This window comes from Streptomyces parvus (assembly GCF_014648875.1).
In the GTDB taxonomy this organism is placed as follows: Bacteria; Actinomycetota; Actinomycetes; order Streptomycetales; family Streptomycetaceae; genus Streptomyces; species Streptomyces parvus.
In genome coordinates this window covers 115344-171598 of sequence record NZ_BMRY01000011.1, presented here as the reverse complement: position 1 = coordinate 171598, position 56255 = coordinate 115344, and the positions used below count along the sequence as shown (strand labels likewise).

Genomic DNA, 56255 nt, shown 5'->3' with positions numbered 1-56255 from the left:
AACTCCTCCACCCCCTCCAGGCCGAACCGGCGCGGCTGCCCCGCACTCTGGAGGAGCTGCTGCGCCATATCCCCTTCCGCAAGGGCGTCGGCATCCCGCGCATCGCCCTGGAGGACGTGGAGGTCGGCGGCGTCCTCATCAAGGCCGGCGACGTGGTCCACGTGTCCTATCTGACGGCCAACCGGGACGCCGCCAAGTTCGACCGCCCCGACGAGCTGGACCCCGACCGGCCGTCCATCCCCCACATGACGTTCGGCTGGGGCGCCCACCACTGCCTGGGCGCGCCGCTCGCCACCATGGAGCTGGAAGTGGCCTTCTCCACGCTGCTGACCCGCTTCCCGGCCCTGCGTCTGAACGTGCCGCCCGAGGACATCGAGTGGAACACGACGTCCATCTGGCGCTACCCGCTCGCCCTGCCCGTCACCTGGTGACGAGAGCCTCCGCTCCGAGATACGAGGAGAACCCATGGCGACCCTGTGCAGACCCGCCATCGCTGTGCCCGAGCACGTCATCACCATGCAGCAGACCCTGGACCTGGCCCGCGAGACCCACGACGGGCACCCGCAGCGCGATCTCGTCCTGCGGCTCATCCAGAACACCGGCGTCCAGACCCGCCACCTCGTGCAGCCCATCGAGGAGACCCTGAAGCACCCCGGATTCGAGCTCCGCAACCGGGTGTACGAGGCCGAGGCCAAGAGGCGGGTGCCCGAGGTCGTCCGGCAGGCCCTCGCCCACGCCGAGACCGACCCGTCCGAGATCGACCTGATCGTCTACGTCTCCTGCACCGGCTTCATGATGCCCTCGCTGACCTCGTGGCTCATCAACACCATGGGCTTCCGGCCCGAGACCCGACAGCTGCCCATCGCCCAGCTCGGATGCGCGGCGGGCGGCGCGGCCATCAACCGCGCGCACGACTTCTGCGTGGCCTACCCCGAGGCCAACGTCCTCATCGTCTCCTGCGAGTTCTGCTCCCTGTGCTACCAGCCCACCGACATCGGCGTCGGCTCGCTGCTCTCCAACGGGCTCTTCGGGGACGCCCTCTCCGCCGCCGTCGTACGGGGGCAGGGCGGCACCGGGATGCGGCTGGAGCGCAACGGCTCGCACCTGGTGCCCGACACCGAGGACTGGATCTCCTACGCGGTGCGCGACACCGGATTCCACTTCCTGCTGGACAAGCGGGTCCCCGGCACGATGGAGATGCTCGCCCCGGTCCTCCAGGACCTGGTCGACCTGCACGGCTGGTCCGTCCCGGACATGGACTTCTTCATCGTCCACGCGGGCGGGCCGCGCATCCTGGACGACCTCTGCCACTTCCTGAAACTGCCGCCGGAGATGTTCCGCTACAGCCGGGCCACCCTCACCGAACGCGGCAACATCGCCAGCTCCGTCGTCTTCGACGCGCTGGCCCGGCTCTTCGACGACGGCGGTGCCGCCGAGTCCGCGCAGGGCCTCATCGCCGGCTTCGGACCCGGCATCACCGCCGAGGCGGCCGTGGGCCGCTGGACCAACGACGACCTCCGCCCGTCCGTCGAAGCCGGCCTCGATGAGCTGGAGCTGACCGCCGGCGTTGCGCTGTCCGGCTGAACCGGCTAAGGCGACCGGCGGACGGGGACGAAGGAACGGTGTTCGCGCTTCGCGGATGCACTCGCTCCGCGAACGGACCTCCATCCCGAGGAGAATGCATGCGCCTGCCCGCCCGATGGGCCACGGCCGCCCTGCTGCTGATCGCCCCGATGATCGCCGTCCCCGCCCCGGCCTCGGCCGACAGCGGACCGGAAGGGGTCGCGGTGGAGCAGTCCACCCGGGCCGTACCTGGGCAGTACATCGTCACCCTGGAGCCCGAACTCTCGCCGGACACCGTCCTGCGGGAGCTCGGGCTCGACCCGATGTTCCGTTACGGAAACGTCCTGCACGGCTTCGCCGCCACGCTCACCGCCGCCGAACTCGAAGCGGTACGCACCGTTCCCGGCGTCCTCGCCGTCGAGGAGAACGCCGAAGTGGCCGTGGAGGCGCCCAGGGCGGGAAGCCTCTTCCGGGCCCCCGCGGCCGGCTGGGGCACCGACCGCATCGACCAGCGCGCCCTGCCGCTGGACGACACGTTCACCACCACGGCCACCGGTGACGGCGTGAAGGTGTACGTCGTCGACACCGGGATCGACGCCGCGCACAGCGAGTTCGGCGGCCGGGTCGTCAACGGGTACGACGCCGTCGGGGACGGCCGCGGCGGCATGGACTGCAACGGACACGGCACCCATGTCGCCGGCACCGCGGGCGGAGCGACCTCCGGCGTCGCCCAGGGCGCCTCGCTGGTGAACGTACGCGTCCTGGACTGCGAGGGCCGGGGCACCTGGGCCGGCATCCTCGCCGGATTCGACTGGGTCGCCAAGGACGCCGAGCGCACCAAGGCCCCCGGCGTGCTGAACGCCTCGCTCGGCGGGGCCCGCTCCAGCGCGGTCGACGAGGCGGTCGAGGCCGTCGCCGACGCGGGCGTGCTGCCCGTCGTGGCCGCCGGGAACGACGACCGGGACGCCTGCGACGTCTCCCCGGCCGCCGCCGACGGCGTGGTCACGGTCGGCGCGAGCGACCGGCAGGACCGGGAGACCTCCTTCAGCAACTGGGGCTCATGCCTCGCGCTGTACGCCCCCGGGGCCGACATCGTCTCCGCCCGGCTCGGCGGTGGCACCGTCTCGCTGAACGGCACCTCCATGGCCAGCCCGCACGTCGCGGGCGTCGCCGCGCTCTACAAGGAGGAGAACCCCTCGGCCTCGCCCGCCGCCGTCGCACGGTGGCTCAACGACACCGCCACCCCCGACGTGCTCTCCGGCCTCGGCCAGGGCTCGCCCGACCGGCTGCTGTACACCGGCGGCCTCTGACGGCCCGTCGGACGGCCTGTCCGGTTCCCCGCGACGGGACCGGACAGGCCGCTGGAACGGGGCGTCACCGGCATCATCTGCGCCAGCGACCCCCTGGCGCTCGGTGCCGTCCGCGCGGCCCGCAGGCGCGGCCTCGGCGTACCGTCCGACATCTCCGTCGTCGGCTACGACGACTCGGCGTTCATGAACTGCACCGAACCCCCGCTCACCACCATCCGCCAGCCCATCGAGGCCATGGGCCGGGCCGCCGTCGAACTGCTCTGCACGGGCATCCAGGGCGGATCGCTCCCGCCGGAGGAGCTGCTGTTCGAGCCGGAACTGGTGGTCCGGGGCTCCACCGCGCAGGCGCCCCGCTGAGCCCGGACCACCGGTCCATCCGCCGCCGCCGGGGCACGCCAGGATCGCGGGGTGCGCGCGGCTGCGGCACAGTGGGGCACATGGACGACCTCAACGTGACTGCCGAGGAACACCTGACCGCCGCCCGCGCCTCCGCACACGGCCGCAGCGCCCACCTCGTGCTCCAGGAGCCCCCCTTGCGGCAGACGGTGATCGCCCTCACCGAGGGGACCGCGCTCGACGAGCACAACGCGCCGCCCGCCGCCTCGCTCCTCGTCCTGCGCGGCAGCGTCCGCCTCACCGCCGCCTCCGGCGACGCGGAACTCCCCGCCGGAGCCCTGCACCCGATCCCGCAGGAGCGGCACGGGCTGCTGGCGCTCAGCGACGCCGTGGTCCTGCTCACCGCCGTCAACGACTGACCGGACACCGATCGCCGGGGCACCCCGGGTGTGCCCCGGCCCCGACGTGGCAGGAGAGGATCGAGCGGGGTCGCCCGTCCGGGAACGGGCAGGTCCCCCCGGCCACCGCAGCCACCCACGTCCCCGGAGTACCAGCTTGCCCACCCAGACCGCGTCCGCCGCGGACAGCACCGCCCCCGCCGACGGGCACGCCTCCCCGCCCCGCTCCTGGCTCACCGCTCTGCGCCGTACCCCGGTCTCGCTGTGGAACGACGACATCACCGACTGGGCCGCCGCCCTCACCTACTACGCCATCCTCGCCCTGCTCCCGGCACTCCTGGTCACCGTGTCCGTGATCGGCCTCGCCAACCCCGGCGCGACCACCGCCCTGATCTCCGACATCACGGCGTTCGCGCCCGCCGAGTCCGGGGAGGCGCTGCGCAAGCCGCTGGAGGCGGCGACCGAGCAGCGGTCCGCCGTCTGGCTGCTCGTCGCCACCGGGTCCGTGAGCGCCGTCTGGTCCGCGTGCAGCTACCTCGCGGTCTTCCGCCGGGCGATGCACGCGATGCACGGCGTCCGGGACAACCGGCCGCCCCTGCGCCAGGCGCACATCATCGTCGTCTCGGCGATCGGCCTGCTCCTCCTGCTGATGACCAGCGCCTTCGCCCTCGTCATGACCGGCCCGCTGGCCCGCTGGCTCGGCCGTCGCATCGGTCTGCCGCACGAGGGGGAGACCCTGTGGGCGGCACTGAAGTGGCCGCTGCTGGTCTGCCTCGTCGCCTGCCTGATCATGGTCCTCTTCAGCACCGGCCCCCGCTCCGCGCGAGGTGTGCGCCGAGGCCTGCCCGGCGGGATACTCGCCGCGTTCTGCTGGCTCACCGCATCGGCGCTGTTCGCCCTCTACGCGACCCAGGTCGGCAGCTACAGCCGGCTGTACGGATCGCTCGCCGGGCTCGTCGTCTTCCTGATCTGGGTCTGGTTCGCCAACCTCTCCCTGCTGGCCGGAGCCCAGTTCAACGTCGAGCTGCGGCGGCCCGAACCACAACGGGACCCCGGCACGGACGCGGACGGGTCCGCCCCGGCCGCAGGCTGAGCCGGGCCGGGCGCGTTCCCCGGCTCACCCCTTGGTGCGGTACCCGGCGACGATCGGCATGGTCTCGCGCAGCACCCGTACGCCGTCGTTGTCCACGTCGCCCAGCCGGCGGCCCTCCCACGTCCCCGTCGCGCTGGAGAACCGGCTGATGCGGCGGCAGTGGTCGCCGCACGCGGAGCGGTACGCCATGATCGTGTAGCGCGTGCCGTCCTCGGTGACCCAGCCGGTGTTGTACGGGCGGTTCCGGCTCACGCTCATCGAGCCGTCCGGGTTCCCCGCCAGCGTCGTACGGTCGTGGGCGAGGCCCAGGTTGTGGCCGATCTCGTGGCTCGCCGAATCCAGGTCGATCCCGTCGACGTCGACGACCGCGTAGGCGTACTCGTCCGTGGAGCTGTCGAGGGCGGGCGTGTAGTCCGCCGTGCCGCCGCCCCGCTCCGGCCGGTCCACGACCAGCGTGACCAGATCGGCGCCGTACCGTGCCCGCTGTTCGTGCGCCTGGCGTCCCACCCCCGCCGATGTGTGGTCCTTGAGCAGGGCGTGAGCGGCACGGAACTCCTCCGACCCCTCGTAACCGGTCACCGTGTGCGGGTGGACGACGCGGATGACGCCGCAGAGCCCGCCGCCCGCCAGGGACCGGTTCATCCGGGTCGCGATTTGCTGGGCCGAGGCGGGCACCCGGTGCTCGCCGCCGACCCGCCGCGCGGCCTTCGGTGTGTAGAGGACCAGCACGTCGACCACGGGGCAGGGGGCGGCCCGTGTCGCTTCCGCCGCGGCGTGCCCGGTGGCGGTAGCCGCGCAGAGCGACGCACCGATGCCGACGGCCAGAACTGCCTTCACGAGGTTCGCGCGCACGGTGAGTCGACTCCGTCCGGAAGGGGCGCCGCCCAATAGCTGAAAGTGACTTACTTTTAACACTCCGTGACGTTGTGCGCCTGTTGTGCCCGAAACCGCCGACGGGCCGTCTACTCGCCGGTCAGAGGGGTGTGGCGGTGAGGAGGTGGGCAGGTACACGTGTACGAACTCGCACGAATGGAACGGCAGTCGGCGGCAGAGGGGCGTGTGTGACGTGACGGAACAGAGCGAATGGCGGTTCTCCGACGACCGGGGTCAGCAGTCGACGGCGCCCCGGCCGCCCGGCCGGGTGCTGGCCTACGTCCAGGCCGGTGCGACCCTGTGGGACCTCGGAATCCGGCCGGTGGGGATCTTCGGCTCCGACCACGACGGACCCGACGCCGACACGGCGAAGACCGGGACCCTGCCGCTCGCCGACGTCGAGTACCTGGGCGCGGGAGGCGCCCTGGGCGTCGAGCGGCTGCTGAGCGCCGATCCGGACCTCGTGGTGGCCGTCAGCTACGGCGGCGGTCATGTCTACGGGCTGGCTCCCGAGACGGCCAAGCCCCTGGAGGAGCGGGTCCCGGTGGTCGTCCTCGACGTCAGCCAGGCCCGTACGTTCGGCGAGATCGGCGACCGGTTCGCCGAACTCGCCCGCTCGCTCGGCGCCACCGGGCGGCCGGACGCGGACCAGGACCTAGACGCCGCCCGGGAGCGGCTGCGCGCCGTCGTCGCCACCTCCGCCGACGCGCCCCGGGTGCTCGCCCTCTCCCCGGCCGGCCCGGACCAGGCCCATGTCGCCCGCCCCAGGATGTGGCCCGAGCTGCGCGTCCTCACCGAACTGGGCGTCCGTCTCGTGGAGCCCGCCGAAGGCCCGGGGGCCAACTGGTCGACCCTCGACCGCGCCGACACCTTCGCGCTGCGCCCCGAGGTGATCCTGACCGACATCCGCGCCCACGCCGCGCCCCTGGAGGAGCTGCGGGGGAGTGAGGGCACGCCGACGCCCGTCGTCCCGTGGAACCCCGAGCCCCTCTACGGCCCCCGCGACCACGCCCGATTCCTGGGCCTGGTCGCGGACGCCCTGGAGGCGGCGCGGGCGAGCTGAGCCCCGGGTTCCGCGGGGCGCTCCCGGGTTCTACGGGGCGGGGGCGAGGCCGTCGGCGACCAGTCCGGCGAGCACCGCCTCGCCCAGCGCCTGGACGGCGGAGGCCGGACGGACCATCACGGTGAACTCCTTGATGCGTCCGTCCTCGTCCAGGTGCACCAGGTCGATGCCGTGGATCTCCTTGCCGCCGACTGTCGCCCGGAAGAGCAGGACCGCCGACGGGGCCTCGGTCCCGTCGGCGCTCGTCTGTGAGGCGCCTGCGAACTCACCGACGTACCGGAAGTCCTCGAAGGTGCGCAGCAGGACGCCGAAGAGGCCCAGGACCGCCGGCCGGCCCTCGAACGGCGTGAACTTCACCGGGCTGTAGAGCCGGATGTCCTCGGTGAACAGATCGTCCAGGGCGCCGAGGTCGCGGTTGTCGACGGCGGCGCGGAAGCGGTCCACTGCGGTGGTCATGTGCCCTCCTCATAGTCAAGAAAGTGACTAGTCAGTTTCATGACTATCATGAGGGTCGGTGTGCCGGACAGGGGTGGACGGGGATCCGCCTCGGCCCGGCTGAGAGGAGGCGGTCCGATGGCGTTGCGCCATGCGGTGCTGGCGGCGCTGCTCGACGAGGAGCTGAGCGGCTACCAGGTGACGAAGGCGTTCGCGGCGGGTGTCGCGAACTTCTGGCACGCCCTGCCGCAGCAGGTCTACGCGGAGCTGGCGAAGCTCGAGAAGGAGGGCATGGTCGCCGGGCGGGAGGTCGTCCAGGAGGGGCGTCCCAACAAGCGGCTGTTCCGCGTCACCGGCGAGGGGCTGGCCGAGCTGGAGGGCTTCGCGTCCACCGCCGCCAAGCCCGCGTTCCTCCGGGAGGACCTGCTGGTCCAGGTCCAGGCGGCCGACCATCTCGACACCGGCGTGCTGATCGGGCGCCTCACCGAGCGGTACGCGTTCGCCGAGGCCAAGGCCGCGCTGTTCGAGGAGCAGTTGCTCAGGATGCGCGGCGACCTGGACGAGGCGGAGTTCCTGCTCCGCGGGGCGCGCGTCGGCCCGTATCTCACCTGCCGCCGCGGGCGGGACTTCGAACGCGCCAACCGCGACTGGTGCCGGGATGTGATGGAGGTGCTGCGAGCCCGGCAAACGGCTGGAGGAGAGGTCTGACGGCCGACTCCCCAACTTTCCCAAAAATATTCTGCAAAAACTCTTTGGTAAAGTGCTTCCGTCTGCCTACGCTGCTGCCATGGACAGCGAAGACAGCGGTCGCGTACTCGATCCCGCTCAGGACGGGGCCGCCCTCAAGGCCCTCACCCACCCCCTGCGCCTCACCCTGCTCGGACTGCTGCGCCAGCACGGCCCCGCCACCGCCAGCGAGCTCGCGGTCAGGACGGGGGAGTCCTCGGCGTCCACCAGCTACCACCTGCGGGTGCTCGCCAAGTACGCGTTCGTCGCCGAGGCCGACCACCGCGACAGCCGGGAACGCCGCTGGAAGTCCGTGCACGACGTCACCTCGTGGAGCAACGAGGCGATGCACGCCAGCCCCGGCGGCAGCGTGATCCTCAGTGTCCTGCACCGCCGTCAGATCGAGCACCTCCAGCAGTCCCTGGACCGGCACGAGGCGGACCTGGACAGCGGCCGGCTGGGTGAGGAGTGGCATGAGCCTTCGGGGCTCAGCGACCTGATGCCCCGGCTGACCCCGGAGTCCCTCGCCGAGCTGTGGGAGGTGTTCCGCGCGAAGACGGCCGAGCTGACCGCCCGTGACGCCGAGGACCCCCGCGCCGAACAGGTCGTGCTGTTCACGGCAGGACTCCCGCTGGCCCCGGAGGCCACGGACGCCGGAGAAGACGCATGACCGGCCGTCCGGTCCCCGCCGCCGTCTCCCCGGGCCATGGCGGCCTGGACGGCGCGACCGCGCGCCGCCGTTACGTCACGGTCTCCTTCCTCTTCTGGCTCCCCATCGGCATGTCCATCGCGACGGGCGTGCTCCTCTTCACCGAACGCGGCATGGGTCTCGCCGCCATCGCAGGCTTCTACGCCGTGCACTCCCTCACGGCCGCCGCGATGGAGCTGCCCACCGGCGGCCTCTCCGACGTCATCGGGCGGCGCCCCGTCCTGGCCGTCGCCGGGCTGCTCAACCTCGCCGCCTTCACCCTCATCGGACTCGGCGCGGCGGGCTGGGCCATCGCGCTCGGCATGGGCCTGATGGGCTTCGCCCGCGCTCTGTCCAGCGGGCCCGCCGAGGCCTGGTACGTCGACACCGTCCACGCCCACGAGGGCCCCGACGCCGATCTGCGTACGGGCCTGGCGCGCGGCAGCTCCGCCACCTCGGCCGCCCTCGCGCTCGGCACCGTACTCGGCGGCGGGCTGCCCTGGCTGCTCGGCCTCGCCCCCGGAGCGGGGGAGTGGCTGGCCGACACGACCGGCGGACTGGTCATCCTGCTCTCCGTGCCCGCGCTGCTGGGCGCCCTGGTCGAAGGCGTCTTCGTGCTGTACGTGCTGAGCGCCCTGCCTGAACCGCCCCGGCCCCGTACCACCCTGCACCGGGTCGTGGGCGGTGTGCCCGCGGCCATCGCCGCCGGGCTGCGGCTCGGCGCCCGGGACGCCCTGATCCGGCGCATCCTGTTCACCGCGAGCGCCGCCGGGGCCGCCCTCGCCGCCGTCGAACTCCTCACCCCCGGCCGGGCCGCCGCCTTCATGGGCGCCGCCGAATCCGGGGCCCTGGTCTTCGCCGGGCTCGCCTGCGCCGGGTTCCTGTGCTCAGCCCTCGGCAGTCAACTCGCCCCGCTCGTCGCCCGGTTCACCGGCAGCAGTGAGCGCGCGGTGCTCGCGAGCCTCGGCCTGGTGACGTTGGGGCTGACCCTGCTCGGCCTCACCACGCACTCGATGAGCCCTCTCGCCACGACGGTCGCCGTCACCGGCTACGGCCTCGTCTACCTGGGCCTGGGAGCCGCGGGCCCCAACGAGAACGATCTGCTGCACCGCCGGGTCGACGCCTCCGGCCGCGCCACCGCCCTCTCCGTCCAGTCGCTCTCCCTGCAACTGGTCGCCGCCGGCGCCGGCCTCGGCGCGGGCGCCCTGCCGCCGGGGCCGCTGCCCTGGCTGCTGGCCGCCACGGCCGTGCTGGCCGGCGCGCTGCTCTGGGTCCGCAGGGCCGCCCCGGCGAAGACACCGGCCCGCCCCGACACCGTGGCCGGGGGCCCGGTCGCCGCCCCCGTTCCCGCCGGACCGCTCCACGACACCGCACCCGAGGAGATCCACCCCCATGCTCGACCGACTTGAGCCGCTGGTCATCGGCGAATGCGTCGCCGACATCGTCCGGCAGCCGGACCGGGCCGACCGGGTCCACCCCGGCGGCAGCCCCGCGAACGTCGCGTACGGGCTGGCCCGGCTCGGCCATCACCCCACCCTGCTCACCCAGTTGGGCGCCGACGACCACGGGCGGCTCATCCGGGACCATCTGACCGCCGCCGGGGTCGAGGTCCGCACCGGCGAGGCCACCGGGCCGACCCCCTCGGCCGTGGTCACCCTGGACGACCAGGGGCACGCCACGTACGCCTTCGATGTCGGCTGGACCCTCAGCGCGGTCCCGCTCGACCGGGCGCCGGGGCATGTGCACGCCGGCTCCATCGCGGCCGTCGTCGAACCCGGGGCGGCAACAGTCCTGGCCGCCCTGGAGTCGCTGCCGGCCGGGGCCACCGTCAGCTACGACCCCAACGTGCGGACCGAGTTGATGGGCGAGCGAGACCGGGCCGTGGCCCGCGTCGAGCGCTGCGTCGCGCTGAGCGACGTGGTCAAGGCCAGCGACGAGGACCTGCGGTGGCTGCACCCGGAACAGGAGCCGGAGCGGGTCGCCGAGCGGTGGCTCGCCGCCGGCCCCGCCCTCGTCCTCGTCACCCGGGGCGAGGCGGGCGCGTTCGCCCTGTTCCCCGGCGGCCGGATCAGCACCGACGCCCCGGCGGTCGAGGTCGCCGACACCGTCGGCGCCGGCGACGCCTTCATGTCCGGGACGCTCCACGCTCTCGCCGCGCACGGGCTCCTCGGCCCGGACGGCCGGGCCCGGCTGCGCGCCGTGGACCGGGACACCGTGGCCGACGTCCTGCGCCACGCGGTCGCCTCCGCCGCCGTGACCGTCTCCCGGGCCGGGGCCAATCCGCCGGGCCCCGACGAGCTCCGCGAGGCGCTCGGCGTCAACTGACGCCACGTCATGACCCGTTCGGCGCAGTCGAACGCACCCTCGTGAGACGTTCCGCCGTTCGTCAACCCGATGCAGTACGACAACGGGATCGGGGCGACGGGTGGCAACGGGGCGACGGGTGGCGAGGAGACGGACGGCCGACAGCGGGACGGAGCCGGGGACGCGGGCGGGCGTCTTAGCGGCCGGGGAGCGCACGGCGGTGCTCCAGGGCGTGGCGGGCTGGGTGCCGGGGGAGCCGGTCGGCAACGAACGGCTCCCCGCCGACTGGGCCGTGGACGACGCCTGGGTCCGACGGCGCACCGGCATCGGCAGCCGCCACCGTGCCGGAGAGGGCGTCGCCACCGGCGACCTCGCGTTCGAGGCGGCCTCCCGGCTGCTGGCCCGCGCCCCGGTGGCGGGCCGGGTGGACGCGGTGGTCCTGGCCACTGCCACCCCCGACCACCTCTGCCCCGGCACCGCCCCCGCGCTCGTGGCCCGGCTGGGGCTCGGCACCGTACCGGCGCTGGACATCGCCGCCGTGTGCAGCGGCTTCGTCTACGGACTCGCCGTCTGCCACGGTCTTGTCACCTCGGGTCTCTACGAGCGGATTCTGCTCGTCGGGGCCGACGTCTACTCGACCTGGCTCGACCCGGCCGACCGCTCGGCGGGCGTCGTCTTCGGAGACGGGGCGGGCGCGGCCCTGGTGGCGGCCGGGCGCCGCGGCGATCCGGGGGAGCTGCTCGCGTTCGACCTGGGCAGCGACGGTACGGGCTACGACCTGATCACCGTCCCCGGCGGCGGGGCCCGCGCGCGGGCGAGCGGCAAGCCGGCCGGCCCGGGCGACGGGTACTTCCGGATGCAGGGCGGCACCGTCTACCAGCATGCCGTGGAGCGGATGACCGGCTCCTGTCGGACGCTCCTGGACCGGGTCGGCTGGGACCCGGCCGAGGTCGACCGCTTCGTACCGCACCAGGCCAACGCCCGGATCCTGCGTGCCGTCGCCGAGCGGGTCGGCATCGCGCCGCAGCGCTGCGTGACCCATCTGGAGCGGGTCGGCAACACCGGTGCCGCCTCCATCCCGCTGGCCCTGGCCGACGCGGCGGACGGCGGGCTTCTGCACCCCGGAGACCGGGTGCTGCTCACCGCCTTCGGGGGCGGACTGACCTGGGGTTCGGCGGCACTTCGCTGGCCCGGGACCCCTCAGACCATGTGCATGGACTCTATGGAAGGAACACAGCATGTCGCTCCCCGCTGATCAGGGCACCGAGGCCCGAGCCGGCACCGCCGTGGCGGTGACGGGCATCGGCCTGGTGACACCCGCAGGGGCGGACGAGCACAGCTTCTGGGAGGGGCTGTGCTCCGGGCGGTCCACCGCCCGGCGGATCGAGGAACTCGCGGGCCTGCCGGTCGACTTCGCCTGTCCGGTCGACGGCATCGACCTGGACGCGGCGGTGGGCGGCCGGTCGGTGTGGCGGATGGCCCGGTTCGTGAAGCTGGCGCTCGTGGCCGCCCGGCAGGCCGTCGCCGACGCCGGCCTCGACCCCGCCCGGTGGGACGGTGCCCGGGTCGGCGTGGTGCTCGGCGTGGGCGTCGGCGGCGTCTCCGTACTCGTCGACAACGCGGCCAGGCTGGCGGCCTCGGGCCCCGACGCGGTCTCCCCGCTCCTCGTGCCGATGATGATCCCCAACGCGGCGGCGGGCGAGGTCGCCATCGCGCTGAAGGCGGGCGGCCCGAGCCTCGCCCCCGCCACCGCCTGCGCCTCCGGGGCCACGGCCGTCGCCGTCGCCCGCGATCTGCTGCTCGGCGGCAGCTGCGACGTGGTGGTCGCGGGCGGCGCGGAGTCGGTGCTGACCCCGCTGGTGGTCACCGCGTTCGCCCGGATGGGCGCGCTGTCCACCCGCACCGGCGAACCGGCCGCCGCCTCCCGCCCGTTCGCCGCCGACCGGGACGGCTTCGTCATCGGCGAGGGCGCCGCCATGCTCGTCCTGGAGCGGGAGGAAGGGGTACGGGCCCGGGGCGGCCGGACGCGCGCCCTGCTCACCGGGGCCGGCTCCAGCACCGACGCCCACCACCCCACCGCCCCGGCCCCCGACGGGCACGGCGCCCAGCGTGCGGTGCGGGCGGCGCTCGACCAGGCGGGCTGGACGCCGGGCGATGTCGACCACATCAACGCCCACGGCACCTCCACCCCCCTCAACGACGCCATGGAGACCACCCTCATCTCCCGGCTCTTCCCGCACCGGCCGCCGGTCACCGCGCCCAAGGGCGTCACCGGACACACCCTGGCGGCGGCGGGCGCGATCGAGGCCGTGGCCACCGTCCTGACGCTGGAACGTTCCACCCTACCGCCGATCGCCAACCTGGACGCGCTCCCCGACGCCTTCCCCCTCGACTGCGTGACGAAGGAGCCCCGTCACCGGCGGGTCGAGACGGCGCTCAGCCACTCCTTCGGCTTCGGCGGCCACAACGTCGTACTGGCCTTCCAACGCGCCTGATAATCGGGGGCATTTCGGGACGGCGGGGGTGTCCTCGCCGTTCCTTGATCGTTACTGTGTTGTGACCGTAACCATGAATGACGCGGCCTTCCCGTCCACGAACGATTTGCTCACCGCAGTGCTCTTCGGGCCGAACTTCCGCCAGGAGCACGGATTCTGGCGCCGCCTGCTGACGACAGAACTGTTTCGCCGTCCCGGTGGCGGCACCCCCGATGAACGACTCGCCCTCTCCTACCACCGGCTGCGCATCCTCAACAACGCGCTCGACAGCGGCGCCCGACTGGCCGCGGACCCCCGGGCGCTGGCCGCCCTCCACGAGTGGCTCGGCCCCGTCGACCCGGCGCTGACCACCGTGGCGGGCATCCACTACAACCTCTTCCTCGGCAGCCTCCTCGACCACGACGCCGACACCCGGCGCGATCTGTCGGCCTTCCTCGCCATGCGGCGGGTGGGCACCTTCCTCTGTACGGAGGTGGCCCACGGCAACGACGCCGCGGCCATCGAGACGACCGCGACGTACGACCGCGAACGCGACGGCTTCGTCCTGCACACCCCGCACGCCGGGGCGCAGAAGTTCATGCCCAACACCAGCCCCGCCGGGGGTCCCAAGTCCGGTGTGGTGGCGGCCCGGTTGCTCGCCGACGGCATCGACCACGGGGTCTTCCTCTTCCTCGCCCCGCTCACCGACGCCCACCGCGCCCTGCCCGGCGTCCGGGTGCGGCGGCTGCCCGCCCGGATGGGCTCCCCGGTCGACCACTGCCTCACCTCCTTCGACCGCTGCTTCGTCCCGCGCGAGGCGCTGCTCGCCGGTGAGCACGGGCGGATCGGCGACGACGGCCGGTTCCACAGCGAAGTCCCCAACCGCAGAAGGCGGTTCCTCGCCTCCATCGGCCGGGTCACCCCCGGCAAGCTCTCCATGAGCGCCTGCGCGGTCGGCTCCGCCCGGGTCACCCTGGCCATCGCCGTCCGGTACGCCGGCCACCGGATGATCTCCGGATCGCGCGCCGCCCGGCGGATCCCGGTGTACGCGCACCGCACTCACCACGGCCCCCTGGCCGGAGCGATGGCCACCGTCTACGCGATGAGCCTGCTGCACCGCAGGGCCCTGGACGCCTGGGAGTCGGCCTCCGGGGCCGACCGGGACGAAGCGGAACGCCTGGTCGCCGTGGCCAAGGGGTGGATCACCTGGCAGGCCCGCGACGTCATCGTCGAGTGCCGCGAACGGTGCGGAGCCCAGGGGCTGTTGGAGAACAACGGAATGACCGAGCTGGTCACCGGCATCGAGGGCGCGATCACCGCCGAGGGTGACAACCTCGCCGTCCACGCCAAGGCCGCCGCCGAGATGCTCTTCAGCGCCACCGACCGGGACACGGCCGAGGAGGACGGCCCCGGCGATCTCGACGACCCGGCCTTCCTCGGGCGGCTCTTCGCGGCAGTCGAGGACCACTGGTTCGCCCGAGCCCGCGAACAGATGAGCGCCGCACCGCCCGGCGACCCGCTCGGCCGCTGGAACGCCGCGTCGTCGGCCGCGCTGCGCGGCGTCGGGGCGTACGCCTGCCGGCAGGCCGACGAAGCGTTCGCCGAGGCCGTCACCGCCCTGCCCGAAGGGGAGGCGCGCGACCGGTTGGCCGAGTTGCGCCGGCTCTTCGCGCTCCGCTGGATCGCCCGCAACAGCGGCGAGCTGCTCGCCTCCGGACGGCTGACCGCCGATCAGGTCACTTTTCTGCCCGACGCGGTGGAGGAGGCCACCGCCGTCGTGGCCGAACACACCCCCGCCCTGGTGGCCACCTTCGCCCTGCCCGAGCGGCTGATGTCGGACTGGCCGATCGCCGGACCCCGGTACGCGGACGTCTACGACGACCCCGATGGGTCCTGGCACCGGAGCCGCAGGGCCGGAATCAGAGGCCGTGCGGCGGAATTCCGGCGCCCTGTCTGCGGCAGCCGGAGGCGCCCGCTGCGTGAGAAGGTCGCCGCGCTCGGCACCCGCGGGGTTCTGCTGGCGTACTGGGGAACCACGGCGGTGCTCTCCCGATGGTTCGAGAAGCCGCAGGTGAGCGTAGACGAATCGGTTCGCCGGAAGGCGTAACCGGAAGATCACCTTCCAGTTATTTCGGGCGGAGGGCAACTGCCTTCACCTCCGCCGCTCGGACGAACCCGATGACCCCGATGAGAGGAACGACCATGACGACCATTCACCCCAAGATCACCGAGGTGCTGACCGGGACGTTCAAGGTGCCCGCCCACGAGGTCCTGCCGGAGTCCACGATGGACAGCCTGGAGATGGACTCCCTCGCGGTCGCCGAGTTCGCCGTCATCATCAAGGAGACCCTGGGCGTCGACGCCGACTCCGAGAAGCTCTACAAGGACGCCACGCTGGCCGACATCTCCGCGTACATCGACGCGGCCGTCGGCAGCGCGGCGGCCGAGGCGACGGTGCCGGTGAGCAACACCCGATGAATCGACCCGCCATCGCCGTGACAGGGCTGGGGATGATCACCCCGGTCGGCCACACCACCGACACCACCTGGGACGGAGTCCGCGCGGGCCTCTCACCCGCCCGCACCGTCCCCGAACTGCGAGGCTGCGCCGTCGACTTCGCCTGTACGGTCTCCGGTATCGACCTCGACGACGCGGTCGGCGGCCGGTCCGCGTTCCGGATGGGCCGGTACGTCAAGTTCGCCCTCCTGGCCGCCCGGGAGGCGGTCGCCGACGCCGGGCTCGACCCGGCGCACTGGGACGGGGCCCGGGTCGCCGTCGTGGTCGGCACCAGCAGCGGAGGATCCGCCGGACTCACCGAACAGGCCGTCGCCCTGGAGCGACGCGGTCCCGAGGCCACGTCACCGTCGGGCATCCTGCTGACCATCCCGAACATGCCCGCGGCCGAGATCGCCATCGCGATGAAGGCCACCGGGCCGAGTCTGGCCCCGTGCACGGCCTGCTCGTCCGGGGTGACCGCGCTGTCGGTGGCCCGGGACATGCTCACGCTGGGCCAGTGCGACATCGCCATCGCCGGGGCCACCGAGTCGATCGTGTTCCCCGTCGCCATGACCGGCTTCGCCCGCTCCGGCGCCGCGGCGCCGCGGGACGGCGACCCCGCCCGCCTCTGCCGCCCCTTCGCCGCCGACCGGGCCGGGATCGTCATGGGCGAGGGCGCGGCGATCATGGTCCTGGAGCGGGCCGAGGAGGCCCGCGCCCGAGGAGTCTCCCCCCGAGCGCTGATCGCGGGGACCGGGGCCACCACCGACGCCCACCACCCCACCAGCCCGCACCCGGCCGGGGAGGTCGCACGGGCGGCCGTCGACGCCGCGCTGCGCGACGCGGGCTGGCGAGCCGAGGACGTCGACCACGTCAACGCGCACGGCACCTCGACCCCGCAGGGCGACGCCACCGAAGCCGCCCTCATCGGCCGGGCCTACCCGCACCGGCCGCCCGTCACCGCCCCCAAGGGCGTACTGGGCCACTGCATGGGGGCGGCCGGCGCCATCGAGGCGGGCCTGACGATCCTCACGCTCCAGCACGGGGTGATCCCGCCGATCGCGAACCTGGACGCCCCCGAGCCCGGGTTCGCCATCGACTGTGTCACCAAGAGCCCGCGCGAGGTCCTTGTACGACGGGCCGTCAGCCACTCCTTCGGCTTCGGCGGCCAGAACGCGGTGATCGCCCTCCAGACTTCGTAGGTCTGCCCGAGCGGAACCCGAACAGCCGGTACGGCGGGCCGACCCCGCGCCGTACCGGCCCCGCGGGCCGTGACCCACCGCACAGCGCCCGAGCTGCGAGAAGGCGCGTGATAACTTGCCGGGGCCAGTCGAACCCCAGCGACGGGGTCAGGGAATCCGGTGCGAATCCGGAACTGACGCGCAGCGGTGAGGGGGACGGGCGGGGCCACGGCCACTGGAGCACTCGCGTGCCCCGGGAAGGCGTCCCGCCCGGACGAACCCGAGTCCGAAGACCTGCTGGCACCCGCGCCCGCACCGGGGCACGGGAACCGTACGACGGGCTCCGCGGCTGGGCCCAGAGACACAGAGGTCCTTCGTGCTGTCCACGGCCACCCCCGCCCCGATACGTACCGCCGCTCTCCTCGCGGCCGGACTCCTCCTGCTGACCGCCTGCGGCGAGGGTGGGAACACCGGAGCCGCCGACGGGAAGAAGGCCGAGGGCTTCCCCCTCACCCTGAAGAACTGCGGGCGCACCGTCACGGTGAAGGCCCCGCCCCAGCAGGCCGTCTCCGTCGACCAGGGGTCCACCGAGATCCTCCTCTCGCTCGGCCTTGCCGACCGGCTCGCCGGCACCGCCACCTGGAGCGACCCGGTGATGAAGAGCCTGGAGAAGGCCAACGCGGGCGTCGAGCGGATATCGGAGAACCGGCCCTCCTCGGAGAAGGTCCTCGACAAGGAACCCGACTTCCTCTCCGCCTCCTTCGCCTCGACCCTCGCCAAGGGCGGTGTCGCCCCGCGCGAGCAGTTCGAGAAGCTCGGCGTCCCGACCTATGTCTCGCCCGCCGACTGCGTCGGCAAGGACAACAGCGGCGGCGGCGACGGAGCCCGCACCGCACCCCTGACGATGGACAGCGTCTACACCGAAGTGCGCGAACTTTCCCAGGTGTTCGACGTCCCCGAACGCGGCGACGCCCTGGTGAAGAAGCTCCGGGCCCGCGTGTAGAAGGCCACGGACGGCATCGACGCCTCCGACACCTCGCTCCTCTACTGGTTCTCCGACTCCAAGGCCCCCTACCTCGCGGGCTGCTGCGGCGCCCCCGGCGTCATCACCAAGGAGCTCGGAGCGAAGAACGTCTTCGACGACACCCACGACGAATGGCCCCAGATCAGCTGGGAGACCGTCGCCGACCGCAACCCCGACGTCCTGGTCATCGGCGACCTGAGCCGCACGATGCAGACCGCCGAGAGTGCCGAGAAGAAGATCGAGTTCCTGGAGTCCAACCCGGTCACGAAGACGATGGACGCCGTCAAGAACCGCCGCTACGTGCTGCTCAGCGGCCAGGCCATGAACCCCACCATCCGGACCGTCGAGGGACTGGAGCGCGTCGCGGCCGGGCTGCGCGACTTCGGGCTCGCGGGGTGAGCACCGGCAGCCGGACCGCCGCGAAGATGGCAGACCCGTCGGCTGTCGCCGCCCGCCCCGCCCGGGCCGGCGCGCCGCTCGCCGTGCTGCTCTGGAGCAGCGGTCTGCTGCTCCTCCTGGCCTCCGTCGCGGTCGCCGTGACGATCGGGCCCGCCCGGATCTCCGTTCCCGACGTCTGGTCCACCGTCGCCGCGCACCTCGGCTTCGGCGCGAGCGACCTCAGCCCGATCCGGGACGGCATCATCTGGAACCTCCGCATGCCGCGCACCCTCCTCGCCGCCGTGTGCGGCGCCGGGCTCGCGGTGTGCGGCACGGTGATGCAGTCCCTGCTGCGCAACCCGCTCGCCGACCCCTTCGTCCTCGGCGTCTCCTCCGGCGGCTCCACCGGGGCGGTCGTCGTGGTCGTCCTCGGGGTCGGCGGGGGAGCGGTGTCGCTGTCGGCCGGGGCGTTCGTCGGGGCGCTCCTCTCCTTCGCCCTGGTGCTGCTGCTCAGCCACACCCTCGGCGGCTCCACCGACCGGGTCGTCCTCTCCGGCGTCGCCGCGATGCAGCTCTTCTCCGCCCTCACCTCGTTCGTCGTGATGACCTCCGCCGACGCCGAGCAGACCCGCGGGGTCCTGTTCTGGCTCCTCGGCTCGCTCAGCGGTGTCGGCTGGAGCGAGGTCGCCCTGTGCTCCGCCGTCCTCGCCGTCTGCCTGGTCATCTGCCTGGCCCACGCCCGTACGCTCGACGCCTTCGCCTTCGGGCAGGACGCCGCAGCCGCGCTCGGCGTGAACGTCGCCCGCACCCGGATCGTGCTGCTGTGCACCACCGCCCTGCTGACCGCCGCCCTGGTCAGCGCCGCCGGAGCGATCGGCTTCGTCGGCCTGGTCCTGCCGCACGCCGCCCGCGCCCTCACCGGCTCCGGACACCGGCGGCTCCTTCCGGTCACCGCACTCGCCGGGGCGATCTTCCGTCGGACTCCTCGGCCCCAACGGCTCCGGAAAATCCACCCTGCTGCGGATCCTCGCGGGCCTCCTCGCCCCGGACACCGGCGTCGTCACCCTGGACGGCGACCCCCTCGCCGGTCTCGGCCGACGCACCGTCGCCCGCCGGATCGCCGTCGTCGACCAGCACGCGGTCACCCAGGTCGACCTCAGCGTCCTCGACGTCGTACGCCTCGGCCGGATCCCGCACCGGCGCGCCTGGTCCGCCCCGGACCGCACCGACGAGGACGCCGTCGCCGACGCGCTGCGGCGCACCGGGCTCACGGACCGCGCCGGGCAGTCCTGGCACACCCTGTCCGGCGGAGAACGCCAACGCGTCCAGATCGCCCGCGCCCTGGCCCAGCAGCCCCGTGAACTCCTCCTGGACGAACCGACGAACCACCTCGACATTCAGCACCAGCTGGACCTGCTCGCCCTGGTCGCCGGCCTCCCCGTCACCAGCGTCGTCGCCCTGCACGACCTCAACCTGGCCGCGATGTTCTGCGACCGGATCACCGTGATGAAGTCCGGCCGCGTCGTCGCCGGAGGCACCCCGGCCGAGGTCATCACCGAGGAACTCATCAGGGACGTCTACGGAGTGCGGGCGGTCGTCACCCCGGACGGTCCCGACGGCCGCCCCTCGGTGCGGTTCCTGCCGCGCCGCTGACCGGACGGGCACACGGACAACGCCCCCGGACAGCCCGCCGGGCGGACCCGTGGGTACGAGCCCGCCCGGCGCCCGAGGACGTGGGAGCGGCCTTCCGGCCACCTGAGGTCGTACGGGTCAGCGGCGCCGGCCCTGGCCGAACTCGCCACCGGTGTCCTTGCCGGTGCCCATGTCCTTGCCGTCCGCGTAGTCGATCTTCTCCTTGCGGATCTCGGCGGAGACCTCCTTCTGCTCGGTGACCCGGTTGGTCTCCAGCCGGACCCGCTCCACCGGCACGGCCTCCTTGCGGACGGTGGCGCGTTCCGCGTGCAGCGTGACCTCGACGTCCTGCTCGCCGAAGTCCGTGGTCCCGGTGGTCTTCTCGCCGGGCTGGAGCGGTTCACGGACCACCCGCACCTCTTCGTGGGAGACCGGCACCGTCCGGGTGACCTCCTCGGTCACCACGTACTTGTGCAGCCGTGCCTTGCCGCTCTCGTACTCCTCCTTGCCGACGTGCAGCTGCTCCTCGGAGCGGATCATCTCGTCCTTGCCGCTCATGTCGGCCGACCGGGACGTGCCCGCACCGGCGCCCGCCAGCGGGCGCGCCGTGGTGGAGGCGTCCGTGTCGCGGTGCCTGCCCGTACCGCTGCCTGCTCCTGCCATGCCCGCAGCTCCTGTCGTTCCCGCGCCGGCCATCCCGGCGCTCGTCCCGGTGGTTGTCGCCTTCCCGGTCGCCTTGGCGGTGGGGGGCGTTCCGGTCCCCCGGGCCGTGCCCGCGGCGCCGGCGGCACCCGCGGCACCCGCCGCGCCCATCGCCCCGGTCCCGGCGACGGTCGGCGCGTCCGTGCCGCCCGGCCGGTTGTCACCGAGGTTGCCGGACTTCCTGCTCAGGCCGTAGTGCCGGTACAGCTCCTCCTCCTCGGCCACGGAGAGGTGCGCGTCCGCGTCCACCCGGGGCGCGTCCTTGACGCTCTCCTTCGGATGGGCGACGTGCAGGTCGGAACCCACTCGACGGGCTCCGGCGAGCGGGACGAAGCTCTCCTTCATACCGAACATGCCGGTCTTGACCGTGACCCAGTCGGGCTTGCCGGTGTCGTCGTCGACGTACACCCGGCCCACACTGCCGACCTTCTCGCCGTCGTTGTCGTACACGGTCAGACCGTCGAGTTCTCCGGAATCCGTGAAACCGTCAGCGGCTCCCATAACCGATTCCTCCTCTCGGGCACGCCCTGTGGCTGGCTCCACCGGAGGTGGCGCGTCCGGCTTCCATCGCGCCTCACCCGCATGGACGCTGCAACCGCCCGCCCGCCCCGATCATGGGTCCCGGAAGCCCGGTGCGGGGCCCCGGCCCCGTGCGGCGGCGCCGGGCCACTCCGGAACGCGTTAGGCCAATCGGGTGAGCCCCCGGGGCTCGCATAGGATCGGCGGACCGTGGCGGCCGCAGGACGGACCACCGCCGACCCGCCGAACCACCAGGGGTGCGCCATCTCTTCCGTACGTCTCGGGCTGCCCGCGCAACGCGGCGAACTGCGCGACCGGCGCGAGGACGGACAGCACCTCCACCACCTCGTGTGGCGGCTGGGGCCGGATGTGCGGGTGTGCAGCAGCGCGGTCCTCGGCGGCGGCATCGGCCCCCGCGCCTGGATCCTCAACGCCCAGGTCCCCGGTGGCTACCCGCGCCTCGACCCGGACCGCCACCTCGCCGAGATCGCGGCGGCGGAAGGGCTCACCGGCCCGGGGGCCGGACTGATGACCGCCGCCGACGTCGCCGCGTACACGACCGCCCGGGACGGCGGAGTCACGGCGACCGTCACGGCGGGCCTCGGAGTACGGGGCTGGGCGGCGGCCCCCGACGACGACCGGGCGCCCTCGTTCCGGCCCGGCACGGTCAACATCGTCGTCACGTTGCCCGTGGCGCTCTCCGACGCCGCCCTCGTCAACGCCGTCGCCACCGCCACCGAGGCCAAGGTCCAGGCCCTGCTGGACGCCGGACTCGACTGCTCGGGCACCCCGACCGACGCCGTGTGCGTCGCCGCCCCCGAACCGGGGCCCGACGGCGGCGAACCCTTCGCCGGACCACGCTCGGCCTGGGGTGCGCGGATCGCCCGCGCCGTGCACAGCGCCGTACTGGCGGGAGCCCGCCCGGCCGCGTGAGAGGGCCCGGCCCACCCCGACGGGGTGCCGGACCCCGGCGGGGTTCGGGCCGCCGTCACCGGTTGCCGCAGCACCGCGTCGGACAGTTGGCCCTGGGTGTTGTGCGCGGTGGCCACGGGCTGCCTGCGTCCCGAACGGTCCGCAAGGGCGCTTCATGGCCCGCAATGCGGCGGCAACGAGCGTGCCATGCCCACCGGGCGGCGGGCATGGCATGCGGCCGGGACGCCTTTCAGCGGACCGCCGGAACCTCGGCGATCGAACGACCCGCCCACGTGGGCGCGGGCTCGACGAGCGAGGCCAGCCGCTCCCGTACGGAGTCCGGGAACGGGGCGGTGCGGCCCGCCCGTTGGTCCACATGGAGCGCCAGCAGTTCGGTCGTCGCCACCGGTGCGGCCGCCGGCTCCGGTACGTCGTCGGGGGCGTCGACCACGTACAGCTCGTGGCAGAAGCGCGCCTTCTTCGCGTCCACGCCCAACAGCCGGGTACGGACGGCGAGATGGGATCCCGCGGCCACCTCGCGGAGATAGCGCACATGCGCCTCGGCGGTGTAGAGCGAGCAGCCGGTGCTCTCCCGGTATCCGGCGTGCAGACCGGTCTCGATCATCATCGCGTCGGTCGCGTATCCGAAGACCAGGACGTAGAACGCCTCGCTCATATGGCCGTTGTAGTCGATCCACTCAGGCCGTACGGTCCGGTGGAAGAGCGGGAGCGAGGTGTCGTCGTCGGCGGCCACGGCGGCCACGGCGGCCACGGGGGTCTGCTCGGTCACGGCCGGCTGTTCGGTCGCGGCCGTCCGCTCGTGCGTGTGCTGCTCGCTCATCGGGTCGCCTCCTCGGCGGTACGGGGCAGGCGGCCGGTCGCCCGCAGGACGTCGATGACGCCCCGGTCGCGTGTCGCGACCAGGTCGGCGATGCTCCTGCCGTCCGCGGCCTCTTCGCAGCCGGCCACCACCGCGTCGTACAGGGCCCGGTCCAGCTCGGGTGCTTCGAGCCGGGTCCAGGGCGACTTCAGCGACGGGCCGAAATGGTCGAGCATATGGGCCATCCCGCCCTCGCCGCCCGCGAGCGCGAACGTGAGCATCGGCCCCATCACGGCCCAGCGGAGCCCCGGCCCCTCGGTGATCGACGCGTCGATCTCCGCCACCGTCGCCTCACCGTTGGCGACCATGTGCAGCGCCTCGCGCCACAGGGCCTCCTGGAGCCGGTTGGCTATGAAGCCGGGCACCTCGCGGTCCATGGTGATCACGGACTTGCCCGCGACCTCGTAGAAGCGTGAGGCCCACTCCACCGCGGCGGGGTCGGTCCGTTCACCGCCGACGACCTCGACCAGGGGGATGAGGTAGGGCGGGTTGAAGGGGTGCCCGACGACGAGCCGCCCGGGGTCGGCGGCCTCGGTCTGCATGTCCGTCATCGGATAGCCGGAGGTCGACGAGGCGATCACCGTACCGGCGGGGGCGGCGGCCTCCAGCCGGGCCAGCAGATCGCGCTTGAGGCCGAGCTTCTCGGGGGCGCTCTCCTGGACGAACTGGGCGTCGGCCACGGCCTCTTCGAGGGTCGCGGTCACGGTCAGCCGGTCCTGCGAGGCCCCGTCGGCCAGGCCGAGCTGTTCCAGCGCGGGCCAGGCCGCGGCGATGAGCCGGCGCAGCCGGACGGCCGCGTCGGGGGCCGGGTCCCAGGCGGTGACGTCGTAACCGCGGGCGAGGAAGTGGGCGGCCCAGCCACCGCCGATCACCCCGGCCCCGACGCACGCCACACGGCGTACGTCTTCGGGGGCACACGGGGAGAAGGAGCCGGGGGGCGGCGGTGTGGGGGAGGGGATGACGGTCACGGGTGACACTCCGGAAAGACGGTGAGGGGAAGAGGAGTCGAGGTGGTCCGGGGGAGTCCGGGGAGGGGGATCGGACGCGGGAATCAGGTGCGCGGGCGCAGGCCGAGCTTCTCGCGGGCCTCGTCGGGCGTGGCGACACGGGAGCCCAGGGACTCGGTGATACGCACGGCGCGTTCCACCAGCTGGCCGTTGGTCGCCTTGACGCCCTTGCCCAGATAGAGGTTGTCCTCCAGGCCGACCCGCACGTGTCCGCCGAGCAGGATCGACTGGGCGACCCACGGCATCTGCATCCGGCCGAGCGCGAAGCTCGCCCACTGGGCGTTCCGCGGAAGCATGTTGACCATCGACTGGAGGACCCCCGGGTCGGCGGGCGCGCCCCACGGGATGCCCATGCAGAGCTGGAAGACCGTGGGATCGTCGAGCAGCCCCTCGGCGAGGAGCTGCTTGGCGAACCACAGCTGCCCGGTGTCGAAGATCTCCAGCTCGGGCCTGACGCCGAGTTCCTGGATGCGCTTCGCACCGGTGCGCAGCATGTCGGGGGTGGAGACGTAGAGGTTGCTGCCGTCGCCGAAGTTGAGCGAACCGCAGTCGAGGGTGCAGATGTCCGGCAGCAGCTCCTCCACGTGCGGCAGCCGGTCGAGCCCGCTGACCAGGTCGGTGCCCGGGAGCTGACGGAGCGGGGCCTCCGGATCGATGACCAGGTCCCCGCCCATGCCCGCGGTCAGATTGATGACGACATCGGTGCCGGTCTCCCGGATCCGCTCTACGACCTCCCGGTAGAGGCGGGGGTCGCGGGAGGGCGCGCCGGTCTCCGGCTCGCGGACGTGGATGTGGACCACGGCCGCGCCTGCCCCGGCGGCCTCGACGGCGGAGGCGGCGATCTGCTCGGGCGTCACCGGGACATGAGGGCTGCGGCCGACCGTGTCGCCGGCTCCGGTCAGGGCACAGGTGATGATGACGTCTTGGTTCACGGGCATGCGGAAACATCTCCTCCGGGGAGTTGTGGGGGGACTTTCTCGTCGTTGTGGGGCTCAGTCGGCCGTGGGAGCTGTCAGGCAGGCGTCCACATGGGCGATCAGCGCGTCGTGCATGGCCTGCACACCGGTGCCGGGGACTCCGTCGTCCCGGCCGTCCGGTTCGGTGGCCAGGACCTGGGAGGCCAGGCCGTCGATCAGCGCGGTGAGGGCGAGGGCCGCGCCGTCCGCGTCGACCGGGCGGAACACGCCCTGCTCGACACCGCGCCGGATCACGTCGGCAACCGTTCCCCGCCACTGGCGGTAGTACTCCACATGGAGCCGCCCGACCGTGGTGGACCGGGCGGCCTCGGCCCACAGATCGAGCCAGACGCACCACTGCCGCCGTTGCTGCGCGGTACGGGGCGTCTGGAGTTCGATCAGCAGACGCAGTTCGTCCCCGGCGTGCCGCGTACCGGCCGTGGCGTCGGCGCGGCGACGGGTGTCCTCGTCCATGCACCAGCGGACCGCGGCCTCGAGCAGTTCGTCACGGCCGGGGAAGTGGTAGTGGATCGCCGCCGTGCTGGTGTGGCAGGCCGCGGCGATGTCCGCGACCCGGACGGCATGGAATCCGCGCTCGGCGATGAGCCGGACGGTTTCGCGCACGATCTGCAGAGGCCTGCCGCCCTCCGGCGAGGGCACCGGCGGGCGAGGGGCCGACGCAGAACGTACGGGCGACGCCGTCACATCCGCACCGGCCGCCGAGCCGAGCAGCCAGCCGATGTCGACGGCGCCGATGTCCGCGATCCGGGCCAGTTCGGCGGCGGTGAAACGGCGGGTGCCGTTCAGGGACCGGGACAGCTTCGACGGATCGATGACGATCCGCCGCGCGAACTCGCGCGCGCTCACACCTGCCGCGTCGATCACCTGCCGGACCCGTGCGGCCACCTCGTCCTGCTGCTGCATGGTCAGACACCGTAACGACGTGTTGAGAAAACCTCAACACGAGCGGGTGCGGCATGCGGCAGAGGAGGGGTGTTGCGGTTCTGACTGATGAATCAGTCAGAACCGCAACACCCCTCCTCCGTGCTCCTCGCCCCGGCGGTGGTCACTCCTGGACGAGCATCCCGTTCCGCAGCTTGCCCAGCATCCGGCTCAGCAGCCGCGACACGTGCATCTGCGATATCCCGAGCTCCGCGCCGATCTGCGCCTGGGTCATCTCCTGGCCGAAGCGCATGTCGATGATCCGGCGCTCCCGCTCGTCCAGTTCGTCCAGCAGGGGCGCGAGGGCGTGGAGATTCTCCACGGTCTCCATGGCGGGATCCGGATCGCCCAGCACATCGGCGAAGGTCCGTCCGGCGGTCTGGCCGGGGCCGGCCTCCGCCGTGTCGGTCGGCATGTCCAGGGAGCCCGCCGTATAGCCGTTGGAAGCGACGATCCCCTCCGTGACCTCGGACTCCTCGATCCCCAGGTACTCCGCCAGCTCCTTCGCCGTGGGGTCCCGGTCGAGTTCGCCGGCCAGGGACTCCTTCGCCTTGGCGAGATCGACCCGCAGCTCCTGGAGGCGTCGCGGCACGTGCACGGCCCAGCTCGTGTCGCGGAAGAACCGCTTGATCTCCCCGACGATGTACGGCACCGCGAACGAGGTGAACTCGACCTCCCGGGAGAGGTCGAAGCGGTCGATCGCCTTGATCAGTCCGATGGTGCCGACCTGGACGATGTCCTCCATGTCGCCGCTGCCCCGGTTACGGAAGCGGTTGGCGGCGAAGCGCACGAGGGACAGGTTCATCTCGATGAGGGTGTTGCGCGCGTACTGGTACTCGTGCGTGCCCTCCTCCAGGACCTGGAGACGGTCGAAGAAGAGGCGTGAGAGGCGGCGCGCGTCCAGCGGGGCGATCTTCCCGGCGTCCTCGATCCACGGAAGCTCTTCGCTGGTGCCCGTCCGCTCCCTACCGGCGGTCTGCGCGGTCTGCGCGGTCTGCACGGTCATGTCGCTTCACGCTCCCTGGTTCCTGGTTCTTAGGCCCTGAGGCCTGTTCGCCTTCCCGGAGGCACGGCTCTCATGCGTGACGAAGGGAGTTGATCTGGCCAAACGGATCGAGTTGGCCGGAAACAAGCCTGGTTCGGTCCTGAGGAACCGTCACGTACGGCTGTCCGAGAGGCGTGAGTGACGGGCGCGTCGCGGAGGGCGCGTGAGGAGCGTGAGCCGTGGAGGCACGAAGAACCGCCCCACCGGTACGGGGGAGCCCGGTGGGGCGGTCGCCACCAGAGTGCCACAGGCGGGCGGCCGTTGGGACCGCACCGGCACGTATTGGCCTACGGATGAGTCGATTTCGTCGCTCGTCCGCGGGCGGGCACACGCCGCGACGGCTCCCGCCGGTCCCCGGCGACCCCCGACGGTTGTCGATGACGGCCGATGGTTGCGGTGTCATGAACAGATTCGCCTCGCGGAATACATGCAGTACCCACTGGCCTTTCCGCTCCGACGGATGCCCTGTTCCGGACGCCGGGCACCCGCGGCCCAGGAACCGCACGTCGGACGGAACGAGACCGAGGAGACCATGACCCAGAACGACATCCGGCCCCGGACCGATATGCTCTCCCGGCTCCACCCGCTGGACAACCCCGCCCGGTCCTCGCTCACCGGTCCGCACGCCCACTTCGCCGAGAGCCGTGGCCGGGTTCTGCGCTATCCCGTCGACGTCACCCCCTGGATCGCCCTCCCCGATACCCCGGAGGCCCAGGACTGGGCCGATCTCGCGGCGCTCGCGGGGCCGGGCGGCTCCGTCGCCCTGGCCGCGTTCCAGGCGCCGCCGCCGCGCGACTGGGAGATCGTCTTCCGGGGCGGCGGCGTCCAGCTGGTCGACGCGTCGGTGGACGCCGCGCCCGACCCGGAGGCGGTCCTGCTCGGCCCGCAGGACGTGCCGGACATGCTGGACCTGGTGGCGCGCACCCGCCCCGGCCCTTTCCTGCCGCGCACGGTCGAACTGGGCACGTATCTGGGCATCCGGCGGGGCGGAGCCCTGGTGGCGATGGCGGGGGAGCGGCTGCACCCGCCCGGCTGGACCGAGATCAGCGGCGTCTGCACGGACGAGTCCGTACGGGGCCAGGGACTGGCGAGCCGGCTGGTCCTGGCGGTCGCGCACGGGATCCGAGAGCGCGGCGAGACGCCGTTCCTGCATGCGTCCGCCTCCAACACGGGAGCCATCCGGCTCTACGAGTCCCTCGGCTTCCGGCTTCGCCGGCGTACGGAGTTCATCTCCGCCCTCGTCCCCGCCGTGTTCCCCTCGGCCCACGGGACCTGAGGCACCCCCCGGCCCGGGGTCGAAGCCCCGGGCCGGAAGTCCCGAAGGGGACCTTCGGCACCCCCTCGGGGCCCTAAGGCTCCTGTGCGGAGCCCCGCCTCCCGGTCAACTGGAAGGGACCGGCCGAAACTGCGGGCGGCACCGAGGCACCACCGGGAGGACAGGCCGTGCCCATGAGGTTGCTGGACATGGCACCGAAGCCACAGACGCCGAAGAAGCAGAGCGGTGTACGTGAGAAGCAGAGCGGTGTACGGCACCGGGGCGGTGCCGTACAGAGCCCGGACGCGAGCATCACGGCGGTGTCCCGGGGCCGCATCGGCAACTGGGCGCTGCTCGGCGGGCTGACCCTGCTGACCCTGCTGGTCGTCTTCCTCGACGCCAGCACGGGCAACGACCTGCGGGTCGTGCCCCTGCTCGTGGTCGTCCCGGCACTGGCCTCCGTCTACTGCAGCCTCCGCCAGACCATCTGGGTCGCGGTGTGGATCACCACGGTCGTCGTCGGCTTCCGGGCCGGCGCGGACGGCACCTTCTGGGACTTCGTCTTCGGCATCGGCTTCGCCGTACTCGCCTGCGCCCTCGGCGTCGCCGCCTGCGCGGCGCGTATCCGGCACGCCACCGAGATGGCGCGGCTGCGGTCCGCCGCCGTCACCCTCCAGCGCCAGATCCTGCGGCCGCTGCCCGTCGTGACCGACCACGTCTTCGCGTACGGGCTCTACGAGCCGATCGAGGAGGATCGTTTCGTCGGCGGCGACATCTACGAGGTCGTCGAGTCGCCCTACGGGACCCGGGTGATCATCGGGGACGTCCAGGGCAAGGGGCTCGCGGCCATCGGCGCCGGATTCGCGGCCATCGCCGCGTTCCGCGAGGCGGCCATCCGTGAACCCACGCTCACCGGAGTGGTCCAGGCGCTGGAGGACGCGGTCGTCCGGCACAACGAGTTCTCCGCCCAGACAGGCGAGGCCGAACGCTTCGTGACCGCGCTCGTGCTCGGGTTCGACGAGAGCGGCCGGGTGGAGGCCGTGAACTGCGGCCACCTCCCGCCCCGCCTGCTGCACGACGGCCGGGCCTCGGCCGTCACCCTCCACCGGACCTCCGTCCCGCTCGGCCTCGCCGGACTCAGTCCGGAGGCGCGTACGACCGAGTCCTTCGACTTCCCGCCGGACGCGACGCTCCTCGCCGTCACCGACGGGGTGACCGAGGCCCGTGACGCCACGGGGGCCTTCTATCCGCTGGACGAGCGCGTCGCGGCCTGGGCCGGGCACGGTCCGCGCGAGCTGCTCGACGCGCTCCATGTCGACCTGGAGGAGTTCTCCGGCGGCATCCGGCGCGACGACGTCGCCGCGCTGGCGCTGCACCGCGCCCCCGCAGCACAGTCTGATGTGTCCTGCTGATACGTCCTAATGATGTCCCCACGAGACGAATGTCGCGTGGGGACATTTTCAGGTGTACGGTGCATGTATGACTCCGGAACGGAAGATCCCGGAACGGCGCAGCCGTAAGGCGCGCCGCACCCGCGACACCCTGGCGCAGGCCGCGTTCGAGCTGGTGCTCGACCGGGGGCTGCGGAACGTGACGGTCGAGGAGATCGCGGAGGCCGCGGACGTCGACCGCCGTACGTTCAGCCGGTACTTCCCGAGCAAGGAGGCCGCCGCCCTCGACTCCCTGCGGGGCGACGGCGACCGCATCAACGCGGCCCTGCGCGCCCGCCCGGCCCCGGAGCCCCCGCTCCTCGCCTACCGGCGGGCCGTCCTCGACTGGCTCGCCGATCCGGAGGCGGAGGCCTGGCACCGCCGCCCCCGCATCTTCGAGCTGCTGGTGGTCGCCGAGGAGGAGCCGACGCTCTACGCGGTCTTCCACCACATCCGGGTGGACGCCCAGGAGGACTCGATCGCCATCGTCGCGGACCGGCTCGGCGTCGATTCCCGGCAGGACATCCGGCCCGCGGTGACCGTCGCCGCCGGAGCGGGCGCGCTGCTCGCGGCCCAGGCCGCCTGGGTGCGCGGGGGCCGTCCGGACGCCCTGCCCGAACGGGTCGTGGAGGCCTTCGACGCACTGGCGGAAACGGCCAAGGAAGCGCGGGCAGCAGGAGCAGAAGCAACAGAAGCAGCAGCAGAAACAGAGGCAACTCCATGAACACCGAACACAGCTCCACGTCCGCTTCCGCCTCCGTGGAAACGAGCACGGCCACGGCCACGGCCGAGTTCGCGGGCCGCACGGCCCTCGTCACCGGCGGTGCCTCCGGCATCGGCCTCGCCCTGGCCCGGCGGCTCGCCGCGGGTGGCGCAGCCGTCGTCGTCGCCGACTACGACGAGGAGAACGCGCGCAAGGCCGCCGCCGAGCTGGAGAGCACCGGAGCCAGGGCCGCCGCCGTCGCGATGGACGTCACCGACCCTGCCTCCGTGGAGGCGGGCGTGCGGTTCGCGGTGGACACCTTCGGCGCCCTCCACCTGGCCGTGAACAACGCCGGTATCGCGGGCCCCAGCAGCCCCACCGGTGAGTACCCGGTCGAGGACTGGAACCGCGTCGTCGCCACCAACCTCAGCGGTGTCTTCCACTCGATGCGCTACGAACTGCCCGCCATCGTCGCGGCGGGCGGCGGCGCGATCGTCAACATGTCGTCCATCCTCGGCACCAACGGCTTCGCGGGCTCGCCCGCCTACGTCGCGGCCAAGCACGGTGTCGTCGGCCTCACCAAGACCGCGGCGCTCGAATACGCCGCCCGGAACGTCCGGATCAACGCGGTCGGCCCCGGCTTCATCGACACCCCGCTCCTGCGGAACGCCGACCCGGCGGCCCGCGAGCACCTGATCTCCCTGCACCCGGCCGGACGCCTCGGGACCGCCGAGGAGGTCGCCGAACTCGCCGCCTTCCTGCTCTCCGACAAGGCCTCCTTCATCCACGGCAGCTACCACCTGGTGGACGGCGGCTACTCCGCCCCGTGACCGGGGGCCCCGAGTGGCGGGCGGGGGGCACGAGGGCGACAAAGGGAATCACGGGGGCCGGCGAGACAGAGCACCAGGCAAGGAAGAAGCGAGGAGACCCATGAAAGCCGTTCAGTACCGAGCCGTCGGCGCCGCCCCCGAGGTGGTCACGGTCCCGGACCCCGAGCCCGGCCCCGGCCAGGTCCTGCTGAAGGTCACCGCCGCCGGAGTCTGCCACTCCGACATCGCCGTGATGAGCTGGCCCGCCGACCAGATCCCCTTCCCCCTGCCCCTCACCCTGGGCCACGAGGGCGTCGGCACCGTCGCGGCGCTCGGTGACGGCGTCGACGGCTTCGCGGTCGGCGACCCCGTCGCGGTGTACGGTCCCTGGGGCTGCGGCACCTGCGTGAACTGTGCCGAGGGCAGGGAGAACTACTGCCTGCGCGCCCAGGAGCTCGGCATCATGCCGCCCGGCCTCGGCGCCCCGGGCGCGATGGCCGAGTACATGATCGTCGACAACCCTCGCCACCTCGTCCCGATCGGCGGCCTCGACCCGGTGAAGACGGTGCCCCTCACCGACGCCGGACTCACCCCGTACCACGCGATCGTGCGCTCCCTGGCGAAGCTCGTGCCCGGCTCCACCGCCGTCGTCATCGGCACCGGCGGCCTCGGCCACGTCGCGATCCAGCTGCTGCGCGCCATGACGGCCGCCCGGGTGATCGCCCTCGACGTCACCGAGGACAAGCTCGCCCTGGCCAGGACCGTCGGTGCGCACGAAGCGGTCCTCTCCGACGAGAAGGCGGCGGCCCGCGTCAGGGAACTGACCGGCGGACTCGGCGCCCACGTGGTCCTCGACTTCGTCGGAGCGCCGCCCACCGTGCAGACCGCCGGAGCCGTCGCCCGCGTGGACGGCGACGTCACCATCGTGGGCATCGGCGGCGGCGCGCTCCCGGTCGGCTTCGGGACGCTCCCTTACGGGGCCAATGTCTGCGCACCCTACTGGGGCTCGCGCAAGGAACTCGCCGAGGTCCTCGACCTGGCGCACGCCGGTGCGGTGGACGTGCACGTGGAGACGTACTCCCTCGACGAGGCCCCGCTCGCGTACGAGCGCCTCCACGACGGCAGGATCAACGGCAGGGCCGTCATCCTCCCCAACGGCTGAACTCCCTCGCCGCCGCCCCCGGCCCCGCCCCGGCCCGGGCGGGGGCGGCCGGAAAATCCCGGCGCGGGGTGGCCGCCCGCCGCTAGACTTGACGACATGGGTTCGTACCACTTCTACTTCTTCCGCTGATTCCCGGCCCGGACGGCCGCAGCGCGCCGCACCGCGCGTCCTTCCGAGACGCCCCGGTGCCAAAATCCTCATGAGTCGTGATGGGTGATTCGTGACGATGTTCCGGTGACGTCGACGTCACCCCGCGCCCGCCGCCGTCCCTTCGCCGTCCGGCATCCACGCCCCGCTCCCGCCGCGCTTCCGTGCGCGCCGCCGCGGGCCGTCACCCAGGGAAAAGGCACCCATGCACCCCCAGCGCGACCGCGCTCAACTGGCCATGAAGGACGTCTCCAAGGCGTACGGGGACCGCTCCGTACTCGACCAGGTGACCCTCACCGTCCGGCCCGGTGAGAAGACCGCCGTCATCGGCGAGAACGGCTCCGGAAAGTCCACCCTGCTCCGCATGCTGGCCGGGGCCGAAGCCCCGGACACCGGGGAGATCACCGTCCGGTTCCCGGGCGGCACCGGCTACCTCGCCCAGACGCTCGACCTCGACCCGGCCGCCACCGTGCAGGACGCCGTCGACGCGGCCCTCGCCGAACTGCGCGACCTGGAACACCGGATCCGCGAGGCGGAGGCCGGCCTCTCGGAGCGGAAGCCCGGCGACCCGGAACCCACCGACGCGGAACTCGCCGTGTACGGGGACCTCCTCACCGCCTACGAGGACCGCGACGGCTACCGGGCCGACGCCCGTACTGAAGCGGCTCTGCACGGCCTCGGCCTCGCGCACCTGACCCGCGACCGCCCGCTCGGCACGCTGTCCGGCGGCGAGCAGTCCCGGCTCGCCCTCGCCTGCGTGCTGGCCGCCGCCCCCGAACTGCTGCTGCTCGACGAGCCGACCAACCACCTCGACGCCCGCGCCGTCGGCTGGCTGGAGGACCACCTGCGCGCCCACCGGGGGACCGTCGTGGCGATCACCCACGACCGGGCGTTCCTGGAGCGGGTCACGTCGGTGATCCTGGAGGTCGACCGGGACCTGCGCACGGTCACCCGGTACGGGGACGGCTGGGACGGCTACCGCACCGCCAAGGCCGCCGCCCGCCGCCGCTGGGCCCAGGAGCACGAGGAGTACCTGGCGGACCTGGCCCGTACCGAAGAACTGGTCGAGGCGGCGGGGGCGCGGCTCGCGGCCACCGGGGGCGATCCGAAACAGGGCTTCGGCAAGCACCGCCGCTCCAGCGAGGCCAAGCTGTCCGGCCGGGTCAGGGCGGCCCGGACCCGACTGGAAGCCCTGCGCAGGTCACCCGTACCGCCCCCGCCCCGCCCGCTCGCCTTCACCGGCCGCCCGTCGGTCGCCACGGAGACGGGCGAGACCACCGGCACGACCGGCACGACAGACGGCCCGCCGGACCGCGCGAGGACCCTCGTGGAGCTGGACTCCGTCTCCGTCGGGCACCGGCTGCACCTCCCCGCCCTGCGCGTGACCTCAGGCGCCCGGCTCCTGGTGACCGGTGAGAACGGGGCCGGAAAGACCACCCTGCTGCGGGTCCTCGCGGGCGACCTGACCCCCGACACGGGAACGGTCACCCGCCATGCCCGCATCGGCTACCTCCCGCAGGAACTGCCCGCGCGCCCGACCCGGCGCACCCTGCTCGCCACCTTCGCGGCGGGCCGGCCCGGCTTCCCCGACGAGTACACCGACGACTTGCTGTCCCTCGGCCTGTTCCGCCCCGAGGATCTCGACGTGCCCGTCGCGTCCCTCTCGGTCGGCCAGCAGCGCAGGCTGGCCCTGGCGCGTCTGGTGACCCGGCCGGCGGATCTGCTGGTGCTGGACGAGCCGACGAACCACATCGCGCTGAGCCTGGTCGAGGAGCTGGAGCAGGCCCTCGACCAGTACCGGGGCGCGGTCGTCGTCGTCTCGCACGACCGCAGCTTCCGGGCCCGCTTCACCGGCGACGTCCTGGAACTGCGGGCGGGACGCCAGGTGGCCGAGGTGTCGGCCCCGGCCTACGCGTCGGGGGAGGCGGCCGCCCCGCGTAGCTGAGCGCGCAGCCGGTCGACGAATACCCGCTGACCGGCGATGAGCCGCTCGGCGGCCTGCTCCGGCGTGCACCAGGCGAACCGGTCCATCTCCGGGAACTCCTGCTGCACGCCGGACCCGCGCGGCCACTCCATCGTGAACGTCCCGGGCACGACGGACGCGAGGTCCAGTCCGGCCTCCAGGGCCCACACGGTCACCGTCTTGCCGCTGCGCTGCCGCGCCTCGCCCAGCGCGATCCACTCACCCGGCGGGACCGGCACCCCCAGCTCCTCCGTGAACTCACGGCGGGCGGCCGCCTCCGCACCCTCGTCCGGTCCGTACTCGCCCTTGGGCACCGACCACGCGGCCGCCTCCCGCCCCGCCCAGAACGGCCCGCCCATATGCCCGATCAGCACCTCGACATCCCGCTCGCCGGTGTCCTCGTCCTCCGTGACCCGGAAGAGAAGGAGCCCCGCACTGCGCCTGCCTGTCGACATGTCGTCAAGTCTGCGGCGGCGGAGTGCGGGGCGCCACGCGGGGTGTGCTGCCCGGTCCAGGGGGCCCTCTACGTCTTGCGGTAGCCGTACGCCTCCGAGGCCGCCGCCTCCACGGCCGCGAGGTCACCACCCGCCGAGGCCGTCACCACGGCGGCCACCGCGCCCTCCACGAACGGCGCGTCCACGAGCCGGGTGTTCTCGGGCAGCTCGTCGCCCTCGGCGAGCATGGACTTCACCGTGAGGACCGCGCTCCCCAGGTCGACCAGGACCGCGACGCCGGCGCCCCGGTCCACCGAGGCGGCGGCCCGCTCGATCAGCTCCGCGCTCGTCCCGAGCCCGCCGTTGGGCAGCCCGCCGGCCGGGGCGACCGGCGCGGTCACCCCTCCGGCGGCGAGCCCCCGGGCCAGCTCGGCGACCGACTCGGCGACCGGACCGCTGTGGGAGACCAGCACGATGCCCACCTGCTGCTCGTCGCTCACGCGTCCACTCCGTCCGTCGCCGCCGTGGCCGCCAGGGTCTCGACGAGCAGCGCCGCCGAGGTGGCGCCCGGATCCTGATGCCCGATGCTGCGCTCGCCGAGGTAACTGGCCCGTCCCTTGCGCGCCTGCATCGGCACCGTTGCCTCCGCGCCCGCCCGGGCCGCGTTCGCCGCCCCGTCGAACGAGGTGGCGAGGGCCTCCGCCGCGGGCAGCAGCGCGTCGAGCATCGTCTTGTCCCCGGCCTGTGCTCCGCCCAGCTGCCCCACCGCGGCCACCCCCGCCGCGAACGCCTGGGCGAACTGTGTCCGCGTCACCTCGCCGTCGTCGCCGAGCGCCTTGCCCGTACGGCGCAGGAGCGTCCCGTACAGCGGGCCCGACGCCCCGCCGACGGTGGAGATGAGCTGCCGTCCCGCCAGCGTGAGCACCGCACCGGGGGTGGCGGGGGAGTCCTTCTCCAGCACCTCCGTCACCGCCGCGAAACCACGCTGGAGGTTGCTGCCGTGATCGGCGTCCCCGATCGCCGAGTCCAGCTCGGTCAGATGGTTCGCCTCACGCTCCACGGACGCCGCGGCGGCGGTCATCCAGCGGCGGAAGAAGTCGGTGTCGAGCACATGATCTCCTGTTCCTCTACCGGTCACGGGCCCCGTCGACGGTTCAGCGGCCCCAGCGGAGCGCGGCCGTCCGTACGGGCGCGTCCCACAGCCGCAGCAGCTCCTCGTCGACCTGGCACAGCGTCACCGAGCAGCCTGCCATGTCGAGCGACGTCACGTAGTTCCCCACGAGCGTACGAGCCACCGGAACGCCCCGCTCGGACAGGACCCGGTGGACCTCGGCATTGAATCCGTACAGCTCCAGCAGCGGTGTCGCCCCCATGCCGTTCACCAGCGCCAGCACCGGACCGGTGGGCCGCAGGTCCTCCAGGATCGCGTTCACGGCGAAGTCGGCGATCTCCCCGGACGTCATCATCGGGCGTCGTTCACGCCCCGGCTCCCCATGGATGCCGATGCCCAACTCCAGCTCGCCGGAAGGCAGGTCGAAGGTGGGGCTGCCCTTCGCCGGGGTGGTGACGGCGCCGAGCGCCACCCCGAAGCTGCGCGAGGCCCCGTTCACCTGCCGCGCGACCGCCGCCACTCGGTCCAGCGGCGCGCCCTCGTCCGCCAGCGCTCCGGCGATCTTCTCGACGAACAGCGTCGCTCCCGTACCGCGCCGCCCGGCGGTGAACGTACTGTCGCTCACGGCCACGTCGTCGTCCACCACCACCTGGGCGACCTGGACCCCCTCGTCCTCGGCGAGCTCGGCGGCCATCTCGAAGTTCAGCACGTCACCCGTGTAGTTCTTGACGACGAACAGCACCCCCGCCCCACTGTCGACGGCCGCGGCCGCCCGCACCATCTGGTCCGGCACGGGGGAGGTGAACACCTCCCCGGGACAGGCGGCCGACAGCATCCCGGGCCCGACGAACCCGGCATGCAGCGGCTCGTGCCCGGAACCACCCCCGGAGACGAGCCCCACCTTCCCCGCCACGGGCGCGTCCCGCCGGGCGACGATCCGGTTCTCCACATCGACGGTGAGCTCGGGATGCGCGGCAGCGATGCCCCGCAGAGCATCGGCGACCACGGTCTCGGGAACGTTGATGAGCATCTTCATGCCGGTCTCCTGGTGTGCGTGGCAGAGAACTTCGTGACCTGCGTTTTTCCAGGTGGGGAGGGGGGTGGCGAAGTGCGGACCTCAGCGGGTGGCTACGGGGTGCTCCACCGTGATGATGCCAACGTGGCGTGTGCGATGCCACCGCAAAGGCGGGCTGCGAAGATCCCGGACCCGGATGTCGGAACGGGTCGCCCAGCCGGTCCCGCCACTCCGGGCGGCCCGGATCATGAGCCCGCCGGTGCTGTTGCGATGCTCGGCTGCTCCGGAGCCAGTCGCGCGAGGGCAAGTGCGTGAGCGCGGTCCAAGGAGTCAGCAGCAGCGCAAGGGACGTCCGGCTGCACACCGGTGCCCTCCCAGTTCGTGCTGGAGACGGGGTTGACGGCGCGGCCGACGGGGACAGTGGCTTCCAGGTGGGGGTGCAGGGTCCAGCCGTTGCACGGGTGCGCGCCGCCGCGGGTGGGCTCGCCGACGACTGTGGCGCGGCCGAGCTGCTGGAGGTCGTACGCCAACTCCTCAGCGGCGGAGAAGGTGCTGCTGCTGGACAGCACGTACAGCGGCTTGCTGCCGCCGAAGCGCGCTCCGGGAACGTGTGGCAGGCTCCAGGACTGCTTGGTCCGCTCGCTGCCGCGCCAGTACATGGTGTTGAGGTGGGTGCGCTCGTCGAGCAGGTAGCTGCAGACGAAGGCGACCGTGTCCGGGTCGCCGCCCCGGTTGGCGCGAAGGTCCACGATCAGCGCTCGGGCGCGGGAAGCCAGGGTGAACGCGGCGCTCAGCGGTTCGGCGGCCCACTCCAGCGGAAACAGCATGGGTGCCAGCTCCACCACGGCCACCCCTCCGTCCAGCAACTGCACCCGGGGCGCACCGCCCAGCGAGGTGTCGAAGTCCCGGCGCATGGCGTCCCGGGTGGCCTCCCCCCGCTTCGGGGAGACGGGGTCGGAGTGGTGCTTCAGTCGCAGATGTCGGTCGTCGTTGACGGACTGCAGGTCCGTGGTGACCAGGCGGGCGAGCTCCTCGGCATCGTCGACCTCGTAGGCCCCTTCGGACAGGCGGCGTTGCAGCAGGCCGACGACCTGCTCGGCTATCTCGGGGAACACATAGTGCTCGGTCAGCAGCCGGGCTGTCTCGTCGATGACGGAGGTCGGCGCAAGCTTCGTCGGAGGCGTCATGGCAGGGAGTAGAGCACTGCCCTTGCAAAAGCGTCAACGAATTTAGACACTTTCGGTATGCGTGATCAGCCTCCCTACTCGCCGCCTCCCCAGGACGTCCTGGAGATCGGTGCGCTCGAGCAGTTCGCTGCGCTCTCCCACCCGTTGCGTCAGCGGTTGCTCTTTGCCCTGGGCCACCGGCCTGCCACCACCAGCCAGCTTGCGGCGCAGCTCGATGCGAAGAAGGGCAACGTGGCCCACCACCTCAAGGTGCTCCGCGATGCCGGACTGATCCACCTCGCCGAGACCCGCCAGGTCCGCGGCGGCACCGAGCAGTACTACCAGCGCACGGCCCGTCACATGGTCGTCGCCGAACCCCGGGCAGAGGGCACCGCCGCGATGCTCGCCGCGGTCGCCCAGGAGCTGGACCGCTCTCCCGCCGAGACCCACCTGACACTGCGCCATCTGTGTCTCAGCCCCGCGAAGGCAAGGGAACTCGGCGAGAACCTCGCCCGACTGGTCGACGAGGCCGAGGAAGATACGGAGGAGCAGCCCCTTCACGGTGTGCTGGTGGCGCTCTATCAGCAGGCTCCGCCGACCAGCACCAGCAGTCCCGCCCACTGAGGTGGTCGTGTGCGAGCTCTGGAATCGAGCCCAGCCACCCTCACGAAACGCCAAGGCCCCGGCATGAAGTTCGTCATCACCGCCGACGAGGTGCGCTCCGTGTTCGGCCTGTCGGGCGTCGTCCACTTCCCCCGCCACGACGCGCCGCACAACCGGCTGAACGACCGGACGGCGCGCCTCCTGAGCGCCGTCGGTCTCCCTGACACCGCATGGTTCATGTCGAAGGCGAGCCTGCGAACGGACGACGTCGTCGACCTCGTCAGCTGGTACGGCAGCCGGGGTGCCGTACCGCCCGCCTGCCGGCGCTGGCTTGTGCTCGGCCTCTTCGTCGAAACCACGCTCGCGCTCGACCCGGACGAGGGGGCCGTGTACGCCATCGCCGAGGGCGAGGGGGAAATCAACTACAGCCCGATGCACCGGGACGTGGAGTCTCTGGTGTACGCGCTGACCAAGTTCGAGGCACTGCTCCAGGATCTCGAGCGTGGCAGAGAGGGAGTCGGCGAACGTGTGGACGCTCTGCGTGGTGAGATCACAGAGTTCGATCCCCTTCCCTTTGCCGACGAAGAGTCACCGTGGAATCCGGCCTTCGAAGAGGTCATCGACGGCATCTGGTAGTCAGTCCCGAGCGAGCCGCCGAGGCCTCAGCTGCTCGACGCCGGACGATGCTGAGAAGCGCGCCGTTTCCGGCGCAGGCCGAGGCGGTTCCTTGGTGAGCCACGTGTGTTTTCGTACCTTTCCGTGATGCTGGCATCAGCATGCACACAGACGATTTCCCGTTCGACCGAAGGACTGAGCCGTGCCCGAACGCTCTGAGATCGTCTGCATCTGCGGCTCGACCCGATTCGTGCACCAGATGCGTAGGGCGAACCGTGATCTGACCTTCGCGGGCGTCATCGTCGTCGCGCCGGGCGAAGCCGACGAGTTGATCACCGATGAGCAGAAGGCCGCGCTGGGCGCCCTCCACCTGCGCAAGATCGACCTGGCTGACCGGGTTCTGGTCGTCAACCCCGGCGGGTACATCGGCGAGTCCACGCGCAGGGAGATCGCATACGCCCGCGCCACCGGAAAGCCGGTCTCTTTCACCGGTCCCGTCCCGTCCGATCAGTAGACGCTTCCTGGTACGCACGGGGCATTCGGTCACACGGACACCCGAAAGACAGGCAGGCGCACTGCCATGAGTAATCTTTTCCCCACCAGAGCCGCCTCTCTCATCGTGACGTTCGGAAACCCGCCCATGCGACCGCTGCCGTTGCCCCGTACCACCTCGCCGGCCTCCGGCGTGCTGCGCGGTGTGCGGGCTGCGGTGCTCGCCGTGCTGTGCGTCCTGCTGCCGATGGCCGGACACGCGCTGACCCTGGGGCACGCGCCACAGTGGGTCGCCGTGGCGATGGTGGGGCTCGTGGCCGTGCCAGGAGCATTGTTCCTGACCCGGCGCAGGCTCACCGACGGGCAGCTGCTCGGGGTGCTGGTCGCGGCACAGGTCGCCCACCATGCCACGTACGCCCTGCCCGGGATGTGCCGGGCAGCAGGTGGAGCCGACGCCACCCCGGGTCTTCCGGTGTGGGTGGAGCACGGCGCGACCCTGCGACTGCCCGAGGGAGTGCTGCTCTCCGGCCATGTGATCGCCCTGGTGGTGGCCGTCCGGGTGCTCGGGCTGACCGAGCAGATGCTGTGGCGCAGCGGGCCGTTGCTGGACATGGTGCTGCGCCTGCCGGCCTTCGTCCGGCCACTGCTCGTCGTGCGTGGCAACGGCCCGCGGCGCAGGCTCCGGACGGCGGCCGGGACGTTGCTGAAGTCAGCCGTTCTCGTGCGGCTGCGCTTCGGCCGGGCGCCTCCGCGTGCGGGTGGTCTTCCCGTCCGTTCCCGACTGGCGCCGGTCGGCCGTCCTGTCTTGTCCTGACAGACGCACCCCTGCGGGGGACGACCGGCGTGTGCCGGTCCCCGCACCCCCCAAGAGGCCCTCATGAAGAAGCTTCACAAGAACCTGATCATCGCCGCCGTCCTGGTCGCCTGTTTTGCGGCAGGCCTCGGCTCCTACCTCCTGCTACGCCCCGACACCCCGTCCGACAGCGCCACGAACGTGCAGCCCGCCGCGCAGGCCCTGCCCGTACGGGACACCAGCCACCGCCTCAGCGAGCCCGAACGCAGCGAGCTGACCGTCGTCGAGTTCCTGGACTTCGAGTGCGAAGCCTGCGGCGCCTACTACCCGGCCGTCGAGAAGCTCCGCGAGGAGTACGGCGACCGGGTCACCTTCGTCGCCCGGTACTTCCCCATGCCCGGCCACCGCAACGGCGAGCTCGCCGCCCGTGTCGCCGAAGCCGCGGCCCGGCAGGGCAGGTTCGAGGAGATGTACAGCAAGCTCTTCACCACGCAGAAGGAATGGGGCGAGGCGCAGGAGAGCAAGGAGAGCGTCTTCCGCGGCTATGCGAAGCAGCTCGGCCTCGACATGCGGAAGTTCGACACGGATCTCGCCGCCCCGGCCACCGCGGAGCGCGTCGAGGCCGACCAGCGCGACGGCCTGGGCCTCGGCGTACAGGGAACCCCGACCTTCGTCGTCGGCGGTACCAGGATCCAGAACCCGGCCTCGTACGACGAGTTCAAGAAGCTCATCGACGACCGCCTCGCCGAGTGACCAGGAGGCCGGCGCCACCACATCGCCCCGGGCCGGCATCCTCGCCCGGCGCCCGGCGCTTGAGGTCAGGCAGGCGTGAGCAGGCAGAACTCGTTGCCTTCCGGGTCGGCCAGGATGGTCCAGTGGATCGCGGACCGGTCGATACCGGGGTCGGTGGCGCCCAGGGAGCGCAGCCGGTCCGCCTCTGCGGCCGGGTCGTCACCGGGGTAGGGGCGGACGTCGAGGTGGACGCGGTTCCACCCGCTCTTGGTGTCGGGCGTACGGAGGAACTCCAGGTAGGGCCCGACTCCCTTGGCGGAGCGCATGGTCGCACCGTCGTCGGTGACCTCGTGCAGCGTCCAGTCCATCGCCTCGCCCCAGAACCGGGCCATCTCCCGTGGATCGGTGCAGTCGACCACCACGGCGGCGATCGGCCCGGTGTCCCGGTAGACCGGGCGGGGCTCCAGGACACAGAACTCGTTGCCCTCCGGGTCGGCCATCACGGTCCAGGGGACATCGCCCTGCCCCACGTCGACGGGCGTCGCGCCGAGGCTCTTCAGGCGTGCGACCAGCTCCTCCTGATGGGCGGTCGAGGTGGTGGCCAGGTCGAGGTGCACACGGTTCTTGACCGTTTTGGGCTCCGGGCGGGCGATGATGTCGATGCAGACGGCCGCGGGGTCGGGGTAACTGAAGCCCACGGGCTCGAGGTTGGTCACCCCGGGCCCTTCGCTGTCGATACCCCAGCCGAGCGCCTCCGCCCAGAACCGGCCGAGCGCGGCGTCGTCATGGGCCTTCATGTTGATCTGCACGAGTCGTGTTGCCATGCCGCAGATCCTAGAAGCCCGGCTCGTGTCGGGGGCGGTCCGGGCTACTTGTCCGGCTGGGACCAGCGGTCGGGCCGGGCAGCCGGCCGCGACGCCCGGGAGGCGTTCCAGTCGGCGCGGCCTCCGACGCCCAGGACTTCGGCGGGGGAGGACGTGTCCTCGCCGGCAAGGCCCCGTAGCTCGCGGCGGGTGGCCCGTGCGACGAGCGCGGGGAACAGGGGGCGCAGAGGCTGGCACCAGCGGAGCCAGGGCGGTGCGTAGATGTTCGGGGTGCGGTGGGCGATGCCCCGGGTGAGCCACCGGGCTACCTGGTCGGGGGAGTGGACCCGGCGGGCGGGGCGGGGCTGGTTGCGGCGCAGGGCTGCCAGGACGGGGTTGTCGTCGATGCCGGTGAGCATGTCGGTTCCGGTCCAGTGCAGATACGCGATACCGACCTGGACCCCGTCCGGTTCGGCCTCGCCGCGCAGGGCGAGGGCGAACGACTCCGCTCCGGCCTTGGAGGCGCAGTACGCGCTCATCATGGGTGCCGCGCCGAACGCGGCGGTCGAGGCGATCTGGAGGAAGTATCCGCGGGTGGCGGTGAGTTGGGGCAGAAAGGCGCGGGCCGTGTTGGCGGAGCCGATGAGGTTGACGTCGATGACGCGTTGCCAGAGTTCGCCGGAGGTACGGTCGAACGGGCCGCTCACCGCGATGCCGGCGTTGGCCACCACCACGTCGGCGGGCCCGAGTCCGGCCGCCACGCGGTGTGCGGCGTCGGCGAGCGCCGTGCGGTCGGTGATGTCGCACTCGACACAGATACTCGGACCGGGGAGGGACTCGGCCGCCCTCTCCAGGGCCGCCCTTTCCCGCCCCAGCAGGGCGACGCGCATCCCGGCACGGGAGAGGCTGTGGGCGAGCGCCTCACCGATGCCCCGAGCGGCACCGGTGACGACGGCGGTCCGCCCGTGCAGAGGGCGGGCGGGAGCGCGGCGGCCCCGGCGCCCGCCCTGGCTGTCGGGCATGTTCTCTCCTGCCTCTGCCTTCGGTCAACCGTGAACGGCCCCTCGCCGCATGTGCTCACCGCATGTGCTCATCGCACGCGAGGAGAGCCTCCACCCGAGCCGGACCCGCCCTGATCGTCGGAATCGTCGTCGTCATCGTCACCGGGTATGTGGACGTCGAAGACGACGATGTTGATCTCGACGACCTCCAGCCCCGTCATCGCCTCCACGGCGTCCGTGACGTTGGCCCGGATCCGGTCGGCGAGTTCGTGGATCGGTGTGCCGTACTCCACCTTGACGTCGACGTCGATCGCGGCCTGCTTCTCTCCCACTTCCACCTTGACGGCGCGCCCCGCGGCGGAGGAGCTCGCGGAGCCGGGCATGCGCCCGGTGACGGCCCCCAGGGCCTTCGACGCCGCTCGGCCCGTCGAGTGGACGCCCTCGGTCTCCCGTATCGCGATGCCGGCGATGGCGGCCACGACGTTGTCGCTGATGGTCGTCCTGCCGCGGTCGCGGGACCCTTCCGAGCCCCGGTCGGTCGTGGTGCCTGCGTTCAGGGTTTTCGTGTCGGCCATGTCTGCCTCACAGAGAGTCATTGCCGCGGGCCTTTCCCCCTCCCGGCCCGTGCGGTCCCCTCACTCACTCTGCGCCTGCCCGACCGCGTACGCCATTCGGGTCGGCCGGCGACCCGTGGGCGTTCCCGCTCCGCGCTTGATTCGAACGAATATGCGAACATGGGGTTAGAGTGCTTCTTCCTCATCCCGATGAATCTTGATGAACCTTGATGAATCCGGATGAGATGGCAGAGATCCGTAAAGGGGGGTTCATGGGTAACGGGAGGTGTGTATGTCGTTTACGCACCTCCATGCGGCGAGCGGCTACTCGCTGCGGTACGGGGCCAGCCATCCGTCCGCGCTGGCCGAGCGGGCCGCCGAGCGGGGCCTCGACGCCCTGGCGCTGACCGACCGGGACTCCCTGGCGGGCGCGGTGCGCTTCGCCAAGGCGTGTGCGGAGGCCGGGATCCGGCCGCTGTTCGGCGTCGATCTGGCGGTGCCCGGCGTACCGGTGCCCGGTCCCGGTCCCGGTCCGGGGAAACGGCAGCGGACCTCTCCTTCCCGGGGCGGTGCGTTCGTCGCCGAGGCACCGCAGCGCGCGGTGTTCCTGGCCCGCACCGAACGCGGCTGGGCCGAGCTGTGCCGGCTGGTGACGGCGGCGTCGGACCAGGGCGTCACCTGGGAGGACCTGTCCTGTCCGGACGACGAGCTGTTCGTCCTCCTCGGGGCGGACTCCGAGGTGGGGCAGGCGCTGGCGTCGGGGCGGCCGGACCGGGCCGCGGTCCTGCTGGGGCCCTGGCGTGAGCGGTTCGGCCGGTCGTTGCGCATCGCGACGTCCTGGCACGGGCGGTCCGGCACCGGCCCGGGGTCGCTGCGGCTGGCCGCACGCATGCTGGGCTTCGCCACCGAGCAGCAGGTGGCCCCGGTGCTCACCAACGCCGTGCGCTACACCGACCCGGACCGGGGCGAGGTCGCCGACATCCTGGACTCCGCCCGCCTCCTGGTGCCGATCGACGCCCGTGACGCGTCCCGGCTCGACACCGGACAGCGGTGGCTCAAGGACAGCGGGGAGATGGAGCGGATCGCCGGGCGGATCGCGGAAGCCGCGGGCGGCCGGAGCGGGGACGCGCGGCGGCTGCTCGCGGCCACCGAGGAGACGGCCGAGGCGTGCGTGGTCGATCCGGGCGGCGCGTTCGGACTCGGCCGGCTGAACCTCCCGGAGCCCGAGCTCGTGGGCGCGAGCGCCGACACGGCGGACCGGGCGCTCGCGGACCGGTGCGCGGCGGGCATGCTCGGCCACGGCTACCACCGGGAGGGGAAGCGCTGGGACCGACTGGAGGACGAGTTGCGGATCATCGCCGGGCACGGCTTTGCCGGATACTTCCTGACCGTCGCCGAGGTCGCGGCCCAGGCCCGGCGGCTCGGCGTCCGCGTGGCCGCGCGCGGCTCGGGCGTGGGCTCGCTGGTCACGCATCTGCTGGGGATCAGCCCGGTCGACCCGGTGGCGCACGGCCTGGTGATGGAGCGCTTCCTGTCCGAGCACCGCTCGGCCCTGCCCGACATCGACTTGGACGTCGAGTCCGCCCGCCGCCTGGAGGTCTACCAGGCGGTACGGGAGAGGTTCGGGGCCGACCGGGTGGCGACGCTCGCCGTCTACAAGACCTACCGGGCGCGCGGGGCGATCGAGGTCGTGGCCCGCGCCCGCGGCATGGCCCCGGACCGGGCGGCCCGGCTGGGCAAGGCGTTCCCGCACATCCGGGCCAAGGATGTACGGGCCGCGCTCGCCGAGCTGCCGGAGCTGCGCGAGGTCGCCGCCGAGGACCACGGGCGGCTCTGGGAGCTGGTGGAGGCGCTCGACGAGCTGCCGTTCGAGGCGGCGATGCACCCGTGCGGGCTGCTCGTCTCCGACGCGGCGCTGGGTCGGCGTACTCCGCTGGCGCCGACCACCGTGGAGAACATCGCCATGTCCCAGTTCGACAAGGAGGACATCGAGGACACCGGGCACCCGAAGATCGACGTCATCGGCGTACGGATGCAGTCGGCGCTCGCCCACGCGGCCGCCGAGATCGAACGCGTCACCGGCGAACCCGTCGACCTGGACGATCCCGCACAGGTGCCGCCGGACGACCCGGCCACGTACGACCTGATCTCCTCCGGGGACACCCTGGGCACCTTCCAGCTGGAGAGCCCCGGCCAGCGGGAGCTGGTACGGAACCTGCGGCCGCGGTCGTTCGGCGACCTGGCGCTCGACATCAGCCTGTTCCGGCCGGGACCGGTCGCGGCCAACATGGTGGATCCGCTGATCAAGGCCCGGGACGGCCGGAGCGTGACCCGTTACGCGCACAGCGACCTGCGGAAGATCCTGGCGGAGACCGAGGGGCAGGTGGTCTACCACGAACAGGTGATCAAGATCATGGCGACGATGACGGGCTGTGACCGGGGCACGGCCGACGAGGCCCGCCGCGCCCTGTCCGTCCCCGAGCGGCAGGGCCGGGTCCGCGCCTGGTTCGCCGACCGGGCGCGCGGGCGCGGCTACTCGGTCCAGGTCGTACGGGACGTGTGGAAGACCCTGGAGAACTTCGGCAGCTTCGGCTTCGCCAAGGCGCACGCCGCGGCCTTCGCGCAGCCCGCCTACCAGTCGAGCTGGCTCAAGGCCCACCGGATGGCGGCTCTGCTCGCCGGGCTGCTCACGCACGACCCGGGGATGTACCACAAGCGGGTCCTGGCCGCGGACGCCCGGCGTCACGGGGTGCCGCTGCTGCTGCCCGACGTCAACCGCTCCCAGGTCGCACACATAATCGAACTGGTGTCCGGTAAGTGGGGGGTGCGGATCGGTCTCGCGCAGGTGCGCGGCATCACCGAGGCCGAGAGCGGACGCATCGTGGCCGGGCAGCCGTACGCCTCGGTCGAGGACTTCTGGCAGCGCGCCCGGCCCAGCCGCCCGCTGGCTGAACGCCTCGCCCGGGTCGGTGCGTTGAGCGCGTTCGGGTCCCGCCGTGAGCTTCTGCTGAAGGTCGCCGAGCTGCACCGTGCCGGGCGCGGCGCGGGCGGATCCACCGCCGGTCAGCTCCCCATGACGGACACGGGGAGCACGGAAGGCACGGTGGACACCTGTTCCGAGTCGGAGGGCGACGGCATCGGCAGCACGGCCGACGCCGTCACGGGCCTGCCGGCCATGGACGCGTCCGAACAGCTCGCCGCCGAACTCGACGTACTCGGCATGGACATCTCCCGCCACCTCCTCGACGAGCACCGCTCCCTGCTGGCCGACATCGGCGCGACCCCCGCCGCCGATCTGGCGGGCCTCCGGCACGGTTCCACCGTGCTCGTCGCCGGCGTCAAGGTCGCCACCCAGACCCCGCCGATCCGCTCCGGCAAGCGCGTCATCTTCGCCACCCTGGACGACCCCACCGGCCTGTCCGACCTGGCGTTCTTCGAGGACAGCCACGGGCGTTGCGCCCATACGGTGTTCCACAGCAGCCTGCTGCTCGTACGCGGCACCCTCACCCGCCGTCCGCCGCGCGCGTTCAGCATCACCGGCACGGCCGCCTGGAACCTGGCCGAGCTGATCGACCTGTACCGCGAGGGCGGCCCCGCCGCCGTCGCCGACCGGCTCACCCGCGCCGACTCCACCCCGCGCAGGGCCATGCCGCACCGCACCCTCACCCAGCCGAACGGCTTCGCCCTGCACCCCTGGGCCGACCTCCAGCCGCCCGGCACACCCGCCTCCGCCGGTCTGCCCGCCCTCGACGCGCTCGACGGACGGTCCTTCCACCACGCGAGCCCCGGAAGCGCGGGGTGACCGGGATGATCCTCTACCTCCACTTCGGCGACCCGCAGCCGGATCCCGTATACCGCCGACTCCTCGACATGGTCGGCGAGTTCACCCCCGTCGCCCAGGCCCTGCCGCCGGACGCGGCCCTCGCCGACGTGTCCGGGAGCACCCGCTACTTCGACCGCGACGCCGCCGGGCTCGCGGCCCTGATCCGGATGCGCGCGGCCGCGCTCCACGGCCTCGACGTGACGGTCGGCATCGGCCCCAACCCGCTGCTCGCCCGGCTCGCCGCCCACCGGGGGGAACCCGGCGCCATCCGCACGGTCCCGGACGACCCCGAGGCCGTCACCCGGTTCCTCGCCGGGCTCCCCGCCGCCGCGCTGCCCGGCGTCGGCCCGGCCACCGCCCGCACCCTGGCCTCGTACGGACTGCGCACCGCCGACCGGATCGCGGCCACCCCGCTGCTCACCCTCCAGCGCATCCTGGGCGCGGCCTCCGGGCGCGAACTGCGCGACCGCGCGGCCGGCATCGACCCCACCCGCGTCACCGCCGGCGCCCCGCCCCGCACGGTCGATGCCGAACACCGTTTCGAACGCGACGAGTCCGACGCCGCCCGCCGGCAGGCCGCCCTGACCCACCTGACCGAACAGCTCGGTGCCCGCCTCCGCGACGAGCGGCAGACCTGCCGGGTGCTGACCCTGACCGTCCAGTACGCCGACCGTACGGGGCACGCGTCGATCACCCGCAGCCGCACCCTGCCCGAGGCCACCGCGCACACCCCCCGGATCCGCGCCACGGCCCACGCGCTGCACGGTGCTCTGGGACTCCAGCGGGCCCGGGTCCGCTCGCTCGCCCTGCGCGCGGGCGAACTCGGCGACGCCGCCTCCGCCTCCAGGCAGTTGACCTTCGGCCCCGACGACGACCGGGCCCGCCGCATCGAGGCCGCGGCCGACCGCGCCCGGGCCCGCTTCGGCGCGGGCGCGGTACGGCCCGCCAGCACGGCGGGGATGCGGTGAGCGTCGGGTAAGGCCTTGGGCCGCCGGGGAGCCCCTCGCCCCCAAGGTGCTCAGCCGTCGAGGTGCTCAGCCCGGTGCGCGGCCCACCGCTGCATCAGCGAGCCGAGCTCCTTCTCCAGGAACCGGAAGAACTCCAGGGTGTCGTTGATCCGGCGGCCCTGCGGGGTGTCGAGTCCGAACTGCTCCACGCCCTCCTGCATCGTGGTCTGCCAGTTCCTCAGGAAGGCGTCCCGTTCGAGCAGCGCGTTGTGCCACTGGTCGCCCCGGACGTGGTAGCGCTCGCGCCGGGACCCCGGCTCCCGCTCGCGGGTGACCAGGTTGACCTGGGCGAGATAGCGGACGGCTCCCGACACGGCTGCCGGGCTGACCTTCAGCTGCTCGCTCAGCTCGGCCGAGGTGAGCGAGCCCTGTTCCGAGGAGAGCAGGGCCGCGAAGACGCGGGCCGGCATGCGGGCCATGCCCGCCTGGACCAGCTGGGCGGCGAACCGCTCCACGAACCGGGAGACGGCCGCCGCCTCGTCGTCGCCGTCCGTGCGGTTGTCCGTCCGCCGATCATCCATGTTCCGACCTCGGTCTCCGTGGTTCCGGCGCTCGTGTGCCGCCCGTGCCTCCGGCCAGTCTACGAGCGATTCATACGCTTCCTTAACTTCACACATTTCTGAAAGAAGCGTAGTTTCGAAACATGAAGAAGGCCATCACCATCTCCGGGCTGCACAAGTCGTTCGGCCCGACACACGCCCTCACCGGCCTCGACCTCGACGTGGAGGCCGGCGAGGTCCACGGCTTCCTCGGACCCAACGGGGCGGGGAAGTCCACGACGATCCGCGTCCTGCTGGGTCTGCTGCGGGCCGACTCCGGCGGTGTCCAGCTCCTCGGCAGGGACCCGTGGAAGGACGCGGTCGAACTGCACCGGCGGCTCGCCTACGTCCCCGGGGACGTCGAGCTGTGGCCGGGCCTCACCGGAGGAGAGGCCATCGACCTGCTGGCGAAGCTGCGCGGCGGCCTCGACCGGCGGCGGCGCGACGACCTCGTCGAACGGTTCGACCTCGACCCGCTCAAGAAGGGCCGCGCCTACTCCAAGGGCAACCGGCAGAAGGTCGCCATCGTCGCCGCCCTCGCATCCGATGCCGAACTGCTCCTCCTCGACGAGCCCACGGCGGGCCTCGACCCCTTGATGGAGGTCGTCTTCCAGGACGTCATCCTCCAGGCGAAAGAGGCGGGGAAGACCGTGCTGCTCTCCAGCCACATCCTGGCCCAGGTCGAAAAGCTCTGCGACCGCGTCAGCATCGTCCGCCGGGGCCGCACCGTCCAGTCGGGCACGCTCGGCGAGATGCGCCACCTCACGCGGACGACCGTCGAGGCCGAGACCGAACGCCCGGTCACCGGACTCGACGCCCTGCCCGGTGTCCACGCGCTGAGGGCGACGGACCTGAGGGTGCACTTCGCCGTGGACGGAGCCCACCTCGACGCGGCGATCCGCAGGCTCGGCGAGTTCGGCATCCGCAGTCTGACCAGCCACCCGCCGACGCTCGAAGAGCTGATGCTGCGTCATTACGGCGACGAACTCGCCTCCTCCGCCACCTCGGAAGGCGCTGCCCGATGACCGGTGTCGCCACACCCCTCGACGCCCCCGGCAGGTCCACGCCCGCCAGGATCCAGCCCGCCGCCTTCACCGGCACCGGGACCCTTCTCCGGTTCAACCTGCGACGCGACCGCGTCCGCGGGTCCGTATGGCTGCTCGCTCTCACTCTCGGCACCCTTGCCACGGCGGCCGAGTACAAGACGCTGTACTCCACTCCGGAGGACCGCGCCGCGGCCGTCAGCTCCATGGACAGTCCGGCCGCGCTCGCCATGACCGGCCCCCGCCATTACCTCTCCGACTACACCGAGGGCGCGATGCTCGGCCACCAGATGCTCGGCTTCATGGCCGTCCTGGTCGGCCTGATGAGCGTCCTGACCGTCACCCGGCACACTCGGGACGAGGAGGAGACCGGCCGCGCCGAACTCGTCCGCTCCACCGTCGTCGGGCACCACGCCCACCTCGCCGCCGCCCTGGCCGTCGCCGTCGTGGCCAACCTCGGCCTCGCCCTGCTGCTGGCCCTGGGCCTCACCGCGACGGGCATCGACGGAACCGGTCCGGGCGGGGCGCTGCTGTACGGCCTCGCACACGCCGCGATCGGGCTCGTCTTCGCCGGTGCCGCCGCGATCACCGCGCAGATCACGGCGCACACCAGGGGCGCGTCGGGCCTGGCGCTCGCGACGATCGGCGTGGCCTACGTGCTGCGGGCCTCCGGCGACGTGGGCAACGACGCTTTGTCCTGGTTCAGCCCGATCGGCTGGATCCAGCGCACCTACGTCTTCGTCGACGACCGGTGGTGGCCGCTCGCCCTCTGCCTCCTCCTCGCCGCCGCGACCGCCTCCTACGGCTTCGTCCTGAGCACCCGGCGCGATGTCGGCGCGGGCCTGCGTCCCGCACGGCTCGGCCGGCGTACCGCCTCCGACGCACTCACCCGGCCCCTCGGCTTCGCCCTGCGGCTGCACCGGGCGACCCTGCTCGGCTTCGCCGCGGGGCTGTGCCTGATGGGCGTCATGTACGGCTCGATCCTCGGCGAGGCCGCCGACATGGTGAAGAGCATCGAGCAGCTCCAGGAGGCGCTCAAGGACATCGGCGGCGCCACCGTGGCCGAGTCGTTCGCGTCGATGGTGATGGTCGTCGTCGCGGTCGTCGCCGCCGTCTACGTGGTGATGGCCGCGCTGCGACCGCGCGCCGAGGAGAACGCCGGCCGCGCCGAACCGCTCCTGGCCACCGGCCTCTCCCGCAGCGGCTGGCTCGGCAGCCACATCGCCGTCGCCCTGACCGGCGGCACGGTGCTGCTGCTCCTGGCCGGGCTGGGCTTCGGCGTCTCGGGCGCCGCGTCGGCGGGCGACGGGAGCCTGGTCCTCGAACTGACCCTGGCGGCGGCCGCGTACGCCCCGGCCCTGTGGGTCACCGTCGGTGTGGCCGTGCTGCTCTTCGGCTGGTTCCCGAAAGCGGGGGCGGTGGCCTGGATCGTGCCCGTGTACGCGTTCCTCGTCGGATACCTGGGACCCATCCTCCGGCTCCCGGACGGGCTGACGAACCTGTCGCCCTTCGGCCATGTGCCCCGGCTCCCGGCCGCCCCCATGGCCTGGACCCCGCTGCTCGCCCTGACCGCCGTCGCGGCCGGACTGATCGCGCTGGGACTGGCGGGCTTCCGCCGCCGGGACCTGGACACCAAATGACCGAGTGAGGGCCGCTCACCCCGTCCCGGACCTCACCACCCCGTCCACAGCAGGTGGTTGACGAGCAGGGCCGGAACCGCCGAGGCGACCAGCCACCACCGCACGCCCCGGCGGGGCAGCAGCGCCGTAGCGGGCAGCAGCCACAGCAGGAACGGCAGCCAGATGCGCTCCGTCTCCGCCTTGCTCATCCCGGAGAGGTCGGCGGCGAGCAGCGCCACCAGCGCCGCCAGGACGAGCAACGCCAGCCGACCCTCCGGGGAAGCCGCCCCGGATCCGCCCCGCAGGGCCCGTACGGCACCGGGCGCGGCCACCGCGCTCCGGCGCAGCCCGGCGACGGCGGCGAGCCCGGCCGCGACGGTGGCGCAGGCCAGGTTGGCCCACACCCAGTAGCCGTACGGGCGGACGCCCCCCGCGCCCTGGTAGTAGCGCTCGACCAACAGGTGGTAGGCGGTCCACCAGTTGAACCCGGCGAGGGTGAAGGCCACCGGCACCACCAGCGCGCCGAGCAGGAACACCGGCACCGGGCGTGCGGTCCGGGCGAGCACCAGGACCGCGAGCAGGACCGCCGCCATCAGCCCCAGCCCGTAACTCAGGTAGCAGGTCCACCCGAACAGCAGACCCCCGCCGGCCGCCGCCAGGGCCGGGAAGCGGACCCGGCGGGTGGCGGCCAGGGCGAGCAGCGCCACCGACCAGGCGGCGACGGCCGCGAAGTAGCCGTCGGCGGAGACGCCCGCCCAGACGGCGGCCGGGGCGAGGACGAGGAAGGGCGCGGCACGTCGCGCCAAGCGCTCGTCGGCCAGTACCCGGACGGTGATCAGGGCGGCCAGCACCGCCGAACTGCCCACCACGACACACCAGACCGCCGCCCAGGCGCCGCCGCCGAGCTCGACGCGGTCCAGCCAGACGAAGGTCAGCGTGGCGCCCGGCGGATGCCCGGCCACATGGGCGGGCCAGTTGTCGGGCGCGTCGAACAGGATGTGGTCGGTGAAGCCGCGCAGCGTGGCGGGGATGTCCGCGAAGCGGTCGATGACCTGCAGATACTCGTGCTTGGTGGTGAGCCTCCGCTCGACGCCCCGGTACCAGCCGTCGATCAGCGCCATCGAGAAGACCCAGGCCATGGATCCGGCCCAGGCCGTCACGAGGAGCCCGCGCCAGGGCAGCCGGGCGGCGAGTGACGGGCCGTACGCGACGACCAGGACGGCCATGGTCAGCGCGGCGGGGGTGCCGGGGCCCAGGTGGGGGTCCCAGGAGGCCAGGAAGGGCGGCCACTGCGCGAACAGGGTCTGGTACCGGTCCTGGATGACCCGGCCGATGAGCACGGCGGCGACGACCAGCAGCACGCCCGCGGCGGCGGTGATCAGGTCCGCCCGCCGGGCGCGCCGGGCGCGTTCGTCGATGCGGTCCGGCGGCGCGGGCGGGCCGTGTCCGGTGCCGTCGGCGGTGTCCGTGGGGGTGACGTCCTCGGTCTTCACGCTGGCACGTTATGCACATCGTGCGGCGATCGGGCGGTCCGGCGGGGCCGCGTCACCGAACCGTCAGATCCGCTCCTCCCCGCTGCTCCCGAACGGTGACGTCCGCCGCCTCGTCCGGCCGCGACGTCAGAATTCCGTCAGGAGTCGTAACCGCCCGTGGACGGTGTTCCGCGCCTAGCGTCGGCCTCATGCCCGAACGCCGCCGTATCCGCTCGCTCCCCGACAGGCTCAGCACCCTGCGCACTCCCGCGAACCCGGGATTCTGGCGCAGCCCCGTCCGCGGGGCGCGCTTCACCGCCGTGCTCGGCGTCGTGCTGCTCGCGGGGCTCACCCTGCTGTTCGTCACCGGTCTGCTCTCGTACGCCGCCTACAACCCGGACCTGAACCGGGTCAACGACAAGACGCCGGACAAGGGCCTGCTGGGCTTCTACCTGTTCTCCTGGCCGACGGGACCGCACTGGCTCTACCGGCTCACCCAGGGCCTGCACGTCACCGTCGGCATCGTGCTCGTGCCCGTCCTGCTCGCGAAACTCTGGTCGGTGATCCCCCGGCTCTTCGCCCTGCCGCCCGCCCGCTCCGTGGGCCACGCCCTGGAGCGGATCTCGCTCGTACTGCTCATCGGCGGGGCGTTGTTCCAGTTCCTCACCGGGCTGCTCAACATCCAGCTGGACTACATCTTCCCCGGGTCCTTCTACCCCCTGCACTTCTACGGCGCCTGGGTCTTCCTGGCCGGGTTCGTCACCCATACGGCCCTCAAGGCGCCGCAGGCCGTTCGAGTGCTGCGCAACGGTGTGCCGCGCGGCGAGGCGGACACCCTCGCCGCCCCCGACCCGCTGCCCGCCACCCTGTCCCGGCGCGGCGCGCTGGCCATGGTGGGGGCCGGTTCCCTGCTTCTCCTGATCACCTCCGCCGGCCGCAGCTTCGACGGGCCGCTGCGCCGCATCGCGCTCCTCACCCCGCGCGGCGGCACCGATCCGGGGCCGGGGCCGAACGCCTTCCAGGTCAACAAGACCGCCGCCGCCGTACGGATCACACCCGCCGACACCGGTGAGAACTGGCGGCTGACGGTACGGGGGCCGGCCGGGGAGTTCCGTTTCTCCCGGGCCGAACTACTGGCCATGGAACAGCACACCGCGGCGCTCCCGATCGCCTGCGTGGAGGGGTGGTCGACCTCGGACCAGCAGTGGCGCGGGGTGCGGCTCGCCCATCTGGCGGCGCTCGCCGGATTCGCGGACCGGCCGCCGGGCGTCTTCGTCGAGTCGCTCCAGCGCAGCGGCTCCTTCCGCAAGGCCGCGCTGCGTGACAACCAGGTCCGTGACGGCCGCTCGCTGCTCGCGCTGGAGGTGAACGGCGCCCCGCTGTCGGCCGACCACGGCTACCCGGCCCGGATCATCGTCCCCGCCGCGCCCGGGGTGCTGAACACCAAGTGGGTCGAGACCCTGACGTTCGGAGAGCTGTGATGTCCACCCGAGCCGTGCCACCGTCTCCCGCCCGACCCCGCCGCGGGCGCTTCTCACCCCGCCGGCTGTACGGCGAGGGCCCGCTCCACCTGATCCTGCTCGCCGCCACGTTCTGTCTGGCCGGCTACGCGGGCGTACGGCTGCTCGACGGGGACACCGTCGGTGTACTGCTCTGGTTCGCCGGGTCGGCCGTCCTGCACGATCTGGTACTGCTCCCGGTGTACGCGGGGGCCGACCGGGCGCTGCGCGCCGCGCTCGGCCCCCGGACGGCCCTGGTGAACTTCGTCCGGGTACCGGTGTTCCTCTCCGGGCTGCTCCTGCTGATCTGGTTCCCGCTGATCGCCCGGCGGACCGAGCGGCGGTACGAGGCCGCCGCCGGCACCACCCCGGACGTCTACTTCGGCAACTGGCTGCTGATCTCCGGCGTACTCTTCGCGCTCTCCGCGCTCTGGCTGCTGGTCCGGGCGCTCCGCTCCCGGACGGGCCGGCGCAGCGACACGAACGTCCGCCCCTCCGCGCCCCACTGATCAGCCGTACGCCAGCCGCCCGCGCCGGCGTGCCGCAGCAGAGCCGGCGTTCCGATCCGTGCCCAGGGGAACGGCTCGCCGGCGGCCTCGCGCGCGGCGGGAGCGGCACTCGCTTCCGGTCCGCCCCGGCCGTCGTCGAGCCGGACCCGGACCCGTTCGTCCACATCGACGGGGGCGGTCTCGGCGATCAACAGCCCGCCGACGGCGAGGAGATCGGCCGCCCGGTCCAGCAGGGCGGCCGGGTCCCCGCCGATGCCGATGTTGCCGTCGAGAAGCAGAAGGGTGCCCCAACGGCCTTCCCCGGGCAGCGGGTCGAAGACGCTTCGGAGCAGGGCCGCGCCACCGAGACCGCGCGTACGGGCCACCGCCGTCTCGCTGACGTCGATGCCCAGTGCCCGGTGCCCGAGCGAGGCCAGCTCGGCGACCAGCCGACCCGGCCCGCAGCCGATGTCCAGCACCGGCCCCTCGCACCGGTGCAGCGCGGACAGGTCGGCGGAGCCGGCGTCGGAGCACCAGCGCTCCACGTCCAGAGGCAGCAGCCAGCCGTCGCTGCGGCGCAGGAACAGCGGTCCGCGGCCGGTGCGCAGGGCGTTCGCGTACGGGTCGGCGCCCCAGGAAGTGGTGCGCGTCGCGGCCGGACCCGTACCGGTCTCGGCGGATTCGGCGGGGGCCGGCGCCGCGAGCCCGGACGGGGGCACGGTCGTACTCATCGCGCCCCCGCCCCGGTCAGTCGGCCCAGCACGCCGGCGAACCGGCCGCCCGGCGCGGCCGCCGCGACCCGATGGGCGTCGGCCGCCGTGTCCACATCGGTCAGTACCGGCAGATCGCGCACGACGAGCCCCGCCTCCACCAGCCTGCGCCGCTGCACCGCGCCCGTCTCCGGGAGGGACATCGGCACCCCGCGCAGCAGAGCCGGATCGGGCTCCGCCAGGCCCAGGGCCCAGAATCCGCCGTCCTCGGCCGGACCGAACCAGGCCCCGCAGCCGTCCCAGGCGTCCGGGGCGAGAGCGGGGGCGAGC

At 72.7% G+C, this 56255-nt stretch carries 52 protein-coding genes, 4 pseudogenes and 1 riboswitch (2 of these 57 cut by a window edge); of the genes and pseudogenes, 36 read left to right on the top strand and 20 right to left on the bottom strand.

Annotated elements, in window-relative coordinates:
* The 6 genes and pseudogenes from IE140_RS29215 to IE140_RS29190 all read left to right on the top strand — a co-directional run.
* On the top strand, positions 1–431 hold the end of the coding sequence (locus tag IE140_RS29215; protein ID WP_150197026.1) for a cytochrome P450. Its footprint begins 766 nt before the window's first position; only the last 431 of its 1197 coding nucleotides appear in the window; its start codon lies off the left edge, out of view; it ends in the stop codon at positions 429–431.
* Between the two features lie 19 nt (positions 432–450).
* A complete protein-coding gene (locus tag IE140_RS29210; protein WP_268252794.1) occupies positions 451–1584 on the top strand; it encodes a type III polyketide synthase in 1134 nt (377 codons plus the stop codon).
* 98 nt (positions 1585–1682) lie between these two features.
* Entirely contained in the window at positions 1683–2873 is a 1191-nt protein-coding gene (locus IE140_RS29205) for a S8 family peptidase (protein WP_150197018.1), read from the top strand.
* Between the two features lie 45 nt (positions 2874–2918).
* Positions 2919–3230: pseudogene (locus tag IE140_RS29200) on the top strand (substrate-binding domain-containing protein); the annotation flags it as partial.
* Between the two features lie 80 nt (positions 3231–3310).
* The gene (locus IE140_RS29195; protein ID WP_150197017.1) at positions 3311–3628 is read left to right on the top strand and encodes a cupin domain-containing protein; all 318 of its coding nucleotides are present in this window, start codon (positions 3311–3313) and stop codon (positions 3626–3628) included.
* A gap of 136 nt (positions 3629–3764) precedes the next feature.
* Positions 3765–4700 carry a YihY/virulence factor BrkB family protein gene (locus tag IE140_RS29190; protein ID WP_189460839.1) on the top strand — a complete coding sequence of 312 codons (936 nt, stop codon included), beginning with the start codon at positions 3765–3767 and terminating at the stop codon, positions 4698–4700.
* A 24-nt stretch (positions 4701–4724) separates the two neighbouring features.
* Here IE140_RS29190 and IE140_RS29185 read toward each other — a convergent pair whose 3' ends face one another.
* Positions 4725–5552: a M12 family metallo-peptidase gene (locus IE140_RS29185; RefSeq protein ID WP_150193669.1), complete on the bottom strand. Its 828-nt coding sequence runs from the start codon at positions 5550–5552 to the stop codon at positions 4725–4727.
* Positions 5553–5766: 214 nt separating this feature from the next.
* Between IE140_RS29185 and IE140_RS29180 the strand changes: the two genes are divergently transcribed.
* The gene (locus tag IE140_RS29180) at positions 5767–6636 is read left to right on the top strand and encodes a substrate-binding domain-containing protein (RefSeq protein WP_150193668.1); all 870 of its coding nucleotides are present in this window, start codon (positions 5767–5769) and stop codon (positions 6634–6636) included.
* A gap of 30 nt (positions 6637–6666) precedes the next feature.
* On the opposite strand, the gene IE140_RS29175 is transcribed toward IE140_RS29180, so the two are convergent.
* On the bottom strand, positions 6667–7092 hold the full coding sequence (locus tag IE140_RS29175) for a nuclear transport factor 2 family protein (RefSeq protein ID WP_093445520.1): 426 nt from the start codon (positions 7090–7092) through the stop codon (positions 6667–6669).
* A 117-nt stretch (positions 7093–7209) separates the two neighbouring features.
* On the opposite strand from IE140_RS29175, the gene IE140_RS29170 reads away from it, so the two are divergent.
* From IE140_RS29170 to IE140_RS29115, 12 genes and pseudogenes are all read left to right on the top strand, one after another.
* Complete coding sequence (locus IE140_RS29170; protein ID WP_150193667.1) at positions 7210–7779, top strand: PadR family transcriptional regulator; 570 nt, start codon at positions 7210–7212, stop codon at positions 7777–7779.
* A 79-nt stretch (positions 7780–7858) separates the two neighbouring features.
* On the top strand, positions 7859–8467 hold the full coding sequence (locus IE140_RS29165) for a helix-turn-helix domain-containing protein (protein ID WP_150193666.1): 609 nt from the start codon (positions 7859–7861) through the stop codon (positions 8465–8467).
* Entirely contained in the window at positions 8464–9894 is a 1431-nt protein-coding gene (locus IE140_RS29160; protein ID WP_150193665.1) for an MFS transporter, read from the top strand. Before IE140_RS29165 ends, IE140_RS29160 begins: the two co-directional genes overlap by 4 nt.
* A complete protein-coding gene (locus IE140_RS29155) occupies positions 9878–10810 on the top strand; it encodes a carbohydrate kinase family protein (RefSeq protein ID WP_150193664.1) in 933 nt (310 codons plus the stop codon). Before IE140_RS29160 ends, IE140_RS29155 begins: the two co-directional genes overlap by 17 nt.
* 199 nt (positions 10811–11009) lie before the next feature.
* On the top strand, positions 11010–12044 hold the full coding sequence (locus IE140_RS29150) for a beta-ketoacyl-ACP synthase 3 (RefSeq protein ID WP_109177465.1): 1035 nt from the start codon (positions 11010–11012) through the stop codon (positions 12042–12044).
* Positions 12028–13284: a beta-ketoacyl-[acyl-carrier-protein] synthase family protein gene (locus IE140_RS29145; RefSeq protein ID WP_150193663.1), complete on the top strand. Its 1257-nt coding sequence runs from the start codon at positions 12028–12030 to the stop codon at positions 13282–13284. Before IE140_RS29150 ends, IE140_RS29145 begins: the two co-directional genes overlap by 17 nt.
* A gap of 73 nt (positions 13285–13357) precedes the next feature.
* A complete protein-coding gene (locus tag IE140_RS29140; RefSeq protein ID WP_189460836.1) occupies positions 13358–15370 on the top strand; it encodes an acyl-CoA dehydrogenase family protein in 2013 nt (670 codons plus the stop codon).
* A 95-nt stretch (positions 15371–15465) separates the two neighbouring features.
* Entirely contained in the window at positions 15466–15741 is a 276-nt protein-coding gene (locus tag IE140_RS29135) for an acyl carrier protein (protein ID WP_032766029.1), read from the top strand.
* Complete coding sequence (locus IE140_RS29130) at positions 15738–16961, top strand: beta-ketoacyl-[acyl-carrier-protein] synthase family protein (protein WP_150193661.1); 1224 nt, start codon at positions 15738–15740, stop codon at positions 16959–16961. Before IE140_RS29135 ends, IE140_RS29130 begins: the two co-directional genes overlap by 4 nt.
* A gap of 108 nt (positions 16962–17069) precedes the next feature.
* Positions 17070–17256: riboswitch (cobalamin riboswitch) on the top strand.
* 60 nt (positions 17257–17316) lie between these two features.
* Positions 17317–18363: pseudogene (locus IE140_RS29125) on the top strand (ABC transporter substrate-binding protein).
* Positions 18364–18389: 26 nt separating this feature from the next.
* A pseudogene (locus IE140_RS29120) lies at positions 18390–19316 on the top strand (FecCD family ABC transporter permease); the annotation flags it as partial.
* Positions 19303–19995 (top strand): annotated as a pseudogene (locus IE140_RS29115) (ABC transporter ATP-binding protein); the annotation flags it as partial. The pseudogenes IE140_RS29120 and IE140_RS29115, both read left to right, overlap by 14 nt.
* 117 nt (positions 19996–20112) lie before the next feature.
* On the opposite strand, the gene IE140_RS29110 reads toward IE140_RS29115, so the two are convergent.
* Positions 20113–21177 carry a PRC and DUF2382 domain-containing protein gene (locus IE140_RS29110; RefSeq protein ID WP_109177459.1) on the bottom strand — a complete coding sequence of 355 codons (1065 nt, stop codon included), beginning with the start codon at positions 21175–21177 and terminating at the stop codon, positions 20113–20115.
* A 282-nt stretch (positions 21178–21459) separates the two neighbouring features.
* Between IE140_RS29110 and IE140_RS29105 the strand changes: the two genes are divergently transcribed.
* The gene (locus IE140_RS29105) at positions 21460–22128 is read left to right on the top strand and encodes an adenosylcobinamide amidohydrolase (protein ID WP_229826946.1); all 669 of its coding nucleotides are present in this window, start codon (positions 21460–21462) and stop codon (positions 22126–22128) included.
* 229 nt (positions 22129–22357) lie between these two features.
* On the opposite strand, the gene IE140_RS29100 is transcribed toward IE140_RS29105, so the two are convergent.
* From IE140_RS29100 to IE140_RS29080, 5 genes are all read right to left on the bottom strand, one after another.
* Positions 22358–22948: a thioesterase family protein gene (locus IE140_RS29100; protein WP_150193660.1), complete on the bottom strand. Its 591-nt coding sequence runs from the start codon at positions 22946–22948 to the stop codon at positions 22358–22360.
* Positions 22945–23946 carry a 3-hydroxyacyl-CoA dehydrogenase NAD-binding domain-containing protein gene (locus IE140_RS29095; RefSeq protein ID WP_189460851.1) on the bottom strand — a complete coding sequence of 334 codons (1002 nt, stop codon included), beginning with the start codon at positions 23944–23946 and terminating at the stop codon, positions 22945–22947. Before IE140_RS29095 ends, IE140_RS29100 begins: the two co-directional genes overlap by 4 nt.
* A gap of 92 nt (positions 23947–24038) precedes the next feature.
* Positions 24039–24932 carry a beta-keto acid cleavage family enzyme gene (locus IE140_RS29090; protein WP_175468070.1) on the bottom strand — a complete coding sequence of 298 codons (894 nt, stop codon included), beginning with the start codon at positions 24930–24932 and terminating at the stop codon, positions 24039–24041.
* 54 nt (positions 24933–24986) lie between these two features.
* Entirely contained in the window at positions 24987–25874 is an 888-nt protein-coding gene (locus tag IE140_RS29085; RefSeq protein WP_150193187.1) for a TetR/AcrR family transcriptional regulator, read from the bottom strand.
* Positions 25875–26016: 142 nt separating this feature from the next.
* Positions 26017–26898, bottom strand: coding sequence for an RNA polymerase sigma factor SigF (locus IE140_RS29080; RefSeq protein WP_150193188.1), 882 nt, complete (start codon positions 26896–26898; stop codon positions 26017–26019).
* A 571-nt stretch (positions 26899–27469) separates the two neighbouring features.
* Here IE140_RS29080 and IE140_RS29075 point away from each other — a divergent pair.
* From IE140_RS29075 to abc-f, 6 genes are all read left to right on the top strand, one after another.
* Positions 27470–28213, top strand: a complete 744-nt coding sequence (locus IE140_RS29075; protein ID WP_150193189.1) for a GNAT family N-acetyltransferase — start codon at positions 27470–27472, stop codon at positions 28211–28213.
* Between the two features lie 188 nt (positions 28214–28401).
* Positions 28402–29604, top strand: a complete 1203-nt coding sequence (locus IE140_RS29070) for a PP2C family protein-serine/threonine phosphatase (RefSeq protein ID WP_150193190.1) — start codon at positions 28402–28404, stop codon at positions 29602–29604.
* Between the two features lie 67 nt (positions 29605–29671).
* Positions 29672–30346, top strand: a complete 675-nt coding sequence (locus tag IE140_RS29065; RefSeq protein ID WP_093445504.1) for a TetR family transcriptional regulator — start codon at positions 29672–29674, stop codon at positions 30344–30346.
* Positions 30343–31155, top strand: a complete 813-nt coding sequence (locus IE140_RS29060; RefSeq protein ID WP_150193191.1) for an SDR family NAD(P)-dependent oxidoreductase — start codon at positions 30343–30345, stop codon at positions 31153–31155. Before IE140_RS29065 ends, IE140_RS29060 begins: the two co-directional genes overlap by 4 nt.
* A 100-nt stretch (positions 31156–31255) precedes the next feature.
* Positions 31256–32296, top strand: a complete 1041-nt coding sequence (locus tag IE140_RS29055; protein WP_150193192.1) for an NAD(P)-dependent alcohol dehydrogenase — start codon at positions 31256–31258, stop codon at positions 32294–32296.
* Between the two features lie 352 nt (positions 32297–32648).
* Positions 32649–34388 carry a ribosomal protection-like ABC-F family protein gene (abc-f, locus tag IE140_RS29050; RefSeq protein WP_150193193.1) on the top strand — a complete coding sequence of 580 codons (1740 nt, stop codon included), beginning with the start codon at positions 32649–32651 and terminating at the stop codon, positions 34386–34388.
* Here abc-f and IE140_RS29045 read toward each other — a convergent pair.
* The 5 genes from IE140_RS29045 to IE140_RS29025 form a co-directional block, all read right to left on the bottom strand.
* The gene (locus IE140_RS29045) at positions 34352–34861 is read right to left on the bottom strand and encodes an NUDIX hydrolase (RefSeq protein WP_093445501.1); all 510 of its coding nucleotides are present in this window, start codon (positions 34859–34861) and stop codon (positions 34352–34354) included. The genes abc-f and IE140_RS29045 overlap by 37 nt on opposite strands.
* 68 nt (positions 34862–34929) lie before the next feature.
* Positions 34930–35340 carry a PTS-dependent dihydroxyacetone kinase phosphotransferase subunit DhaM gene (locus IE140_RS29040; RefSeq protein ID WP_030587034.1) on the bottom strand — a complete coding sequence of 137 codons (411 nt, stop codon included), beginning with the start codon at positions 35338–35340 and terminating at the stop codon, positions 34930–34932.
* A complete protein-coding gene (dhaL, locus tag IE140_RS29035) occupies positions 35337–35951 on the bottom strand; it encodes a dihydroxyacetone kinase subunit DhaL (protein WP_150193194.1) in 615 nt (204 codons plus the stop codon). Before dhaL ends, IE140_RS29040 begins: the two co-directional genes overlap by 4 nt.
* Positions 35952–35994: 43 nt before the next feature.
* Positions 35995–36987 carry a dihydroxyacetone kinase subunit DhaK gene (gene dhaK / locus IE140_RS29030; protein WP_093445499.1) on the bottom strand — a complete coding sequence of 331 codons (993 nt, stop codon included), beginning with the start codon at positions 36985–36987 and terminating at the stop codon, positions 35995–35997.
* Between the two features lie 224 nt (positions 36988–37211).
* Positions 37212–38153: a S41 family peptidase gene (locus tag IE140_RS29025; RefSeq protein ID WP_150193195.1), complete on the bottom strand. Its 942-nt coding sequence runs from the start codon at positions 38151–38153 to the stop codon at positions 37212–37214.
* Positions 38154–38210: 57 nt separating this feature from the next.
* On the opposite strand from IE140_RS29025, the gene IE140_RS29020 reads away from it, so the two are divergent.
* The 5 genes from IE140_RS29020 (at position 38211) to IE140_RS29000 (ending at position 41388) form a co-directional block, all read left to right on the top strand.
* Complete coding sequence (locus IE140_RS29020) at positions 38211–38756, top strand: ArsR/SmtB family transcription factor (protein ID WP_150193196.1); 546 nt, start codon at positions 38211–38213, stop codon at positions 38754–38756.
* 63 nt (positions 38757–38819) lie between these two features.
* Positions 38820–39371, top strand: coding sequence for an SUKH-4 family immunity protein (locus IE140_RS29015; RefSeq protein ID WP_150193197.1), 552 nt, complete (start codon positions 38820–38822; stop codon positions 39369–39371).
* A 181-nt stretch (positions 39372–39552) separates the two neighbouring features.
* Positions 39553–39864 (top strand): hypothetical protein, encoded by a 312-nt coding sequence (locus IE140_RS29010; RefSeq protein WP_150193198.1) that lies wholly within the window; start codon positions 39553–39555, stop codon positions 39862–39864.
* A 66-nt stretch (positions 39865–39930) separates the two neighbouring features.
* The gene (locus IE140_RS29005) at positions 39931–40656 is read left to right on the top strand and encodes a hypothetical protein (RefSeq protein WP_229826937.1); all 726 of its coding nucleotides are present in this window, start codon (positions 39931–39933) and stop codon (positions 40654–40656) included.
* A 63-nt stretch (positions 40657–40719) separates the two neighbouring features.
* Entirely contained in the window at positions 40720–41388 is a 669-nt protein-coding gene (locus IE140_RS29000) for a DsbA family protein (RefSeq protein WP_150193199.1), read from the top strand.
* A gap of 65 nt (positions 41389–41453) precedes the next feature.
* On the opposite strand, the gene IE140_RS28995 is transcribed toward IE140_RS29000, so the two are convergent.
* The 3 genes from IE140_RS28995 to IE140_RS28985 form a co-directional block, all read right to left on the bottom strand.
* A complete protein-coding gene (locus IE140_RS28995) occupies positions 41454–42191 on the bottom strand; it encodes a VOC family protein (RefSeq protein ID WP_100560821.1) in 738 nt (245 codons plus the stop codon).
* Positions 42192–42235: 44 nt separating this feature from the next.
* A complete protein-coding gene (locus IE140_RS28990; protein ID WP_150193200.1) occupies positions 42236–43192 on the bottom strand; it encodes an SDR family oxidoreductase in 957 nt (318 codons plus the stop codon).
* A 68-nt stretch (positions 43193–43260) separates the two neighbouring features.
* Positions 43261–43746, bottom strand: a complete 486-nt coding sequence (locus IE140_RS28985; protein ID WP_150193201.1) for an Asp23/Gls24 family envelope stress response protein — start codon at positions 43744–43746, stop codon at positions 43261–43263.
* 271 nt (positions 43747–44017) lie between these two features.
* On the opposite strand from IE140_RS28985, the gene IE140_RS28980 reads away from it, so the two are divergent.
* Both IE140_RS28980 and IE140_RS28975 read left to right on the top strand, forming a co-directional pair.
* A complete protein-coding gene (locus IE140_RS28980; RefSeq protein WP_150193202.1) occupies positions 44018–47527 on the top strand; it encodes a DNA polymerase III subunit alpha in 3510 nt (1169 codons plus the stop codon).
* Positions 47528–47532: 5 nt separating this feature from the next.
* Complete coding sequence (locus IE140_RS28975) at positions 47533–48516, top strand: DNA polymerase Y family protein (RefSeq protein ID WP_150193228.1); 984 nt, start codon at positions 47533–47535, stop codon at positions 48514–48516.
* 50 nt (positions 48517–48566) lie between these two features.
* Here IE140_RS28975 and IE140_RS28970 read toward each other — a convergent pair whose 3' ends face one another.
* Complete coding sequence (locus tag IE140_RS28970) at positions 48567–49076, bottom strand: GbsR/MarR family transcriptional regulator (protein WP_150193203.1); 510 nt, start codon at positions 49074–49076, stop codon at positions 48567–48569.
* A 122-nt stretch (positions 49077–49198) separates the two neighbouring features.
* On the opposite strand from IE140_RS28970, the gene IE140_RS28965 reads away from it, so the two are divergent.
* Positions 49199–50119, top strand: coding sequence for an ABC transporter ATP-binding protein (locus IE140_RS28965; RefSeq protein WP_093445464.1), 921 nt, complete (start codon positions 49199–49201; stop codon positions 50117–50119).
* Positions 50116–51777, top strand: a complete 1662-nt coding sequence (locus IE140_RS28960) for an ABC transporter permease (protein WP_150193204.1) — start codon at positions 50116–50118, stop codon at positions 51775–51777. The genes IE140_RS28965 and IE140_RS28960 overlap by 4 nt, the downstream gene beginning before the upstream one ends.
* A gap of 32 nt (positions 51778–51809) precedes the next feature.
* Here the strand turns inward: IE140_RS28960 and IE140_RS28955 are convergent, their stop codons facing one another.
* On the bottom strand, positions 51810–53249 hold the full coding sequence (locus tag IE140_RS28955) for a hypothetical protein (protein ID WP_150193205.1): 1440 nt from the start codon (positions 53247–53249) through the stop codon (positions 51810–51812).
* Positions 53250–53437: 188 nt separating this feature from the next.
* Between IE140_RS28955 and IE140_RS28950 the strand changes: the two genes are divergently transcribed.
* Complete coding sequence (locus tag IE140_RS28950) at positions 53438–54709, top strand: molybdopterin-dependent oxidoreductase (protein WP_150193206.1); 1272 nt, start codon at positions 53438–53440, stop codon at positions 54707–54709.
* A 394-nt stretch (positions 54710–55103) separates the two neighbouring features.
* On the opposite strand, the gene IE140_RS28945 is transcribed toward IE140_RS28950, so the two are convergent.
* Together IE140_RS28945 and IE140_RS28940 are read right to left on the bottom strand one after the other, a co-directional pair.
* Positions 55104–55946: a class I SAM-dependent methyltransferase gene (locus IE140_RS28945; protein WP_150193207.1), complete on the bottom strand. Its 843-nt coding sequence runs from the start codon at positions 55944–55946 to the stop codon at positions 55104–55106.
* A protein-coding gene (locus IE140_RS28940; RefSeq protein WP_167533422.1) for a TIGR04282 family arsenosugar biosynthesis glycosyltransferase crosses the window boundary here: on the bottom strand, positions 55943–56255 show its 3' end. 332 nt of this gene lie beyond the right edge of the window; 313 of the gene's 645 nt are visible here — the last part of the coding sequence; its start codon lies beyond the right edge, outside the window; it ends in the stop codon at positions 55943–55945. The genes IE140_RS28945 and IE140_RS28940 overlap by 4 nt, the downstream gene beginning before the upstream one ends.

What these genes read in the sequence shown, in the direction of transcription:
- IE140_RS29015 (WP_150193197.1), top strand. Translation starts at nt 38,820, where the DNA reads ATGAAGTTCGTCATCACCGCCGACGAGGTGCGCTCCGTGTTCGGCCTG.
- IE140_RS29070 (WP_150193190.1), top strand. Translation starts at nt 28,402, where the DNA reads ATGGCACCGAAGCCACAGACGCCGAAGAAGCAGAGCGGTGTACGTGAG.
- IE140_RS29100 (WP_150193660.1), bottom strand. Translation starts at nt 22,948, where the DNA reads ATGAGCGAGCAGCACACGCACGAGCGGACGGCCGCGACCGAACAGCCG.
- IE140_RS29085 (WP_150193187.1), bottom strand. Translation starts at nt 25,874, where the DNA reads ATGCAGCAGCAGGACGAGGTGGCCGCACGGGTCCGGCAGGTGATCGAC.
- IE140_RS29000 (WP_150193199.1), top strand. Translation starts at nt 40,720, where the DNA reads ATGAAGAAGCTTCACAAGAACCTGATCATCGCCGCCGTCCTGGTCGCC.
- IE140_RS29080 (WP_150193188.1), bottom strand. Translation starts at nt 26,898, where the DNA reads ATGACCGTGCAGACCGCGCAGACCGCGCAGACCGCCGGTAGGGAGCGG.
- IE140_RS29145 (WP_150193663.1), top strand. Translation starts at nt 12,028, where the DNA reads ATGTCGCTCCCCGCTGATCAGGGCACCGAGGCCCGAGCCGGCACCGCC.
- IE140_RS29170 (WP_150193667.1), top strand. Translation starts at nt 7,210, where the DNA reads ATGGCGTTGCGCCATGCGGTGCTGGCGGCGCTGCTCGACGAGGAGCTG.
- IE140_RS28960 (WP_150193204.1), top strand. Translation starts at nt 50,116, where the DNA reads ATGACCGGTGTCGCCACACCCCTCGACGCCCCCGGCAGGTCCACGCCC.
- IE140_RS29075 (WP_150193189.1), top strand. Translation starts at nt 27,470, where the DNA reads ATGACCCAGAACGACATCCGGCCCCGGACCGATATGCTCTCCCGGCTC.
- IE140_RS28980 (WP_150193202.1), top strand. Translation starts at nt 44,018, where the DNA reads ATGTCGTTTACGCACCTCCATGCGGCGAGCGGCTACTCGCTGCGGTAC.
- IE140_RS28970 (WP_150193203.1), bottom strand. Translation starts at nt 49,076, where the DNA reads ATGGATGATCGGCGGACGGACAACCGCACGGACGGCGACGACGAGGCG.
- IE140_RS28985 (WP_150193201.1), bottom strand. Translation starts at nt 43,746, where the DNA reads ATGGCCGACACGAAAACCCTGAACGCAGGCACCACGACCGACCGGGGC.
- IE140_RS29195 (WP_150197017.1), top strand. Translation starts at nt 3,311, where the DNA reads ATGGACGACCTCAACGTGACTGCCGAGGAACACCTGACCGCCGCCCGC.
- IE140_RS29140 (WP_189460836.1), top strand. Translation starts at nt 13,358, where the DNA reads ATGAATGACGCGGCCTTCCCGTCCACGAACGATTTGCTCACCGCAGTG.
- abc-f (WP_150193193.1), top strand. Translation starts at nt 32,649, where the DNA reads ATGCACCCCCAGCGCGACCGCGCTCAACTGGCCATGAAGGACGTCTCC.
- IE140_RS29160 (WP_150193665.1), top strand. Translation starts at nt 8,464, where the DNA reads ATGACCGGCCGTCCGGTCCCCGCCGCCGTCTCCCCGGGCCATGGCGGC.
- IE140_RS28975 (WP_150193228.1), top strand. Translation starts at nt 47,533, where the DNA reads ATGATCCTCTACCTCCACTTCGGCGACCCGCAGCCGGATCCCGTATAC.
- IE140_RS29060 (WP_150193191.1), top strand. Translation starts at nt 30,343, where the DNA reads ATGAACACCGAACACAGCTCCACGTCCGCTTCCGCCTCCGTGGAAACG.
- IE140_RS28945 (WP_150193207.1), bottom strand. Translation starts at nt 55,946, where the DNA reads ATGAGTACGACCGTGCCCCCGTCCGGGCTCGCGGCGCCGGCCCCCGCC.
- dhaK (WP_093445499.1), bottom strand. Translation starts at nt 36,987, where the DNA reads ATGAAGATGCTCATCAACGTTCCCGAGACCGTGGTCGCCGATGCTCTG.
- IE140_RS29110 (WP_109177459.1), bottom strand. Translation starts at nt 21,177, where the DNA reads ATGGGAGCCGCTGACGGTTTCACGGATTCCGGAGAACTCGACGGTCTG.
- IE140_RS29055 (WP_150193192.1), top strand. Translation starts at nt 31,256, where the DNA reads ATGAAAGCCGTTCAGTACCGAGCCGTCGGCGCCGCCCCCGAGGTGGTC.
- IE140_RS29090 (WP_175468070.1), bottom strand. Translation starts at nt 24,932, where the DNA reads ATGCCCGTGAACCAAGACGTCATCATCACCTGTGCCCTGACCGGAGCC.
- IE140_RS29025 (WP_150193195.1), bottom strand. Translation starts at nt 38,153, where the DNA reads ATGACGCCTCCGACGAAGCTTGCGCCGACCTCCGTCATCGACGAGACA.
- IE140_RS29175 (WP_093445520.1), bottom strand. Translation starts at nt 7,092, where the DNA reads ATGACCACCGCAGTGGACCGCTTCCGCGCCGCCGTCGACAACCGCGAC.
- IE140_RS29205 (WP_150197018.1), top strand. Translation starts at nt 1,683, where the DNA reads ATGCGCCTGCCCGCCCGATGGGCCACGGCCGCCCTGCTGCTGATCGCC.
- IE140_RS29165 (WP_150193666.1), top strand. Translation starts at nt 7,859, where the DNA reads ATGGACAGCGAAGACAGCGGTCGCGTACTCGATCCCGCTCAGGACGGG.
- IE140_RS29155 (WP_150193664.1), top strand. Translation starts at nt 9,878, where the DNA reads ATGCTCGACCGACTTGAGCCGCTGGTCATCGGCGAATGCGTCGCCGAC.
- IE140_RS29020 (WP_150193196.1), top strand. Translation starts at nt 38,211, where the DNA reads ATGCGTGATCAGCCTCCCTACTCGCCGCCTCCCCAGGACGTCCTGGAG.
- IE140_RS28965 (WP_093445464.1), top strand. Translation starts at nt 49,199, where the DNA reads ATGAAGAAGGCCATCACCATCTCCGGGCTGCACAAGTCGTTCGGCCCG.
- IE140_RS29045 (WP_093445501.1), bottom strand. Translation starts at nt 34,861, where the DNA reads ATGTCGACAGGCAGGCGCAGTGCGGGGCTCCTTCTCTTCCGGGTCACG.
- IE140_RS29135 (WP_032766029.1), top strand. Translation starts at nt 15,466, where the DNA reads ATGACGACCATTCACCCCAAGATCACCGAGGTGCTGACCGGGACGTTC.
- IE140_RS29130 (WP_150193661.1), top strand. Translation starts at nt 15,738, where the DNA reads ATGAATCGACCCGCCATCGCCGTGACAGGGCTGGGGATGATCACCCCG.
- IE140_RS29005 (WP_229826937.1), top strand. Translation starts at nt 39,931, where the DNA reads ATGAGTAATCTTTTCCCCACCAGAGCCGCCTCTCTCATCGTGACGTTC.
- IE140_RS28990 (WP_150193200.1), bottom strand. Translation starts at nt 43,192, where the DNA reads ATGCCCGACAGCCAGGGCGGGCGCCGGGGCCGCCGCGCTCCCGCCCGC.
- IE140_RS28950 (WP_150193206.1), top strand. Translation starts at nt 53,438, where the DNA reads ATGCCCGAACGCCGCCGTATCCGCTCGCTCCCCGACAGGCTCAGCACC.
- IE140_RS28995 (WP_100560821.1), bottom strand. Translation starts at nt 42,191, where the DNA reads ATGGCAACACGACTCGTGCAGATCAACATGAAGGCCCATGACGACGCC.
- IE140_RS29065 (WP_093445504.1), top strand. Translation starts at nt 29,672, where the DNA reads ATGACTCCGGAACGGAAGATCCCGGAACGGCGCAGCCGTAAGGCGCGC.